Origin of the sequence: Streptomyces sp., from assembly GCF_035645055.1 — a bacterium.
Classification (GTDB): Bacteria; Actinomycetota; Actinomycetes; order Streptomycetales; family Streptomycetaceae; genus Streptomyces.
In genome coordinates, this window is sequence record NZ_DASQNH010000072.1 from 1 (window position 1) to 57,047 (window position 57,047).

Here is a 57,047-nt window from a genome sequence, read left to right on the forward strand (position 1 = left end):
GCCGAGGCGATGGTCGCGCTGGTGCTGGCGGACGCGGTGGCGGAGAAGTTCGGCGGGGACAGCGTCACCGAGACCCGCCGCAACGTGCGGTCGTACCTCGACAACCTGCACATCCGATGAGCACGGGTCCTGTCGTCGTCCTGGTCGGCCCGATGGGCGTGGGCAAGTCCACCGTCGGGCGGCTGGTCGCCGGACGACTGGGCGTCGAGTACCGGGACACCGACGACGACATCGTCGCCGAGCAGGGACGGGCCATCGCCGACATCTTCGTCGACGAGGGCGAGCCTTTCTTCCGCGCCGTCGAGAAGCGAGCCGTGCAGACGGCGCTCGCCGAGCACGACGGCGTCCTGGCGCTCGGCGGCGGCGCGATCCTCGACCCGGACACCCGCGCGCTGCTGGCCGGCCGGCCGGTGGTGTACCTGTCGATGGACGTCGAGGAGGCGACCCGGCGCACCGGCCTGAACGTCGCCCGGCCGCTGCTGGCGGTCAACCCGCGCAAGCAGTGGCGGGAGCTGATGGAGGCCCGCCGTCACCTGTACGAGGAGGTGGCCCGCGCGGTCGTGGCCACCGATGCCCGCACACCGGACGAGGTCGCCCAGGCGGTCCTCGACGTTCTGGAGTTGAAGGAAGCATGAGTGAGTCTGTGACACGGATTCAGGTCGGCGGCTCCGCGGGCAGTGAGCCGTACGAGGTCCTGGTGGGCCGGCAGCTGCTCGGCGAGCTGGCCGGTCTGATCGGCGAGAAGGCGACCCGGGTCGCGGTGATCCACCCCGAGGCGCTGGCCGAGACCGGGGAGGCGCTGCGCGCCGACCTGGCCGAGCAGGGCTACGAGGCGGTCGCGATCCAGGTGCCGAACGCGGAGGAGGCCAAGACCGCCGAGGTCGCCGCCTACTGCTGGAAGGCGCTGGGGCAGTCCGGGTTCACCCGTACCGATGTGATCGTGGGCGTGGGCGGCGGCTCCACGACCGACCTGGCGGGCTTCGTCGCGGCGACCTGGCTGCGCGGCGTGCGCTGGATCGCCGTCCCGACGACCGTGCTGGCCATGGTCGACGCGGCGGTGGGCGGCAAGACCGGCATCAACACCGCCGAGGGCAAGAACCTCGTCGGCTCCTTCCACCCCCCGGCCGGGGTCCTGTGCGACCTGGCCGCGCTGGACTCCCTGCCGGTCAACGACTACGTCTCCGGGCTCGCGGAGGTCATCAAGGCCGGTTTCATCGCCGACCCGGTGATCCTGGACCTGATCGAGGCCGACCCGGAGGGCGCGCGCACCCCGGCCGGTCCGCACACCGCCGAGCTGATCGAGCGGTCGATCCGGGTCAAGGCCGAGGTGGTCTCCTCGGACCTGAAGGAGAACGGGCTCCGGGAGATCCTCAACTACGGCCACACCCTCGGCCACGCGATCGAGAAGAACGAGCGCTACAAGTGGCGGCACGGCGCCGCGGTCTCGGTCGGCATGCACTTCGCCGCCGAACTGGGCCGTCTGGCGGGCCGGCTGGACGACGCCACCGCGGACCGGCACCGCACCATCCTGGAGTCGGTGGGGCTGCCGCTCAGCTACCGCTACGACCAGTGGCCCAAGTTGCTGCAGACCATGAAGGTCGACAAGAAGTCCCGCGGCGACCTGCTGCGCTTCATCGTCCTCGACGGACTCGCCAAGCCGACCGTCATGGAGGGCCCCGACCCGGCCATGCTGCTCGCCGCCTACGGCGAGGTCGCCCAGTGAGGCCCGCCCAGTGAGGCCCGCCCGGTAGGGCCCGCCGGGTAGGGCCCGTCCGGTAAGGCCCCTCGGGCCCCTTCCGTCCCATTCCGCTTGCCACCGCGGGCACTTCGGGCCGCCCTCGGCCGTTCACCAAACGATGGCCGGGGGCGGTACCGTTCGGTAGGGAGCGGGCTCGCGCCCGCTGCCAGCGCCGAAAGCCTTGAAAGACGAGACGGAGTGGCACCGGATGCAGCACGCAGTGGGGTCTCCGCTGCCGCCGCCCCACCAGCCGGGGCACGGTCCGGCCGCCGGCTGGTCGCCGGCCGCACAACACCCGGGTCCGCACCACCCGGGCCACCACCCGGGTCCGCACCCCCCTGGTCCACCTCCGCAGGGACCGCCCCCGCAGCAGGCCCCCGCCCCGCAGCACGGCCCCGGCCCGGTGCCGCGGGGATCCGCCCCGGTGCCGCCGCCCGGTTTCACCGGAGCGCCGCCCGTTCCACATGCCGGGGCGCCGCAGCACGCACCGCCGGACACGACCGGCCATGTGCCGCTGCCGCCCGGCGGCCCGGTGGCGGCCCCCGGCACCCCGCCGCCGGCCGGCGCACCCGATCGGGCGGTCGGCGTGCCCGACCCGGGCGCCACCACGCTCGCGGTACTGCTGATCGGTCCCGCCGGCGCGGGCAAGACCAGCGTCGCCAAGTACTGGGCGGACCACCGCCGCGTGCCCACCGCGCACATCAGCCTGGACGACGTCCGCGAATGGGTCCGCTCCGGCTTCGCCGATCCGCAGTCCGGGTGGAACGACAACTCGGAGGCGCAGTACCGCCTGGCCCGCCGCACCTGCGGCTTCGCCGCGCGGAACTTCCTGGCCAACGGCATCTCCTGCATTCTCGACGACGCCGTCTTCCCCGACCGGCCGGTGGTCGGCCTCGGCGGCTGGAAGCGGCACGTCGGCCCCGGACTGCTCCCCGTCGTCCTCCTCCCGGGCCTCGACATCGTCCTGGAGCGCAACGCCGAGCGCACCGGCAACCGCCGCCTCACCGACGAGGAGGTCGCCCGCATCCACGGCCGCATGGCCGGATGGTACGGCTCGGGCCTGCCGATCATCGACAACTCCCAGCTCGACGTCCCCGGCACGGCCCGCGTCCTGGACGAGGTCCTGGCGAGAGCGATCGCAAGCCCGCCGAAGTGGTGAACTCGGGGAGCGGACCCACCTGAGGGGCGAGGGGAACTGCGCGACGAGCCACAAGCGTCCGCAGTCGGCAGCCAGCCGTTCGCACCACGGCGCTAGCCCGAACGGCACCTCCCCAACCGGCACAATTCGCCCACAACTCCTACGCTCGTGTCATGTCAGAGGTGTACGCGACCCGCCGTACGCGAGTACGGGAACGCTGTAACGCGGGCGGCGCGGCGGCAGCGCTCGTCTCCCGTCCCGCCAACGTGCGCTACCTCGCGGGCGCGGCACCCCACGGTGCCGTACTGCTGCTGGGCAAGCGCGAAGATCTGCTGGTGTGCGCAGGCCCCCCGGACGACCGCCCCGCCGAGGGGCGCCCCGACGAGGCGCTGCGGGTGCACGCCCTGCCCCGCCCCAGCGGTGATACGGCCGTCGCCGCCGCCGACCTCGCCGCGGGCCAGGGCGCCGATTCCCTCGCGGTGGAGGAACACCACCTCACCGTCGCCCGGCACCGGGCCATCGGATCGGTCGTGCCGCGGCTGCGGCTGGCCGACCTCGGCGGTGCGGTCGAGCAGCTGAGGGTGGTGAAGGACGAGGAGGAGATCTCCTGCCTGCGGATCGGCGCGGAGATCGCCGACCAGGCCCTCGGCGAGCTGCTCGAATCCATCCTGGTCGGGCGCACCGAACGCCACCTCGCCCTGGAACTCGAACGGCGCCTGGTCGACCACGGTGCCGACGGCCCCGCCTTCCCCACCTCCGTCGGCACCGGCCCGAACTCCGGCCGCCGCGGCCACCGGCCCACGGACCGGCGGGTGGAGGAGGGCGACTTCCTCTCCGTGTGCCTGGGTGCCACCTACCGCGGCTACCGGTGCGAGATCGGCCGTACCTTCGTCATCGGGACCTCGCCCGCCGACTGGCAGATCGAGCTGTACGACCTGGTCTTCGCCGCCCAGCGGGCCGGCCGGGAGAGTCTGGCACCCGGTGCCGCCTACCGTGACGTGGACCGCGCGGCCCGGCAGGTGCTGGACTCCGCGGGACACGGGGAAGGCCTGCTTCCGCTGACCGGGCACGGCGTGGGACTCGAAATCGACGAGGACCCGCAGTTGGCTCCCGCCGCCATGGGTAAACTGGACGCTTGCGTGCCGGTCACCGTCGAACCCGGGGTCCACCTCCCGGGCCGGGGCGGCGTCCGGATCGATGACACGCTCGTCGTCCGCCCCGAGGCGGACGGCGGACCCGAGCTACTCACCATTACGACCAAGGAGCTGCTCGCACTATAGGCAGGTGCGTGCCCCCGGGGTCGTCCACGTCAGTCCAGGAGATTCCGCAACCGTGGCTTCCACGAACGACCTCAAGAACGGCATGGTGCTCAAGCTCGAAGGCGGCCAGCTCTGGTCCGTCGTCGAGTTCCAGCACGTCAAGCCCGGCAAGGGCCCGGCCTTCGTGCGCACCAAGCTCAAGAACGTGCTCTCCGGCAAGGTCGTCGACAAGACCTTCAACGCCGGCGTCAAGGTCGAGACGGCCACTGTCGACAAGCGCGACATGCAGTTCTCGTACATGGACGGCGAGTACTTCGTCTTCATGGACATGGACACCTACGACCAGCTGCACATCGACCGGAAGACCGTCGGCGACGCCGCGAACTTCCTGGTCGAGGGCTTCACGGCCGTCGTCGCCCAGCACGAGGGCGAGGTGCTCTTCGTCGAGCTCCCGGCCGCCGTCGAGCTGACCATCGCCGAGACCGAGCCGGGCGTCCAGGGCGACCGCTCCACCGGCGGCACCAAGCCCGCGACCCTGGAGACCGGCCACCAGATCCAGGTTCCGCTCTTCATCACCACCGGTGAGAAGATCAAGGTCGACACCCGCACCAGCGACTACCTCGGCCGGGTGAACAGCTAACCGTGGCCGCCCGTAACACGGCCCGCAAGCGCGCCTTCCAGATCCTCTTCGAGGGCGATCAGCGCGACGCCGACGTCCTGACGGTCCTCGCGGACTGGGTCCGGCTCTCCCGGGCCGACACCCGGCAGCCGCCGGTCAGCGAATACACCATGCAGCTGGTCGAGGGCTACACGGAGCACGCGAGGCGGATCGACGAGCTGATCGCGCAGTACTCCGTCGGCTGGACGCTCGACCGGATGCCGGTCGTCGACCGCAACATCCTGCGTCTCGGCGCGTACGAGCTGATCTGGGTCGACGAGACCCCGGACGCCGTCGTTCTCGACGAGATGGTGCAGCTGGCGAAGGAGTTCTCCACGGACGAGTCGCCCTCGTTCGTCAACGGCCTGCTCGGCCGGCTGAAGGAGCTCAAGCCTTCACTGCGCCGCGACGAAGCCTGAGCCGCACCAAGACGCCCGAGGGCCCGCAGCACATCCGCTGCGGGCCCTCGGGCGTTCTCGTACGCCTGTCTGGTCGTCCGGGGCCGGGGAAGTCCCCACGGGGGTCCGGAGGCCCGCAGAGAGCCGCAGAAAGCCGCCGGGGTGGCCGGAACCCCTCGGTTCCGGCCACCCCGGCGGCACGTTTCTGCTGATGTCCGCCCGTGGAGGGGAGCGCTCAGCTCTCCTCGTGCGCGGCGACCGCGCGACGCGCGTCCGCGTCCAGCACGCCCCAGCTGATCAGCTGCTCGGTGAGGACCGAGGGCGACTGGTCGTAGATGACGGCGAGTGTGCGCAGGTCGTCCTGGCGGATGGAGAGCACCTTGCCGTTGTAGTCACCGCGCTGGGACTGGATCGTCGCCGCGTAGCGCTGCAGCGGGCCCGCCTTCTCGGCCGGCACGGTGGCCAGCCGCTCCAGGTCCAGGACCAGCTTCGGCGGCGGCTCGGCGGCGCCGCCCGGGGTGGTGCCCGGAAGCAGCTCCTGCACGGGAACGCCGTAGAAATCCGCCAGCTCGGCGAGGCGCTGCACGGTCACGGCGCGGTCGCCGCGCTCGTAGGAACCGACCACCACGGCCTTCCAGCGTCCCTGGGACTTCTCCTCGACACCGTGGAGGGAAAGGCCCTGCTGGGTGCGGATGGCCCGGAGCTTGGCCCCGAGCTGTTTGGCGTATTCGCTGGACATATAGCTCCCCGGACACTGTGTCGACGCGGACTGGCGTGATTCCCGCCGCGCGGTTGGTAACTCACTGTGAGGTTACGCAGCGTGACTCTCCTGCGTCAAGCCGAATGGTCCACACCGACTCTTCCGTGGTATCGGCACTCGGTTGGGCCGAATGGGTGGTCTCAGGGGTCTCGGAGGGGTGATCGAGGGGGTGCGGCGGAGTGTCGCCGCGGCCTGCTACGGTGGATGGCGCAATCCCGACGTCCTTTAAGGTCCGTCCCGTGAGGCGGAGAAGGAGGTCCGTTTCATATGGACACGCACGCCAACGCGCAAGCGTCCGATGCGAGGCCCGTTCTCGAGGGCCCCGACATCGCGCGGGTTCTGACCCGCATCGCCCACGAGATCGTCGAGCGCGCCAAGGGCGCCGACGACGTGGTGCTCCTCGGCATCCCGACCCGGGGCGTCTTCCTCGCCCAGCGGCTCGCCGCCAAGCTCGAGCAGATCACCGAGCGCAAGATCCCCTGCGGTTCGCTGGACATCACCATGTACCGCGACGACCTGCGCATGCACCCGCCGCGTGCGCTGGCCCGCACCGAGATCCCGGGTGACGGCATCGACGGCAAGCTGGTCGTCCTCGTCGACGACGTCCTCTTCTCCGGCCGCACCATCCGCGCCGCCCTCGACGCGCTGAACGACATCGGGCGGCCCCGCGCGGTGCAACTGGCGGTCCTCGTCGACCGCGGCCACCGCGAACTGCCCATCCGCGCCGACTACGTCGGCAAGAACCTCCCCACGTCGCTGCGGGAGACGGTCAAGGTCCAGCTCGCCGAGGAGGACGGTCGCGACACCGTGCTGCTCGGTGCGAAGGCCGGCCAGTAGCAAACCGGGCGTGCGGACCGCTTCGGCGTGCCCACGCACGCAGGCATGGACCGGTTTGCCCGAAACCTCCCCCTGAACTGCCTTACGGAGCCTGACAGATGCAGCGTCATCTCATCTCGGCCGCCGACCTCACCCGCGACGACGCCGTCCTCATCCTCGACACCGCCGAGGAGATGGCCCGGGTGGCCGACCGGCCGATCAAGAAGCTGCCGACCCTGCGCGGCCGCACGATCGTCAACCTCTTCTTCGAGGACTCCACGCGCACCCGCATCTCCTTCGAGGCCGCCGAGAAGCGGCTCTCCGCGGATGTGATCAACTTCTCCGCCAAGGGCTCCAGTGTGTCCAAGGGCGAGTCCCTGAAGGACACCGCCCAGACCCTGGAGGCCATGGGCGTCGACGCCGTGGTCATCCGGCACAGCGCCTCCGGGGCGCCGTACCGCCTCGCCAACTCAGGCTGGATCGACGCGGCCGTCATCAACGCCGGCGACGGCACCCACCAGCACCCCACCCAGGCCCTGCTCGACGCCTTCACCATGCGCCGCCGGCTGGTCGGCAAGGACGCCGGGCTCGGCCAGGACCTGGCCGGCAAGCACGTCACCCTCGTCGGAGACGTGCTGCACAGCCGGGTCGCCCGCTCCAACGTCGACCTGCTGCACACCCTCGGCGCCGAGGTCACCCTGGTCGCCCCGCCGACCCTGCTGCCGGTCGGCGTCGGGACCTGGCCCTGCGAGGTGTCGTACGACCTCGACAGCACCCTGCCCAAGTCCGACGCCGTGATGATGCTGCGTGTGCAGCGCGAGCGGATGAACGCCGCGTTCTTCCCGACCGAGCGCGAGTACTCGCGGCGCTACGGCCTCGACGGGGACCGCATGGCCAAGATGCCCGAGCACGCCATCGTGATGCACCCCGGCCCCATGGTCCGCGGCATGGAGATCACCGCCGAGGTCGCCGACTCCGACCGCTGCACCGTCGTCGAGCAGGTCGCCAACGGCGTCTCCATCCGGATGGCCGTCCTCTACCTGCTGCTGGGCGGCAACGAGCCCGCCGTCACCCACGCCCGTACCACCGAGGAGAAGTAAGACAGATGAGCAAGATCCTGATCCGTGGTGCGAAGGTCCTCGGCGGCGAGGCGCGGGACGTCCTGATCGACGGCGAGACCATCGCCGAGGTGGGCACCGGACTGTCCGCCGACGGCGCCGAGGTCGTCGAGGCCGGCGGCAAGGTGCTGCTGCCGGGCCTGGTCGACCTGCACACCCATCTGCGCGAGCCGGGCCGCGAGGACTCCGAGACGGTCCTCACCGGCACCCGCGCGGCGGCCTCCGGCGGCTACACCACCGTGTTCGCCATGGCCAACACCTTCCCCGTCGCCGACACCGCCGGTGTCGTCGAGCAGGTGTGGCGGCTCGGCAAGGAGTCCGGCTACTGCGACGTGCAGCCCATCGGCGCCGTCACCGTCGGGCTGGAGGGCAGCAAGCTCGCCGAGCTGGGCGCCATGCACGAGTCGGCGGCCGGTGTGACGGTCTTCTCCGACGACGGCAAGTGCGTGCACGACGCGGTGATCATGCGCCGGGCGCTGGAGTACGTGAAGGCCTTCAACGGGGTGATCGCCCAGCACGCCCAGGAGCCGCGGCTGACCGAGGGCGCCCAGATGAACGAGGGCGTCGTCTCCGCCGAGCTGGGACTCGGCGGCTGGCCCGCGGTGGCCGAGGAGTCGATCATCGCCCGGGACGTGCTGCTCGCCGACCACGTCGGTTCCCGCGTGCACATCTGCCACCTGTCGACCGCCGGGTCCGTCGAGATCGTCCGCTGGGCCAAGTCCCGCGGCATCCAGGTGACCGCCGAGGTCACCCCGCACCACCTGCTCCTCACGGACGAGCTGGTACGCAGCTACGACCCCGTCTACAAGGTCAACCCGCCGCTGCGCACCGAGCGCGACGTGATGGCCCTGCGCGAGGCCCTGGCCGACGGCACGATCGACATCGTCGCCACCGACCACGCCCCCCACCCGCACGAGGACAAGGACTGCGAGTGGGCCGCCGCCGCCATGGGCATGGTCGGCCTGGAGACCGCGTTGTCAGTGGTCCAGGCGACCATGGTGGACACGGGCCTGCTGGACTGGGCCGGCGTCGCCGACCGGATGTCCGTCAGGCCCGCGCAGATCGGACAGGCCACGGGTCACGGCCGTCCCGTCTCGGCTGGTGAGCCCGCCAACCTCACCCTGGTCGACACGGAATACCGTGGGCTCGTGGACCCCGCGGGCTTCGCCTCGCGCAGCCGCAACACCCCGTACGAGGGGCGTGAGCTGCCGGGCCGTGTCACGCACACGTGGCTCCGGGGCAAGGCCACGCTCATCGACGGGAAGCTCACGTGACACCTGTACTCCTGCTGGCCGCCGAGAGGGAATCGGCGGAAGTGACCGACTGGGCCGCCCGCCTCGGCTGGGTGGCCGGTCTCGCCCTCTTCGTCGCGCTCGTCTACTGGCTGATGCGCGAGGGCTGGAAATGGCGGGGCACCCTCCAGGGCGACCTGCCGGAGCTGCCCAGCGCGCCGGACGAGCCCGGCGAGGCGAGACTGACGATGAGCGGCCGCTACCACGGCTCCACCACCGCGGGGCAATGGCTCGACCGCATCGTCGCGCACGGCCTGGGCACCCGCAGCCGAGCCGAGCTGACACTGACCGACGCGGGCCTGGACGTCGTACGCCCCGGGGCGGCCGACTTCTTCGTCCCGGCCGCTGCGCTGCGCGAAGCCCGGCTCGACAAGGGCATCGCCGGAAAGGTGCTCACCGAGGGCGGACTGCTCATCGTGACCTGGGCGCACGGCGGCAAACTGATCGACTCCGGCTTCCGCTCCGACCGCGCGGCCGAGCACAACGAGTGGGTCGACGTCATTAACTCCATGATCGAAACAACCACCAGGGAAGGCGCCGAACGATGACGACCTCCACCAGGGGAACCAGCAAGGTTCCCGCCGTACTCGTCCTGGAGGACGGCCGTATCTTCCGCGGCCGCGCCTATGGGGCCGTGGGGGAGACCTTCGGCGAGGCCGTCTTCTCCACCGGCATGACCGGCTACCAGGAGACCCTGACCGACCCGTCGTACCACCGCCAGGTCGTCGTGATGACCGCCCCGCACGTGGGCAACACCGGCGTCAACGACGAGGATCCCGAGTCGAAGCGCATCTGGGTCGCCGGCTACGTCGTACGCGACCCCGCGCGCGTGCCGTCCAACTGGCGCTCCCGGCGCTCGCTGGACGAGGAACTGGCCGCCCAGGGCGTGGTCGGCATCAGCGGCATCGACACCCGCGCGCTCACCCGCCATCTGCGCGAGCGCGGCGCCATGCGCGTCGGCATCTTCTCCGGCAACGCGCTGCCCGACGAGGGCACCATGATCGCCCAGGTGCGCCAGGCCCCCGAGATGACGGGTGCCGACCTGTCCGCCGAGGTCGCCACCAAGGAGGCGTACGTCGTCCCCGCGATCGGCGAGAAGAAGTTCACCGTCGCCGCGGTCGACCTCGGCATCAAGGGCATGACCCCGCACCGGATGGCCGAGCGCGGCATCGAGGTGCACGTGCTGCCCGCCACGGCGAGCGTCGACGACGTGTACGCCGTGAACCCGGACGGCGTGTTCTTCTCCAACGGCCCGGGCGACCCGGCCACCGCCGACCACCCGGTCTCCGTGATGCAGGCGGTCCTGGAGCGCGGCACCCCGCTGTTCGGCATCTGCTTCGGCAACCAGATCCTCGGCCGCGCCCTCGGCTTCGGCACCTACAAGCTGAAGTACGGCCACCGCGGCATCAACCAGCCGGTGCAGGACCGCACGACCGGCAAGGTCGAGGTCACCGCGCACAACCACGGCTTCGCCGTCGACGCCCCGCTCGACCAGGTCTCCGAGACCCCCTTCGGCCGCGCCGAGGTCTCCCACGTCTGCCTCAACGACAACGTGGTGGAGGGCCTCCAGCTTCTCGACAAGCCGGCCTTCAGCGTCCAGTACCACCCCGAAGCGGCAGCCGGCCCGCACGACGCCGCCTACCTGTTCGACCGCTTCGTTTCCCTGATGGAGGGCCAGCGTGCCTAAGCGCACCGATATCCAGTCCGTCCTGGTCATCGGCTCCGGCCCGATCGTCATCGGCCAGGCCGCCGAGTTCGACTACTCCGGCACCCAGGCGTGCCGGGTCCTGAAGTCAGAGGGCCTGCGGGTCATCCTCGTGAACTCCAACCCCGCGACGATCATGACCGACCCGGAGATCGCCGACGCCACCTACGTCGAGCCGATCACCCCCGAGTTCGTCGAGAAGATCATCGCCAAGGAGCGCCCCGACGCCCTGCTGCCCACCCTGGGCGGCCAGACGGCGCTCAACACCGCCATCTCGCTGCACGAGAACGGCGTCCTGGAGAAGTACGGCGTCGAGCTGATCGGCGCCAACGTGGAGGCGATCCACAAGGGCGAGGACCGCGACCTGTTCAAGGAGGTCGTGGAGGAGGTCCGCAAGAAGATCGGGCACGGCGAGTCCGCCCGGTCCGTGATCTGCCACTCCATGGACGACGTCCTCGCGGGCGTCGAGACGCTCGGCGGCTACCCGGTCGTCGTGCGCCCCTCCTTCACCATGGGCGGCGCCGGCTCCGGCTTCGCCCACGACGAGGAGGAGCTGCGCCGCATCGCCGGCCAGGGCCTCACGCTCTCCCCGACCACCGAGGTGCTCCTGGAGGAGTCCATCCTCGGCTGGAAGGAGTACGAGCTGGAGCTGATGCGCGACAAGAACGACAACGTCGTGGTCGTCTGCTCCATCGAGAACTTCGACCCCATGGGCGTGCACACCGGTGACTCGATCACCGTCGCGCCCGCGATGACGCTCACCGACCGCGAGTACCAGGTGCTGCGCGACGTCGGCATCGCGATCATCCGCGAGGTCGGCGTCGACACCGGCGGCTGCAACATCCAGTTCGCGGTCAACCCCGAGGACGGCCGGGTCATCGTCATCGAGATGAACCCGCGCGTGTCCCGCTCCTCGGCGCTCGCCTCCAAGGCGACCGGCTTCCCGATCGCCAAGATCGCCGCCAAGCTCGCCGTCGGCTACACCCTCGACGAGATCCCGAACGACATCACGCAGGAGACCCCGGCCTCCTTCGAGCCGACCCTCGACTACGTGGTCGTCAAGGCCCCGCGCTTCGCCTTCGAGAAGTTCCCGTCCGCCGACTCGACCCTCACCACCACCATGAAGTCGGTCGGCGAGGCCATGGCCATCGGCCGCAACTTCACCGAGGCCTTCCAGAAGGCGCTGCGCTCCCTGGAGAAGAAGGGCAGCCAGTTCACCTTCGTCGGCGAGACGGGCGACAAGGAGCAGCTGCTGCGCGACGCCGTCCGTCCCACCGACGGCCGGATCAACACGGTCATGCAGGCCATCCGCGCGGGCGCCACGCCCGAGGAGGTCTTCGAGTACACCCGCATCGACCCGTGGTTCGTCGACCAGCTCTTCCTCATCAAGGAGATCGCCGACGAGATCGCCGAGGCCCCGGAGCTGACCCGCGAGCTGCTGGCCGAGGCCAAGCGGCACGGCTTCTCCGACCAGCAGATCGCCGAGATCCGCGGCCTGCGCGAGGACGTCGTCCGCGAGGTCCGGCACGCCCTCGGCATCCGCCCGGTCTACAAGACGGTCGACACCTGCGCCGCCGAGTTCGCCGCCAGGACGCCGTACTTCTACTCCTCCTACGACGAGGAGACCGAGGTCGCGCCGCGCGAGAAGCCCGCGGTGATCATCCTGGGCTCCGGCCCGAACCGCATCGGCCAGGGCATCGAGTTCGACTACTCCTGCGTCCACGCCTCCTTCGCGCTCAGCGACGCGGGCTACGAGACGGTGATGGTCAACTGCAACCCGGAGACCGTCTCCACCGACTACGACACCTCCGACCGCCTGTACTTCGAGCCGCTGACGCTGGAGGACGTGCTGGAGATCGTCCACGCCGAGCAGCAGGCCGGCCCGGTCGCGGGCGTCGTCGTCCAGCTCGGCGGCCAGACCCCGCTGGGCCTGTCGCAGGCACTGAAGGACAACGGCGTGCCGATCGTCGGCACCTCCCCGGAGGCCATCCACGCCGCCGAGGACCGCGGCGCCTTCGGCCGCGTCCTGAAGGAGGCCGGCCTGCCGGCCCCGAAGCACGGCACTGCCACCACCTTCGCCGAGGCCAAGGCCATCGCCGACGAGATCGGCTACCCGGTCCTCGTCCGGCCCTCGTACGTCCTCGGCGGGCGCGGCATGGAGATCGTCTACGACGAGACCCGGCTGGAGTCGTACATCGCGGAGTCGACCGAGATCAGCCCCACCCGGCCGGTCCTCGTCGACCGCTTCCTCGACGACGCGATCGAGATCGACGTCGACGCGCTCTACGACGGCGAGGAGCTGTACCTCGGCGGTGTCATGGAGCACATCGAGGAGGCCGGCATCCACTCCGGCGACTCGGCGTGCGCCCTGCCCCCGATCACCCTCGGCGGCTTCGACATCAAGCGGCTGCGCGCCTCCACCGAGGCCATCGCCAAGGGCGTCGGCGTGCGCGGCCTGATCAACATCCAGTTCGCGATGGCGGGCGACATCCTGTACGTCCTGGAGGCCAATCCGCGCGCCTCGCGCACGGTGCCCTTCACCTCCAAGGCGACCGCGGTGCCGCTGGCCAAGGCCGCCGCCCGCATCTCGCTCGGCGCGACCATCGCCGAGCTGCGCCAGGAGGGCCTGCTGCCCAGGCACGGTGACGGCGGCGAGCTCCCGCTCGACGCGCCGATCTCCGTCAAGGAGGCCGTCATGCCGTGGTCCCGCTTCCGGGACATCCACGGTCGCGGCGTCGACACCGTCCTCGGCCCGGAGATGCGCTCCACCGGCGAGGTCATGGGCATCGACTCGGTCTTCGGCACGGCGTACGCCAAGTCGCAGGCCGGCGCCTACGGCCCGCTGCCCACCAAGGGCCGCGCCTTCATCTCGGTCGCCAACCGCGACAAGCGCTCGATGATCTTCCCGGCCCGCGAGCTGGTCGCCCACGGCTTCGAGCTGCTGGCCACCTCCGGCACCGCCGAGGTCCTCAAGCGCAACGGCATCAACGCCACCGTGGTGCGCAAGCAGTCCGAGGGCACCGGCCCGAACGGCGAGAAGACCATCGTCCAGCTCATCCACGACGGCGAGGTCGACCTCATCGTCAACACCCCGTACGGCACCGGCGGCCGCCTCGACGGCTACGAGATCCGTACGGCGGCCGTGGCCCGGTCGGTGCCGTGCCTGACGACGGTCCAGGCGCTCGCCGCCGCCGTCCAGGGCATCGACGCGCTCAACCACGGCGACGTGGGCGTCCGCTCGCTCCAGGAACACGCGGAGTTCCTGACCGCGGCCCGCGACTAGCAGCCCTTGAGGGGGACACCGGAAACGGTGTCCCCCTCTTCATGAGGCTCGCCCTGAGCTTCGGCATGAGGACATCGATGTACAAGATCTTCTTCAACCTCGTCTTCAAGCGGATGGACCCGGAGCAGGCCCACCACCTGGCCTTCCGGTGGATCCGCTTGGCCGTGCGCGTCCCCGTGCTGCGCACCTTCGTCGCGGCCGTGCTCGCGCCCCGGTACAAGGAGCTGCGCACCGAGGCACTCGGCCTGCGCATGCACGGTCCGTTCGGTCTCGCCGCCGGCTTCGACAAGAACGCCGTCGCGATCGACGGCATGGCGATGCTCGGCTTCGACCACGTCGAGATCGGCACCGTGACCGGGGAGCCGCAGCCCGGCAACCCCAAGAAGCGGCTGTTCCGCCTGGTCCCCGACCGGGCGCTGATCAACCGTATGGGCTTCAACAACGAGGGCTCGCTCGCCGTCGCCGCCCGTCTGGCCTCCCGTACACCGGTCTTCAGGACCGTCGTGGGTGTGAACATCGGCAAGACGAAGGTGGTTCCGGAGGAGGAGGCCGCCCTCGACTACGTGAAGTCCGCCGAGCGGCTGGCGCCGTACGCCGACTACCTGGTCGTGAACGTGTCGTCGCCCAACACGCCCGGGCTGCGCAACCTCCAGGCCACCGAGGCGCTGCGTCCGCTGCTGAGCGCCGTACGCGACGCCGCCGACCGTACGGTCACCACCCGGCGCGTCCCGCTGCTGGTGAAGATCGCCCCCGACCTCGCCGACGAGGACATCGACGCGGTGGCCGACCTCGCCGTGGAACTGGGCCTGGACGGGATCATCGCCACGAACACCACCATCGCGCGCGAGGGCCTGGGCCTGACGTCCGACCCCGCACTGGTCGAGCAGACCGGCGGCCTGTCGGGGGCGCCCCTGAAGGCCCGCTCCCTGGAGGTGCTGCGCCGCCTCTACGCGCGCGTGGGCGACCGGATCACCCTGGTCGGCGTCGGCGGCATCGAGAACGCCGAGGACGCCTGGCAGCGCATCCTGGCCGGCGCCACCCTGGTCCAGGGCTACAGCGCCTTCGTCTACGAGGGGCCCTTCTGGGGCCGCGCCATCCACAAGGGCCTCGCCGCGCGGCTGCGCCAGAGCCCGTACGCCACCCTCGCCGACGCGGTCGGCGCCGATGTGAGGAAGCCCCGATGACCGGCATGAGCCCCCTGGAGCCCTTCGGTGCCCGGCTGCGCCGTGCCATGGACGACCGCGGCCCGCTGTGCGTGGGGATCGACCCGCACGCCTCCCTGCTCGCCGAGTGGGGCCTGAACGACGACGTGGCGGGCCTGGAGCGGTTCAGCCGCACGGTCGTCGAGGCGATGGCCGACCGGGTCGCCGTGCTCAAGCCGCAGAGCGCGTTCTTCGAGCGCTTCGGCTCGCGCGGTGTCGCGGTCCTGGAGAAGGCCGTCGAGGAGGCCCGCGCGGCCGGTGCGCTGGTCGTCATGGACGCCAAGCGCGGCGACATCGGCTCCACCATGGCCGCCTACGCCGAGTCCTTCCTGCACAGGGACGCCCCGTTGTTCTCCGACGCGCTGACCGTCTCGCCGTACCTCGGCTACGGCTCCCTGAAGCCCGCGGTCGACCTGGCCCGGGAGAACGGCGCCGGGCTCTTCGTGCTGGCGCTGACCTCCAACCCGGAGGGCGGCGAGGTCCAGCACGCGGTGCGCACCGAGGATCCGGCCGGGCGGAACGTCGGTGCCACGATGCTCGCCCACCTCGCGGACGAGAACGCGGGGGAGGAACCGCTGGGATCCTTCGGCGCGGTCGTCGGCGCCACGCTGGGCGACCTGTCCTCGTACGACCTGGCGATCAACGGTCCGCTGCTGGCCCCCGGCATCGGCGCCCAGGGGGCCACCGCGGCCGACCTGCCCCGGGTCTTCGGGGCCGCCGTGCGCAATGTGGTCCCGAACGTCAGCCGGGGTGTTCTGCGTCACGGTCCCGACGCAGGGGCGCTGCGGGCGGCCGCGGACCGGTTCGCGGAGGAGATCCGGGCCGCGGTGACCTCCGTCTGAGGTCCCGGCGGAGTGCCCGGGGCCGTCTTGAGGCTGGATACATCCTCAAATCCAGGGCAGTATGTCTGAAATATCCGGTCCTGACAGAGGCTGACCAGGACTTTTCCGCTGTTCTCGCTGACTCTGGCGGACTTGACCGCTAGTCTCCGTCGAGAGAACGGGCAAGCGTGTGTTGCTCGTGCCTCCCCAGGTGTGGGGCGACTAGGTTCCTCACCGGTCCGTATCCGACAGTTCGACATCCGAGGTGACGTAGGCGTGGCTCTTCCGCCCCTTACCCCCGAACAGCGCGCAGCCGCGCTCGAAAAGGCCGCCGCGGCTCGCCGGGAGCGGGCCGAGGTCAAGAATCGACTCAAGCACTCCGGCGCCTCCCTTCACGAGGTCATCAAGCAGGGCCAGGAGAACGACGTCATCGGCAAGATGAAGGTCTCCGCCCTCCTTGAGTCCCTGCCGGGCGTGGGCAAGGTCCGCGCCAAGCAGATCATGGAGCGACTCGGCATCTCCGAGAGCCGCCGCGTGCGTGGTCTCGGTTCCAACCAGATCGCCTCCCTCGAGCGCGAATTCGGCAGCACCGGTTCCTGAACCCCGGCTCGCCCGGGCATGGTCCCGGGCACTCCGGGATTGCTGGAATAATCGCTGCATGAGTGAACGTCCGCGGCTGACCGTGCTCTCCGGACCCTCCGGGGTCGGCAAGAGCACGGTCGTCGCCCATATGCGCAAGGAACACCCCGAGGTCTGGCTCTCGGTGTCGGCGACGACCCGCAAGCCCCGCCCCGGCGAGCAGCACGGAGTCCACTACTTCTTCGTCACCGACGAGGAGATGGACAAGCTGATCGCCAACGGCGAACTGCTGGAGTGGGCCGAGTTCGCCGGCAATCGTTACGGCACTCCGCGCGCGGCCGTGCTGGAGCGTCTGGAGGCGGGGGAACCCGTCCTGCTGGAGATCGACCTCCAGGGGGCTCGGCAGGTCCGTGAGTCGATGCCCGAGGCCCAGCTGGTGTTCCTGGCTCCGCCCTCCTGGGAGGAGCTGGTGCGCAGGCTGACCGGCCGGGGCACCGAGCCGCCCGAGGTGATCGAGCGCCGCCTGGAGGCGGCGAAGATCGAGCTGGCGGCCGAGCCGGAGTTCGACGAGACGCTGGTCAACACCTCCGTCCAGGACGTCGCGCGCGAGCTGCTAACCTTGATGAACGTCGTGTGATCGGCTGCGATCATGCAGACCCGCATTACGCAGACCGGCATCATGCCGACTGATTCTTTCCCATCCATCGGAAGGTAGAGCGTGTCCTCTTCCATCTCCGCGCCCGAGGGCATCATCAACCCGCCGATCGACGAGCTCCTCGAGGCCACGGACTCGAAGTACAGCCTCGTGATCTACGCGGCCAAGCGGGCCCGCCAGATCAACGCGTACTACTCGCAGCTCGGCGAGGGCCTCCTCGAGTACGTCGGTCCCCTCGTCGACACCCACGTCCACGAGAAGCCGCTCTCGATCGCGCTGCGCGAGATCAACGCGGGGCTCCTGACCTCCGAGGCCGTCGAGGGCCCCGGTCAGTAAGTCGTACGATCAGCTCGCAGCTGACTTTTCCACAGGCCCGGCAGCACGTCTGCCGGGCCTGTGGTGTCTCATGGGGGTGGTTGCACGTTTCCGAGGTTCGGGGAGAGACGACGGTGGACAAGCCGAAGGTCGTTCTGGGGGTCAGCGGCGGCATCGCCGCCTACAAGGCGTGTGAGCTGCTGCGCAGGCTCACCGAGTCCGGACACGAGGTCCGGGTCGTGCCCACCGCCTCCGCCCTGCACTTCGTCGGCGCCGCCACCTGGTCCGCGCTCTCCGGCAACCCCGTCTCCACGCAGGTCTGGGACGACGTCCACGAGGTGCCGCACGTTCGCATCGGCCAGCGGGCCGACCTCGTCGTGGTCGCCCCGGCCACGGCCGACATGCTCGCCAAGGCCGCGCACGGCCTCGCCGACGACCTGCTGACCAACACCCTGCTCACCGCGCGCTGCCCGGTCGTCTTCGCCCCCGCGATGCACACCGAGATGTGGGAGCACCCGGCCACCCAGGAGAACGTGGCGACGCTGCGCCGCCGCGGTGCCGTCGTCATCGAGCCCGCCGTCGGCCGGCTCACCGGCGTCGACACCGGCAAGGGCCGGCTGCCCGAGCCCGCCGAGATCTTCGAGGTCTGCCGCCGGGTCCTGGCCCGGGGCGTGCGGGAACCCGACCTCGTGGGCCGGCATGTCGTGATCAGCGCCGGAGGCACCCGCGAACCGCTGGACCCGGTGCGCTTCCTGGGCAACCGCTCCTCCGGCAAGCAGGGCTACGCCCTGGCCCGGACGGCCGCCGCGCGCGGCGCCCGGGTCACCCTGGTCGCCGCCAACACCGCCCTGCCGGACCCGGCCGGAGTGGACGTGGTCCCGGTCGGCACCGCCGTCCAGCTGCGCGAGGCCGTGCTGAAGGCCGCCGCGGACGCCGACGCCGTCGTGATGGCCGCCGCGGTCGCCGACTTCCGCCCGGCGGCGTACGCGGCCGGGAAGATCAAGAAGAAGGACGGGCAGGAGCCCGCCCCGATCGTCCTGGTCCGCAACCCCGACATCCTCGCCGAGATCTCCGCCGACCGCGCCCGTCCCGGCCAGGTGATCGTCGGCTTCGCCGCCGAGACCGACGACGTCCTGGCCAACGGCCGCAGAAAGCTGGAGCGCAAGGGCTGCGATCTGCTCGTGGTGAACGAGGTGGGGGAGCGCAGGACCTTCGGCGAGGAGGAGAACGAGGCCGTGGTGCTGGCCGCCGACGGCGGCGAGATTCCCGTCCCGCACGGCCCCAAGGAGGCACTGGCCGACACCGTGTGGGACCTGGTGACCGCCCGCCTGCGCTGACGGCCCGGCGCACCGCCCGCCACCTTCCGCACCCCCGGTGACACGCCCCGCCACCCTCTGTGGGCCCGGCAACAGGGGCGTGGCGCCCCTGGCCAAGGCCGCGCCCCATTGGGCAGAATGCCCGTGCCGCAGGTCACAGGGCTCCCGAGAGGCGAGACAGGTGGTCCCGCGGCGGAGCGCGACCGATAAACTGTTCCAGGACGACGCCGGGCGCAGCCCCCGACCCGTCCACCAATGATCAGCCAGCAGCCGCTGCAACCACAGGGAGCGTTGTGTCCCGTCGCCTGTTCACTTCGGAGTCCGTGACCGAGGGTCACCCCGACAAGATCGCTGACCAGATCAGCGACACCATTCTCGACGCGCTGCTGCGCGAGGACCCGACCTCCCGGGTCGCCGTCGAGACCCTGATCACGACCGGCCTGGTACACGTGGCCGGTGAGGTCACGACCAAGGCCTACGCGCCGATCCCGCAGCTCGTCCGGGACAAGATCCTGGAGATCGGCTACGACTCCTCGAAGAAGGGCTTCGACGGCGCCTCCTGCGGTGTCTCGGTGTCCATCGGCTCGCAGTCCCCGGACATCGCGCAAGGTGTCGACACCGCGTACGAGACGCGGGTCGAGGGCGACGAGGACGAGCTGGACCGGCAGGGCGCCGGCGACCAGGGCCTGATGTTCGGCTACGCGACGGACGAGACGCCGACGCTGATGCCGCTGCCGGTCTTCCTGGCGCACCGGCTGTCCAAGCGCCTGTCCGACGTGCGCAAGAACGGCACCATCCCCTACCTGCGCCCGGACGGCAAGACCCAGGTCACCATCGAGTACGACGGCGACAAGGCGGTCCGGCTGGACACCGTCGTGGTCTCCTCGCAGCACGCCAGCGACATCGACCTCGACTCGCTGCTCGCCCCCGACATCCGCGAGTTCGTCGTGGAGCCGGAGCTGAAGGCACTGCTCGACGAGGGCATCAAGCTGGACACCGAGGGGTACCGCCTGCTGGTCAACCCCACCGGCCGCTTCGAGATCGGCGGCCCGATGGGCGACGCCGGCCTGACCGGCCGCAAGATCATCATCGACACCTACGGCGGCATGGCCCGCCACGGCGGCGGTGCCTTCTCCGGCAAGGACCCGTCCAAGGTCGACCGCTCCGCCGCGTACGCGATGCGCTGGGTCGCCAAGAACGTGGTCGCCGCGGGCCTGGCCGCCCGCTGCGAGGTCCAGGTCGCCTACGCCATCGGCAAGGCCGAGCCGGTCGGACTCTTCGTGGAGACCTTCGGCACCCACAAGGTCGAGCCCGAGAAGATCGAGAAGGCGATCGAGGAGGTCTTCGACCTCCGTCCGGCCGCCATCATCCGTGACCTCGACCTGCTCCGCCCGATCTACGCCCAGACCGCGGCGTACGGCCACTTCGGCCGTGAGCTGCCCGATTTCACCTGGGAGCGCACGGACCGCGTGGACGCGCTGCGCGCGGCGGCGGGGCTGTAAGGCCTACGGTGCTCGCGAGGCCCGGTGCCCTTCGGGGGGCCGGGCCTCGGTGCGTCCGGGCGCGGGGAAAGGCCGGCCGGGAGGGCCCGCCGGGACCTACGGTGATGATCTCCCGGTGCGCGGGCTCCGGTTGCCTCGGTGGAGCGCCTCCTCGGGCGCGCGGTGAATCCGGAAGCAGTCCGGCGGCGCCGCGTCGATCTCGGCCCGTGCGCCGGTGTCAGTGGGGTTTGGTAAGAATGCAAGCGTGAGCAGCGAGAACGGTCAGGGGGGCGGTGGCGCGGAGGGTGCGCCGCCGGAGCAGCTCGCGCTCATCCGGGAGAGCGTGCGCAAGGCCAAGGAGCCGAGGGCCAAGCCGCGGACCTGGCGGGGCGCCGCGCTCGCCAGCGAACGGCCCGTGGCCCGCGTGCTGGTGGACAAGGGCGTGCTGCACCTCGACCGGTACTTCGACTACGCCGTGCCCGAGGAGCTGGACGCCGACGCGCAGCCCGGCGTGCGGGTGCGGGTGCGCTTCGGGGCCGGGCGGCACCGGGTCCGCGAGGGGCGCCGGGAGGGCGGGGGCCTGATCGACGGCTTCCTGATCGAGCGGCGGGACGAGTCGGACTACGCCGGTCCGCTGGCCGCGCTGGCCCAGGTCGTCTCGCCCGAGCCCGTGCTGAGCGAGGAACTGCTGGGGCTGGCCCGGGCGGTCGCCGACCGGTATGCCGGGAGCCTCGCCGACGTGCTCCAGCTCGCCGTGCCGCCGCGCAACGCACGGGCCGAGCAGCGGCCGTCACCGGCCCCGCTGCCGCCGCCGCCCGCACCGGAGCCGGGGTCGTGGACGCGGTACGAGCGAGGGGCGGCGTTCCTCACGGCGCTGGCCTCGGGGAGCGCGCCGCGAGCCGTGTGGCACGCGCTGCCCGGCCCCCACTGGAGCGAGGAGCTGGCCCGGGCCGTCACCGCGGCACTCGCCTCGGGACGCGGCGCCCTGGTCGTCGTACCGGACGGGCGGGCCGCGGCCCGTGTCGACGCCGCGCTGACGTCCCTGCTCGGGGAGGGGCGGCATGCCCTGCTCACCGCCGACGCCGGGCCCGAGAAGCGGTACCGCGAGTGGCTGGCCGTACGGCGCGGGTCGGTGCGGGCGGTGGTCGGCACCCGCGCGGCCATGTTCGCTCCGGTGCGGGACCTCGGGCTGGTCGCCCTCTGGGACGACGGCGACGACAGCCACAGCGAGCAGCACGCGCCGCAGCCGCATGCCCGGGAGGTGCTGCTGCTGCGCGCCGCCCAGGACAAGTGCGCCTTCCTGCTGGGGGGTTGGAGCTGCACGGTGGAGGCCGCGCAGCTCGTGGAGAGCGGATGGGCCCGGCCCCTGGTCGCCGGACGCGAGCAGGTGCGGGCCGCCGCCCCGCTCGTGCGCACCGTGGGGGACCAGGATCTGGCGCGGGACGAGGCCGCGCGGGCGGCCCGGCTGCCGACCCTGGCCTGGCAGGCCGTCAGGGAGGGCCTGCGGCAGGGACCGGTCCTGGTGCAGGTGCCCCGGCGGGGGTACGTGCCGCGGATGGCCTGCGCCCGCTGCCGGGAGCCCGCCCGGTGCCGGCACTGCGCGGGGCCGCTGGAGGCGCAGGACGCCGGGGCGCTGCGCTGCGGCTGGTGCGGGCGGGCGGAGGAGTCCTGGCACTGCCCGGAGTGCGGGTCGTTCCGGCTGCGCGCGCAGGTCGTCGGCGCGCGGCGGACCGCGGAGGAGCTGGGCCGGGCGTTCCCGGCGGTTCCGGTGCGGACGTCGGGGCGCGAGCATGTGCTGGACACGGTGCCGGGGACGCCCGCGCTGGTGGTGAGCACCCCGGGCGCCGAGCCGGTCGCCGAGGGCGGTTACGCCGCCGCGCTGCTGCTCGACGGCTGGGCCATGCTGGGGCGGCCGGATCTGCGGGCCGGTGAGGACGCGCTGCGGCGCTGGATCGCGGCCGGCGCGCTGGTGCGTCCGCAGGGGGCCGGGGGGACGGTCGTGGTCGTCGCCGAGCCGACGCTGCGGCCCGTGCAGGCGCTGGTGCGGTGGGACCCCGTGGGGCACGCGGTGCGGGAGCTGGCCGAGCGGGCCGAGCTGGGGTTCCCGCCGGTGTCCCGGATGGCGGCGGTGTCGGGGACGGCGGAGGCGGTCGCGGAGTTCCTGGCGATGGTGGAACTGCCGCCCGAGGCCGAGGTGCTGGGGCCGGTGCCGGTGCCCGTCGCCGCTCCCGGGCGGCCCCGGCGGCCGGGAGCGCCCCCGCCGGGGGAGCAGTGGGAGCGGGCCCTGATCCGGGTGCCGCCGGGACGCGGATCGGCCCTGGCCACCGCGCTGAAGGCCACCCAGGCGGCCCGGATGGCGCGGGGAAGCGGGGCGGTGGTCCGGGTGCGGATCGATCCGCCGGACATCGGGTGAGCCGTGGGGCGCCGGGGGCCGTCGTAGGGACTGGGGGTGGGCCGTGGGCGCCGCCGGGGTGCGTCGTGGGGACTGCGGGCGGACCCTGGGCGCCGCGGGTGGGCCGTGACGACTGCCGGAGAGTGAGGCACTGCCCTCCCGGGGCGGTGCGCCGGGAGGGCAGTACGAGAGGCCCGCGTCGGCGCGTTCGCCTCGGCGGTTCGGCGGCGTCAGCCGTTGCGCGGACTCGGGAACGCCGCCGGCCTGGCCTCGTCACGGAGTGCCGGGCTGCCCGCCGTCGGCTGCGTCGGCATGGAGCGGGCGGCCGGGACCGTGGGCACCGCCGGAAGACCGGAGCCCACGTTGACCGTGCGGGTGCCCGACGGCTCCGTGCCGCGCTCGGCCTCGGCGGCGGCCTGGGCGGCGGCGCGGCGGGAGCCGTACCGGCGGTGGACCGCCTGCTTGGTGACTCCGAGGGCGGAGCCCACCGCGTCCCACGAGAAGCCGAGCGAGCGGTCGAAGTCGACCGCGGCCGTGACCAGGGTCTCGACACTGTCCCGCAGCTCCTGGGCGAGACGGACGGTCGGGGCGGGGGCGCGTCCGTAGACGACGAAGCCCGTGGAGGGGCCGGAGCGCCGCGGGCGGTAGACGTTGCCCAGCTGGGCGGTGAGCGTGCGCAGCGCGTCCACCTGCCGGCGGACCCGCTCGATGTCCCGCACCAGCAAGTGCAGGCTGGCCCGAGCCTGGGCGTCGTGGGTTGCGTGGTCGGCCATGAACAAGCCTCTCGAACCGGCGTTGAGGAGAAAGGATCGGGCCGCGATCGCGGCCCGTAGTGGTCAACTCTTTCTTGACCAACGCGGATTCACGCCGCTGGTCACGCCCAGGGGGCGTATGGGCATATGCGTACGCCCCCACGGGTGGATGCGCGCGGTGCGCCCGGCCTGGGGTTTCTCCCCGCCGACGGCTCCGCCCGCCGTGGTCATAGACTGGTGGGCCGCCCGATCAACTCCCGTCCGAGAGGCCCGTGCCCGCTCATGAAGCTCGTCTTCGCCGGTACCCCCGAGGTCGCCGTTCCCGCCCTGGACGCACTGCTCGCCTCCGGACGGCACGAGGTGGCCGCCGTCGTCACCCGGCCGGACGCACCGGCCGGGCGGGGCCGCAGGCTGGTCGCCTCGCCCGTGGCCGAGCGGGCGGAGGAGGCCGGGATCGAGGTGCTCAAGCCGGCCAAGCCGCGCGACCCGGAGTTCCTGGACCGGCTGCGCGCCATCGCCCCGGACTGCTGCCCCGTCGTCGCGTACGGCGCGCTGCTGCCGCGGGCGGCCCTCGACATCCCCGCCCACGGCTGGGTCAATCTGCACTTCTCGCTGCTGCCCGCCTGGCGCGGCGCGGCCCCGGTGCAGCACTCCATCATGGCCGGGGACGAGATCACCGGCGCCTCGACCTTCCTGATCGAGGAAGGGCTCGACTCGGGACCGGTCTACGGCACCGTCACCGAGGCGATCCGCCCCACCGACACCAGCGGCGATCTGCTGACCCGGCTCGCCTTCGCCGGGGCCGGGCTGCTGGCCGCGACCATGGACGGCATCGCGGACGGCACCCTCAAGGCCGTACCGCAGCCGGCCGACGGCATCACGCTCGCGCCGAAGATCACCGTCGAGGACGCGCGGGTCGACTGGGCCGCCCCCGCCCTGCGGGTCGACCGGGTGGTGCGCGGCTGCACCCCGGCGCCGGGAGCGTGGACGACCTTCCGCGGCGAGCGGCTGAAGCTCGTCCAGGTCGCCCTCCTGCCGGAGCGGACCGACCTGGCGCCGGGGCAGCTGTCCGCCGGCAAGAACAACGTCCACGTCGGCACCGGCTCGCACGCCGTCGAGCTGCTGTGGGTGCAGGCCCAGGGCAAGAAGCCGATGCGGGCGGCGGACTGGGCGCGCGGGGCGCGGATCGCCGACGGGGAGACCGTCGGGGCCTGAGGCCCGGCACGGGCGGCTCGGCACCCGAGCACGCGACGTACGCTGGTCGCACACCGTACACAGAAAACCGGAGCACCTTTTCGTGAGCGACACCTCCCGGCGGCCCCGCAAGCCCGGCAAGCCCTACCGCCGGCCCAAGAAGGACCCCGTCCGCGTCCTCGCCTTCGAGGCGCTGCGCGCCGTGGACGAGCGGGACGCCTACGCCAACCTCGTGCTGCCGCCGCTGCTGCGCAAGGCGCGCGAGAAGGAGGGGCCGGAGAGGTTCGACGGGCGGGACGCCGCGCTGGCCACCGAGCTGGTGTACGGGACCCTGCGCCGGCAGGGCACCTACGACGCGGTCGTCTCCGCCTGCGTCGACCGGCCGCTGCGGGAGGTCGACCCGCCGGTGCTGGACGTGCTCAGCCTCGGCGCGCACCAGCTCCTCGGCACCCGGATCCCCACGCACGCCGCCGTGTCCGCCACCGTCGAGCTGGCCCGCGTCGTGCTCGGGGACGGGCGCGCCAAGTTCGTCAACGCCGTGCTGCGCAAGGTCGCCCAGCACGATCTGGACGGCTGGCTGGAGCGCGTCGCACCGCCCTACGACGACGACCCCGAGGACCACCTCGCCGTCGTCCACTCCCATCCCCGCTGGGTCGTCTCCGCGCTGTGGGACTCCCTCGGCGGCGGCCGGGCCGGCATCGAGGAACTGCTGGCGGCCGACAACGAGCGGCCCGAGGTGACCCTGGTCGCCCGTCCCGGCCGGGCCACGGCCGACGAGCTGCTGGCCGAGGAGGCCGCGGTGCCGGGGCGCTGGTCGCCGTACGCCGTCCGGCTCACCGAGGGCGGCGAGCCCGGCGCCATCCAGGCCGTCCGCGAGGGCCGGGCCGGGGTGCAGGACGAGGGCAGCCAGCTCGTCGCCCTCGCGCTCGCCGACGCGCCGCTGGACGGGCCGGACGAGAAGTGGCTCGACGCGTGCGCCGGTCCCGGCGGCAAGGCCGCGCTGCTCGCCGCGCTCGCCGCCGAGCGGGGCGCCACCCTGCTCGCCTCCGAACGCCAGACCCACCGGGCCGGGCTGGTCGCCAAGGCCCTGCACGGCAACCCCGGCCCCTACCAGGTCATCGCCGCCGACGGCACCCGCCCGCCGTGGCGCCCCGGCACCTTCGACCGGGTGCTGGTGGACGTGCCCTGCACCGGGCTGGGCGCGCTGCGCCGCCGCCCCGAGGCCCGCTGGCGGCGCCGCCCGGAGGACCTGGACGGCTTCGCGCCGCTCCAGCGCGCCCTGCTGCGCACCGCCCTGGAGTCCGTCCGCGTCGGCGGCGTCGTCGGTTACGCCACCTGCTCTCCGCTGCTCGCCGAGACCCGCGCCGTCGTCGCCGACCTGCTCAAGCAGTTCCCGCACGCCGAACTCATCGACGCCCGTCCGCTCCTGCCGGGCGTCCCCGATCTCGGCGACGGTCCGGACATCCAGCTCTGGCCGCACCTCCACGGCACGGACGCGATGTACCTGGCGTTGTTCCGCCGCACCGCTTGAGCGTGCCCCTCAGGGCGCGGGGCGTGACATCATGCGGCTCCGTCCCGTGGGCGCGGCCGGCCCAGGACGGTCCGCAGCGGAAATCGAGACGGGACCGATGCCGCCAACCCCCGGGGGGCATGGCAGGCTTGGGTCATGGCCGTGCAGATCAACCCCAGCATCCTGTCCGCCGACTTCGCCCGTCTCGCCGACGAGGCGAAGGCGGTCGAAGGGGCCGACTGGCTCCATGTCGACGTCATGGACAACCATTTCGTCCCGAACCTCACGCTCGGCGTGCCGGTCGTGGAGTCCCTGGCCCGTGCGACGGACACCCCGCTGGACTGCCATCTGATGATCGAGGCCCCCGATCGCTGGGCGCCCCAGTACGTCGAGGCGGGTGCCTCCTCCGTCACCTTCCACGTCGAGGCGGCCGCCGCCCCGGTGCGGCTCGCCCGGGAGATCCGGGCGAAGGGCGCCCGTGCCTCGATGGCGCTCAAGCCCGCCACCCCGATCGAGCCGTACGAGGACCTGCTCCCCGAACTCGACATGCTGCTCATCATGACGGTCGAGCCGGGCTTCGGCGGGCAGGCGTTTCTCGACATCATGCTGCCGAAGATCCGCCGCACCCGGGAGCTGATCGGCAAGCACGGTCTGGAGCTGTGGCTCCAGGTGGACGGCGGAGTCTCGGCTTCCACCATCGAGCGGTGCGCCGACGCCGGCGCCGATGTCTTCGTGGCCGGCTCGGCGGTCTACGGGGCGTCCGACCCGGCCGAGGCGGTACGTGCACTGCGCACCCAGGCGGAGGCGGCCACCGCCAAGGCGTCGTGGGCGTGCGACCACTGAGCGTCAGGAACGTGAACGGCGCCCATCAGGGCTGATCGAGCGCGCCGGATCTGCAAGGATGAACGGCGAATCCAGAGTGTGAACAGCAGTGAGGAGATCGCCGTGTCGGGTATGTCGGCGGGCCGGTCAGCCATGCGGATGGGACCCGCTGAGCTGGTGCAGGCGGCGGCCATGGCCCGCCGCTTCTACCTCGAGGGCAAGTCCAAGATCCAGATCGCGGAGGAGTTCGGCGTCAGCCGCTTCAAGGTGGCCCGGGTCCTGGAGACCGCCCTCGAACGGGACCTCGTACGCATCGAGATCCGCGTCCCGGCCGAGCTGGACGCCGAGCGCTCCGACGCGCTGCGCGCCCGCTACGGCCTCAGGCACGCCGTCGTGGTCGAGTCCCCGGCCGAGGCGGCGGAGTCGCCCGACCCCGAGAACCTGGGGGAGGTGGCCGCCGACCTGCTCGGCGAGCTGGTCAACGAGGGCGATGTGCTGGGCCTGGCCTGGGGCCGGTCCACCATCCACATGGCGGCGGCCCTCGACCGGCTGCCGCCGTGCACGGTGGTGCAGCTGACGGGCGTGTACGACGCCGGGACCGCGGAGCGCGGCTCGGTGGAGGCGGTACGCCGTGCCGCCCAGGTCTCGGGCGGTGACGCCCACCCCATCTACGCGCCGATGCTGCTGCCGGACGAGGCGACCGCGGCGGCGCTGCGCAACCAGACCGGGATCGCCCGGGCCTTCGAGTACTTCGACAAGGTCACGGTCGCCTGTGTCTCCATCGGCTCCTGGGAGCCGGGCATCTCGACGGTGCACGACATGCTCAGCGACGAGGAGCGGGCGCACTATGCCTCGCTCGGTGTCGCCGCCGAGATGTCCGCGCACCTCTTCGACGCGGAGGGCCGCCGGATCGGCCGGGACCTCGGCGAGCGGTGCATCACGGTCAAGGCCGACCAGCTGCGCCGTATCCCCGAGGTCGTCGCGATCGCGGGCGGGCAGCGCAAGGGGCCCGCGATCGACGCCGTGCTGCGCTCCGGGCTGGTCACCAGCCTGGTGACGGACACCTCGGCCGCGGACTACCTGCTGACGGCCGGTCCGTCGCCGAAGTCCGCGCTGAACCGGGCGGACCCCGACGGACACTGACCGACCCGGCCGACCCGACGGACCCGGCCGACCCGACGGATACTGACGGACACCGACGGGCCCCGACGGCGGGTGCCCCGGGGGCGGCCGTGGCAGCATCGGCGGCATGCTGCCGCGGTTCGTCCCCAGGGTGCTGCTCTGCCTGCTCGCGCTGCTGGTCGGGTGTTCCGGCACCGACACCTCCGCACCGGCCTCCGCTCCGCCGTGGGCCGACGGCATGGTCACCGTGCGGGCGGCGGACCTGCCCGCCGAGGCCCGGGACACGCTGGCCCTCATCGACCGGGGCGGCCCGTTCCCGTACGACCGGGACGGCGCGGTCTTCGGGAACGTCGAGCGGCTGCTGCCCGCGCACGAGCGGGGCTACTACCGCGAGTACACCGTCAGGACCCCCGGTTCGCCCGACCGCGGGGCGCGACGCCTCGTCACCGGGAGGGGCGGGGAGATCTACTACACCGACGATCACTACGACTCGTTCAGGGCGGTACTGAGATGACGGAACGCGTGGTCACGGTCGATCTCGCCGGGGTCACCGACAAGCCGGGCCTGATGGACCGGTGCGCGCGCGCCCTGGACCTGCCCGAGTGGTTCGGGCGCAACTGGGACGCGCTCGCCGACAGCCTCGGCGACCACACCCTGTGGCCGGAGGGCGCCGTGGAGGACGGCCTGCTGATCGTCGTACGCCACTGGCAGGGGTACGCGCGGGCACGGCCCGAGGAGTGGCGCACCGCGCGGGAGGTGTTCGCCGAGGCGGCGGACCGCACGCCGGCGCTCTCCGTCACCCTCGCCCTTGGAGGATCCTCCCAATGCCTCCCTGACCAGGCTGGATGAACTGCCCGTACCTGGGGATACGGACGGCATGGGAGAATGAAGTACGTGCTCTTTCCCCCTGGCTGACCTGTCCGGGGGCCACCTCTGATCGACTGGGATGTGCAGCACGTGCGTTTCCTCAACGACATCCAGCCCTCGTACGACCTGACGTACGACGACGTGTTCATGGTGCCGAGCCGCAGCGCGGTCGGATCCCGCCAGGGCGTGGACCTCAGCTCCCCGGACGGCACGGGCACCACGATTCCGCTCGTCGTCGCCAACATGACCGCCATCGCCGGCCGCCGCATGGCCGAGACGGTGGCCCGGCGCGGTGGTCTCGTGGTCATCCCGCAGGACATCCCGATCGAGGTCGTCACCGACGTCATCTCCTGGGTCAAGAGCCGCCACCTGGTGCTCGACACCCCGATCGTGCTCGCCCCCCACCAGACCGTCGCCGACGCGCTGTCCCTGCTGCCCAAGCGCGCGCACAACGCCGGGGTCGTCGTCGACGAGGACCACCGCCCGGTGGGTGTCGTCACCGACCGGGATCTGTCCGGGGTCGACCGCTTCACGCAGCTCGAAGTGGTCATGTCCAAGGACCTGCTCCTGCTGGACGCCGACATCGACCCGCGCGAGGCCTTCAACACCCTCGACCACCACAACCGGCGCTACGCCCCGGCGGTCGACCGGGACGGCAAGCTCGCGGGCATCCTCACCCGCACCGGCGCCCTGCGCGCCACGCTGTACACCCCGGCCGTCGACGCCGACGGCAAGCTGCGCATAGCCGCCGCCGTGGGCATCAACGGCGATGTGGCCGGCAAGGCCAAGCAGCTGCTCGACGCGGGCGTCGACACCCTCGTCATCGACACCGCGCACGGCCACCAGGAGTCGATGATCAGCGCCATCAGGACGGTGCGCGCGCTCGACCCGCAGGTGCCGATCGTGGCGGGCAACATCGTCTCCGCCGAGGGCGTCAAGGACCTGATCGACGCGGGCGCCGACATCGTCAAGGTCGGCGTGGGCCCCGGCGCCATGTGCACCACCCGCATGATGACCGGCGTCGGCCGGCCGCAGTTCTCCGCGGTGCTGGAGTGCGCCGCCGAGGCCAAGAAGTACGGCAAGCACGTGTGGGCCGACGGCGGTGTCCGCCACCCGCGCGACGTGGCGATGGCCCTGGCCGCCGGCGCGTCCAACGTGATGATCGGCTCCTGGTTCTCGGGCACCTACGAGTCCCCGGGCGACCTCCAGCACGACGCCGACGGCCGTGCCTACAAGGAGTCGTTCGGCATGGCCTCCGCCCGTGCCGTGCGCAACCGCACCTCGGAGGAGTCGGCGTACGACCGCGCCCGCAAGGCGCTGTTCGAGGAGGGCATCTCCACCTCCCGCATGTTCCTCGACCCGGCCCGCCCGGGCGTCGAGGACCTGATCGACTCGATCATCGCGGGCGTCCGCTCCTCCTGCACCTACGCCGGTGCCGCCTCCCTGGAGGAGTTCGCCGAGAAGGCCATCGTCGGCATCCAGAGCGCCGCGGGCTACGCCGAGGGCAAGCCGCTGCACGCCAGCTGGGTCTGATCCCACCCCGCCGCGTCCGAAGGCCCCCGTTCATGACGAACGGGGGCCTTCGCCGTGTGTCCGGCGGCCTTCGCCGTCGCCGCGCCGTTTCCCCCGAAACCCGCCCGGAACCACCGCGGCGCAACACTCGGCAGCCCCCGCGCAACGAACCCCCGCCTCACCCCCAGGAACGCAATGATCTTGCGGGCATGCGCAAGGTTGCTGCATTACACCCGCAATGCCCCACCCGTAGAGTCCTGCGCTGTACGTGGCGTGGCGGGGACCCCGCTCGGTGGTTCCCGGCTGTCGTCGGGGTGCCGCCGGACCCCGTCCGGCCTGAACGGCAGCGATAAGGAGCCAGCGCGTGCTCGACCAAGGCGCACCCCCGCAGAACCGCACCAAGCCAGCCCCGGGCGTCGCCGCGCGCCTGATGCGCCGCAAGCCCGTGGAACGCCTGATCGCCGAGGGCGGCCAGGGTGAGGGCGGCTCGCTCAGGCGCTCCCTGGGGCTGTGGCAGCTCACCATGATCAGCATCGGTGCCACCCTCGGCACCGGTATCTTCGTCGTCCTCGGCGACGCCGTCCCGGAGGCCGGTCCCGCGGTCACCCTGGCCTTCGTCATAGCCGGTCTGACGGCCCTCTTCTCGGCCCTGTCGTACGCCGAGCTGGCGGGCAGCATCCCGGTCGCCGGCTCCTCGTACTCGTATGCGTACGCAACGATGGGTGAGCTGGTCGCCTGGGTCTGCGGCTGGTGTCTGGTGCTGGAGTACGGCGTCTCGGTGGCCGCCGTCGCCGTCGGCTGGGGCGAGTACCTCAACGAACTGCTCGACGGCACCATCGGCGTCACCATCCCGGGCGTCCTGTCCTCGGCGCCCGGCGAGGGCGGCATCATCAACCTGCCGGCGCTGATCGTCGTCCTGCTGGCGATGATCTTCCTGCTCGGCGGTGTGCGTGAGTCCGCCCGCGCCAACACCATCATGGTCGCGGTGAAGATCGCGGCGCTGGTGCTGTTCTGCGCGGTCGGGTTCATGGGCTTCAAGTCCGGCAACTACGCCGACTTCATGCCGCTCGGCATGGCCGGGGTCAGCGCCGCCGGCGCCACCCTGTTCTTCTCGTACATCGGGTTCGACGCCGCCTCCACCGCCGGTGAGGAGGCGAAGGACCCGAAGAAGGACCTGCCGCGCGCGATCATGCTCTCGCTGATCATCGTCACCGCGCTGTACGTGCTGGTCGCCGCTGTCGCCGTCGGCGCCTGGAACTGGACCAAGTTCGAGGGCTCCGAGGCCTCCCTCGCCGCGATCATGAACGACGTCAGCGGCCAGACCTTCTGGGGCACCCTGCTCGCCCTCGGCGCGGTCATCTCCATCGCCAGCGTCGTGCTCACCGTGCTCTACGGCCAGACCCGCATCCTCTTCGCGATGTCCCGCGACGGCCTGGTGCCCAGGGCGCTCGGCAAGGTCGACGCCAAGACCGGCGCCCCGCGCCTGAACACCGTGATCGTCTCCCTGTTCTGCGGTTTCCTCGCCGCCCTGATCCCGCTGGGCGAGCTCGTCGACGCCACCAGCATCGGCACGCTGTTCGCCTTCGCCCTGGTCAACATCGCGGTGATCGTGCTGCGCTACAAGCGGCCGGAGCTGGAGCGCACCTTCAGGGTGCCGTTCGGTCCGGTGCTGCCGGTGCTGGGCTTCGTCTTCTGCGCGTACAACATGTTCAGCCTCGACACCGTCACCTGGGTGGTCTTCGGGTGCTGGATGGCCGCAGGTCTCGTGTTCTACTTCCTCTACGGCTATCGCCGGTCGCGGCTCGCCGCCCCGGAGGCCACACCGGAAGCATCACCAGAAGCGAAGTGAACCACCCCCAGTGCTGAACGATCTCGACGAACGCATCGTGCACGCCCTCGCCGAGGACGCCCGCCGCTCCTACGCGGACATCGGCCAGCTGGTCGGCCTGTCCGCGCCCGCCGTGAAACGCCGGGTGGACCGGCTGCGCGCCACCGGGGCCATCACCGGATTCACCGTCCGGGTGGACCCCTCGGCGCTCGGCTGGGAGACCGAGGGGTTCGTCGAGATCTACTGCCGCCGCAACACCTCGCCGGAGACCATCCAGCGGGGCCTGGAGCGGTACCAGGAGGTCGTGGCCGCGTCCACCGTCACCGGGGACGCGGACGCGGTCGCCCAGGTCTTCGCCTCCGACATGCGGCACTTCGAGCGGGTCCTGGAGCGCATCGCCGGAGAGCCGTTCGTCGAGCGCACCAAGTCGGTCCTGGTCCTCTCCCCCCTCCTGCGCCGCTTCTCGTCGGGCTCCCCGACCTGACGCTCGTACCGCCGGCCTGAAGGTGGTACCGCCCACCGGAGCGCTCTCACTCCGACCGGTCGCGGATCGACGCCAGCAGGTGCCGTACGCCGATCGCGTGGCCGCCCGTGCCGATGACGAGCAGCCGGTAGAGGGCGCCCGCCGGGCCGGGGAACCTGGCCCGGCTCTCGGCCCGCAGCACGGTGCGGCGCGGGCCCGCCTTCTCGAGGAGGAAGGTCAGGGCGTACGTCGAGAACCGATGGCGCCCGACGAGGACCAGCTCCCGGCCCGGATCCGCGGCGACCACCCGGAAACCGGTGATCGTGGAGCCCTCGGCCAGTGGCCGGGGCCCGGACGCCGCGGGATCGGCGCAGCCGACGAGGCGTGCGTAGCGGACCGCCGCGGTGCCCGCGTAGGAGCGGTCCAGGACGTCGCCCAGTCCCCTCCAGACGGCATCGGTGTCCGCCGCGACGACCGTGCTGTGTTCGTCGATGAGCGGCAGGGCGAGGCTCTTGATGACGTCCATGAAGTCCCTTCGGCAGGTGGGTGCGGCTTCCAGCCGGAAGTCTCGCGGGTCGGTGCCCCCGACGGCGTCGTCCTCCGGGCGGACGCGCCGCCGCCGCTGGGCGGAGCGGCAGGGACACCGGTCTCCTCCTCGCGGAGGGGACCGGCGACGTCTCCGCCCGTGTGCGATCCCGTCGGCGGCCCCGCGCGCCGCTGTCAGGGCCTGTCCGGCCCTAGAGGCGGGGCTGCCAAGGCACGACCGTGAAGTCGCCCGTGCCCTTCCTCACCTTCTCGAAGGGAGCCGAGCTGACGCACTTCGGCAGGTCCTTCGGCGTCTGTGCCGGGCTGCCGGTCATCGCCCAGCTGTAACCCAGCCGGTCGTGCCGGCCCAGGTCGTGCACCGTGACCCCGACCCGCTTGCCCTCGGCGCCCGGCAGGTCGGAATCGGTGATGACACCGGAGACGATCGCCACCTTGCCGCCCGTGACCAGGCAGTCGACCTCGGCCTTCGCCCAGGCGCCCCAGTCGCCGCGGTAGTGGCTGAAGGAGAAGGTGCCGGTCGCCGCCGTCGGGTCGGCGGTGTCACCGGCGGCGAGATGGGCGTCGAAGGTGAACGTGATGTCGTCCCCGGCCGATCTGTACAGCTTGGCGGTGCCGGTCAGCGCGGCGGCCTCGCGCGGTTCGCCGGCGGCGCTCGCGGCCGTGGTGCCGGCCGCCGCGCCGCCGGCCAGAAGCAGGGCGACACCGAGCGCGGCGATCTTCGTACGATGCTTCATGAGGAGCCTTTCCGCAGGTGGGAACGGGTGGAGCGAACGGTCACCACTCTTCCCGCGGAGCACCCCCGCCACATCGCCCCCAGGGCGGCTCCCGGCCTCCGCCGCCCGGCGGAGAAGCGGGCGCGGCCCTATGCCCCCTGGAGGAGGAGACGTACGTCGCGAAGCGCGCAACGAATCGCCGCCGGACCCCGAACGGACGCAACGAAGCGCGCATGCGCGCGCAACGGCTCCTTCTTGTCCGCCCGAGCCCGCCGCTCGTACCGTCTATGAGGCCCCCCACACCCATCCGTCCCGGTGAGGAACACGCATGCGCATCGCCCTGCTCCAGAGCTCCGGCCGCCCCGGCTCGACCGTCGAGAACCTGAAGGTCCTCGACGAGGCCGCGGGCCGGGCCGCCGCCGCGGGCGCCGGGCTGATCGTCGCGCCGGAGATGTTCCTGACCGGTTACGCCATCGGCGACGACATCGCGCGCCTCGCCGAGCCCGCCGACGGCGACGCGGCCGACGCGATCGCCGAGCTGGCCGCGCGGCACGGGCTGGCGATCGCGTACGGTTACCCGGAGCGCGACGGCGAGACGGTGTACAACTCCGCCCAGCTGATCTCCGCCGACGGCACCCGCCTGGCCAACTACCGCAAGACCCACCTCTTCGGCTGCTTCGAGCGCGACCACTTCACGCCGGGCGAGCAGCCGGTGGTCCAGGCCGAGCTGAACGGCCTGCGGATCGGCCTGATGATCTGCTACGACGTGGAGTTCCCGGAGAACGTCCGGGCCCACGCCCTGGCGGGCACCGATCTGCTGCTGGTGCCGACGGCCCAGATGCACCCGTTCCAGTTCGTCGCCGAGCACCTGGTCCCGGTGCGCGCCTTCGAGAACCAGATGTACGTCGCGTACGTCAACCGGGTCGGCGCCGAGGACGAGTTCGAGTTCGTCGGGCTCTCCACCCTCGCCGGACCCGACGGCATCGCCCGCACCCGGGCCGGCCGCGCCGAGGAACTCGTCCTCGCCGACGTGGACCCCGCCTTCCTCGCCGCCTCCCGCGAGGGCAACCCGTATCTGAAGGACCGGCGCCCCGGCCTCTACGGCTCCCTCGTCTGACCTCCCCACCCCGCTCGTCCCCCCCGTTTCTGTGCAAGGAGTCCGTACCCCATGACGTCCACGGTGCCCAACGCCGTCGAACACACCGACGAGCAGCAGCCGCCGATCACCATGTTCGGCCCGGACTTCCCCTACGCGTACGACGACTTCCTCGCCCACCCGGCGGGGCTCGGTCAGGTCCCCGCGACCGAGCTCGGCACGGAGGTCGCGGTCATCGGCGGCGGTCTGTCCGGCATCGTGGCCGCGTACGAGCTGATGAAGATGGGCCTCAAGCCCGTCGTCTACGAGGCCGACCAGATCGGCGGCCGGCTGCGCACCGTCGGCTTCGAGGGCTGCGACGAGTCCCTGACCGCCGAGATGGGCGCGATGCGCTTCCCGCCGTCCTCCACCGCCCTCCAGCACTACATCGACCTGGTCGGCCTGGAGACCAAGCCGTTCCCCAACCCGCTCGCGGAGGCCACCCCGTCGACCGTCGTCGACCTCAAGGGCGAGTCGCACTACGCGGAGACCATCGACGACCTGCCGCAGGTCTACCGGGACGTCGCCCAGGCGTGGAACAAGTGCCTGGAGGAGGGCGCCGACTTCTCCGACATGAACCGGGCCATGCGCGAGCGGGACGTGCCGCGCATCCGGGAGATCTGGGCCAAGCTCGTCGAGAAGCTCGACAACCAGACCTTCTACGGCTTCCTCTGCGACTCGGAGGCCTTCAAGTCCTTCCGGCACCGCGAGATCTTCGGCCAGGTCGGCTTCGGCACCGGCGGCTGGGACACCGACTTCCCCAACTCCATCCTGGAGATCCTGCGGGTCGTCTACACCGAGGCCGACGACCACCACCGCGGCATCGTCGGCGGCTCCCAGCAGCTGCCGCTGCGCCTGTGGGAGCGCGAGCCGGAGAAGATCGTCCACTGGGCGTACGGCACCTCGCTCGCCAAGCTGCACGACGGCGGACAGCCGCGCCCGGCCGTGACCCGCCTGAACCGCACCGCGGGCAACCACATCACCGTGACGGACGCGAACGGCGACATCCGCACCTACCGGGCGGCGATCTTCACCGCCCAGTCCTGGATGCTGCTGTCGAAGATCCAGTGTGACGACTCGCTCTTCCCGATCGACCACTGGACCGCCATCGAGCGCACCCACTACATGGAGTCCAGCAAGCTCTTCGTGCCCGTCGACCGGCCGTTCTGGCTGGACAAGGACGAGGAGACCGGCCGGGATGTCATGTCGATGACGCTCACCGACCGCATGACCCGCGGCACCTACCTGCTCGACGACGGCCCCGACAAGCCCGCCGTCATCTGCCTCTCCTACACCTGGTGCGACGACAGCCTGAAGTGGCTGCCGCTGTCCGCGAACGAGCGGATGGAGGTCATGCTGAAGTCGCTCGGCGAGATCTACCCGAAGGTCGACATCCGCAAGCACATCATCGGCAACCCGGTGACGGTGTCCTGGGAGAACGAGCCCTACTTCATGGGCGCGTTCAAGGCCAACCTGCCCGGCCACTACCGCTACCAGCGGCGCCTGTTCACCCACTTCATGCAGGACCGGCTGCCCGAGGACAAGCGGGGCATCTTCCTCGCGGGCGACGACATCTCCTGGACGGCGGGCTGGGCCGAGGGCGCCGTGCAGACCGCGCTGAACGCGGTCTGGGGCGTCATGCACCACTTCGGCGGCACCACCGACCCGACCAACCCCGGTCCGGGCGACGTCTACGACGAGATCGCTCCGGTCGAGCTGCCCGAGGACTGACCCGGGACCGAGACCCCGCACCCCTGCCGCCGCCCGCCACGCCCAGCGTGGCGGGCGGCGGCATCTCTTTCCCGGGACTCTCAGGCCGGCAGCGGAGTGAGCATCATGCGTCCCGCGAACCCCACCGCCGCGTCCAGCCGCTCTACGAACTCCTCGGTGAGGTCGGGCAGCCGGCGCATCGCCCACAGCGCCCGCGCCGCCGCCCAGGTCGCGTCCCGCGCCCGGTCCAGGCTCCACGCGCCGAGCAGATGGGTGAGCGGGTCGGCGATCTGGAGCAGATCGGGGCCCGGCATCAGATCCTCGCGGATGCGCTCCTCCAGCGTCACGAGGAGGTCGCCCACGCGGTCGAACTCATCCTCCAGCTCGGCCGGTTCGCAGTCGAGCGTACGACAGGCGTCCACCACGGCGAGCGCCAGATCGTGCCCGATGTGCGCGTTGATGCCCGCCAGCGCGAACTGCAGCGGACGTACACCGGGATGGCGCCGGAACTGGAAGAGGGGCCGCCAGCAGGCGGGCGGGCGGCGCTCCTCGGCGACCGCCTCGACCGCCGCGAGGTACCGCTCCGCGAACCGCACGTCCAGCGTGATCGCGGCCCGCGGGTCCGGGAACCGCCCGGCGTCGATCCGCCGGTCGACCGCCTCCGTGACGGCGAGGTAGACGCGGTTGAAGACCGCGACTCCGTCCCGCGGGGGCAGGGACGCGTCGAGGGCGCGCATGCGGGAGACGACCGCGTCGACGGGAGTGGTGAAGTGTTCCAACTGCGCCATGGGGGCAGCGTCCCAGCCTTAGGCTTGCCGGTGTGCGGGCGAGCCCGGCGCTTCCCCGGAACGGGGGAACGGGTCCGTCGCACGGGAGAGTGAGCCGTGGGGGAGACGGCGACACGAGGGGGGAGCGGTAGGTGGCAGGCACACGTGCCCGGCGCCTGGCCGAGCGCAGGGCCGCGCGCAGGCGTGCCGTCCGGCGCACCGCGATGGTGGCGGCGGCCTCGGTGGTGGTCGCGGTCGGCGCCGTGACCGGGATGATCTCCGTGTACGACGACCGTCCGGCCGTGGACGAGGCGAGAACCGCCGAGACGACCCGGCCGCCCCGGCCGGACCGGCTCCCTCCGGCTCCGTCGCCGGTGCCGGCGACTCCGTCCGTCTCCGCCTCGCCCTCGTTCTCGGCCCCGCCGAGTCCCTCGCCGACGCGGCGGGAGCCGGTCGCCCCGACGCCCAGCCGCACCGAGCCCGCCGGGCGGAGCGCCCCCGTCTCCGCCCGCCTCTACCGGCACCCCGGCTCCCGGGTGCTGGACTGGGTGCGCGGCAACCCCGACGACCCGCGCCGCGACGTCATCCGCGAACGCATAGCGGACCAGCCCGCCGCGGTGTGGTTCGCCGACCACTCGCCCGCGACGATCACCTCCCGGGTCGCGGCCGTCACCTCCGCCGCCGCCGCCGAGGGCCGGGTGCCCGTCGTCGTGCCGTACGCCGTCCCGGACCGTGACTGCGGCGGCCACTCCCAGGGCGGCGCGCCCGACCTCGCCGCCTACGACGCGTGGATCGACCGGTTCGCCGCCGGACTGGGCTCGGGCGAGGTGATCGTCATCCTGGAGCCCGACTCGGTCGCCCAGGCCGACTGCCTCCCGGCCGGCGACCGCGCCGACCGGTTCGCCTCGCTGGCCCGCGCGGGCCGGGTGCTCAAGGCCGCCAACCCCAAGGCGCGCGTCTACTACGACGCGGGCCACTCCGGCTGGCACCCGGCCGCGAAGCAGGCGGAACTGCTGCGGCAGGCGGGCGCCGCCTCGGCCGCCTCCTCCGACGGCGTCTTCAGCAATGTCTCCAACTTCCACCGCACGGCCGACGAGATCGCCTACGACCGGCGGGTCCTCGACGCGCTCGGCGGCCCGGCGGGTCTCGGCGCGGTCATCGACACCAGCCGCAACGGCAACGGCGCCCCCGCCGGCGGCCAGTGGTGCGACCCGGCGGGCCGCAAGCTCGGCCGGGCCCCGACCCTGAGCACCGGCGAGGAGCGCGTCGACGCCTATCTCTGGGTGAAGCTGCCGGGCGAGTCGGACGGCTGCAAGGGAGCGCCGGGCACCTTCACCCCGTCGTACGCCTACGACCTGGCGCGCTGAGAGCGTGCACCGGGGGACGTCCGCCTAGGAATCGGCGCGCTGAGCGTCCTCGTCGTAGCTGGACGTGCCCTCGTCGAGCAGTGGCTCCTGCGTCTTGAGGTGGGCGGGGGCGAAGGCGCGCAGCGCGTGGTAGCCGGTGATGACGACGATCGTGCCCAGCGCGATGCCGCTGAGGGAGAAGGTGTCGGTGATCTGCATGGAGACGTTGCCGACGCCGATGATGATGCCGGCCGCGGCCGGCACCAGGTTCAGCGGATTGCGCAGGTCCACCTTGGCGTTGATCCAGATCTGCGCGCCGAGCAGGCCGATCATGCCGTACAGGATGACCGTGATGCCGCCGAGGACCCCGCCCGGGATGGCGGCCACGACCGCGCCGAACTTGGGGCACAGGCCGAAGAGCAGAGCGAAGGCCGCGGCGGCCCAGTAGGCGGCCGTGGAGTAGACGCGGGTCGCGGCCATCACGCCGATGTTCTCGGAGTAGGTGGTGGTGGGCGGGCCGCCGACCGCGGTGGAGAGCATGGAGCCGACGCCGTCGGCGGAGATCGCCGTGCCCAGCTTGTCGTCCAGTGGGTCGCCGGTCATCTCGCCGACCGCCTTGACGTGCCCGGCGTTCTCCGCGACCAGGGCGATCACGACGGGCAGCGCGACGAGGATCGCCGACCACTCGAAGGACGGGCCGTGGAAGGAGGGCAGGCCGAACCAGTCGGCCTGGCCGACCGCGGAGAGGTCGAGACGCCAGTGGTCGGTGACCTTGCCGCTGCCGTCCACCGAGTGGATCTTCCCGAGGGCCAGGTCGAGGACCCAGGAGACGCCGTATCCGAAGACCAGGCCGAGGAAGATCGCGATCCGGGACCAGAAGCCGCGCAGGCAGACCACGGCCAGACCGGTGAACAGCATCACCAGCAGGGCCGTCCACTGGTCCTGCGGCCAGTAGGTGGAGGCGGTGACCGGGGCCAGGTTGAAGCCGATCAGCATCACGACCGCGCCGGTGACGATCGGCGGCATGGCCGCGTGGATGATCCGGGCCCCGAACCGCTGCACCGCGAGCCCCACCAGGAAGAGCGCGACGCCGACGACCAGCACCGCGCCGGTCACCGTGGCGCTGGTGCCGCCCTGGGCGCGGATGACGGCGGCGACGCCCACGAAGGACAGCGAGCAGCCGAGGTAGCTGGGCACCCGGCCGCGGGTGGCGAGCAGGAACACGATCGTCGCGACGCCGGACATCATGATCGCGAGGTTGGGGTCGAGACCCATGAGCACCGGGGCCACGAAGGACGCGCCGAACATGGCCACCACGTGCTGGGCGCCGAGTCCCGCCGTACGGGGCCAGGAGAGCCGTTCGTCGGGGCGGACGACGGCTCCTGGGGCCGGGGTGCGTCCGTCGCCGTGCAGTTTCCAGCGGACGCCGAGATCCATGGGGTTTCGCTTTCGTCGTACGTGCGGGTGCCGCCGACCATTGTCCCTGCCCGGAGAGGGTGCTGAGCGTCCGCTTAGGATGGGTGGTCGAACGTTCCACCTCGTGTCCGTGTCAGGAGCACCGTCCGTGACCGCCGAAGCCCCGATCGCCCCCGCCCTCTCGTACGGCCGGCTCATGCCCGTCACCGTCCACTTCGACGACCTGGACGCGCTCGGCCTGCTGCACAACGCCCGCTATCCGCTGCTGGTGGAGCGGGCCTGGGCCGAGCTGTGGCAGGAGCACGGCTTCCGCTTCGAGGGCGACTGGGCGGCGGCCGGCGACGTCTGCAACGCGGTCAGGGAACTGCGGATCGGCTACGAGGCACCCGTGACCCGGCCCGGCGCCTACGCCGTCCATCTGTGGCTGGAGCGGCTCGGCACCACGAGCCTGACCTACGGCTTCCGGTTCTGCTCGGCCGACGGAGCGACGACGTACGCGCACGGCAGCCGGGTGCTGGTGCGGCTGGACGCCGCCACCCTGCGCCCGGCGCCGTGGGGCGAGCGGTTCAGGGCCGCGGGCCGGGAACTGCTGCGTCCGGCCGGCTGACCTTCGGGCGGTCCCGCTCACCGGCCCGCAGCACGCCCGCGAAGACGGCCAGCCCGCTGGACAACACGGCGACCAGGACGAACGACACCACCAGGCTGGTCGCCTGGGCGAGGCCGCCGATCGCGCTCGGGGCGACCAGCCCCGAGGTGTACGTGATGGTCGCGACACCCGCGATGGCCTGGCTGGGGTTGGGGCCGCTGCGGCCCGCCGCCGCGAAGCACAGCGGGACCACCACGGCGATGCCGAGCCCCATCAGCGCGAACCCCGTCATCGCCACCGCCGGATGCCCGGCGAGCACGATCAGCAGACCGCCGAGCGCGGCCAGCACCCCGCCCCAGCGGACCGTGCGCACGGCGCCGAAACGGTCCACCACCTTGTCGCCCGCGATCCGGGCGACCGCCATGGTGAACGTGAACCCGGTGGTGCAGGCCGCCGCCAGACCGGCCGAGCTGCCCAGCTCGTCCTCCAGGTAGACCGCCGACCAGTCCAGGCTCGCGCCCTCCGCGAACACCGCGCAGAACCCGACCGCGCCGATCAGCAGCGCCGAGCGCGGTGGCAGCGCGAACCGGGGCGGCGGCTCCTCGTCCTCGGCGGGCTGGAGGTCCAGCACCCAGGAGCAGGCCACCGCGCCCACCACGGTCAGCGCACCGGCCGCCAGCGCGTGGTGCAGCCGGGCGTCGGCGCCGAGGTGCGCGGCGAGGGTGCCGCCCGCCGAGCCGATCAGCGCGCCCGCGCTCCACATGCCGTGCAGACCGGACATGATCGACCGGCCGAGGCGGTTCTCCACCTCCACGCCGAGGGCGTTCATCGCCACGTCCGACATGCCCGCCGTCGCGCCGTAGACGAACAGGGCCAGACAGAGCGTGGCCAGGTTCGGCGCCAGGGCGGGCAGGATCAGCGACAGCGTCCACAGCGCCAGCAGTCCGCGCAGTGCCGTACGGGCGCCGAAGCGGTGGCTGAACCAGCCCGCGAGCGGCATCGCGACGGACGCGCCGAGCGCCGGGAAGGCGAGGGCGAGGCCCAGCTGGCCCGCGCTGACCCCGGCGTGGTCCTGGATCCAGGGGACACGGGTCGCGAAGGAGCCGGTGACCGCGCCGTGCACGGTGAACACGGCGGCCACGGCGTACCGGGCCCGTCGTACGACGCGTTGCTCGTAGACCACTTCGCTCATTCTCCGGCCCCTCCCCGGGTGGCTGTCACCCCGTGCTCGCCCTGTCACATTGCGGCCCGTAAACTATCAGGGACCCTTCCTGATGGATAGGGAGTATTCCCCGCCGCCCGCAGTGCGGCCCCGCCTGTCTGGGAGGATCCCGGCATGCCCGCATCCCCGAGCACCGCCCGAGCCATCAACGACCGGCTCGCCCTGCGGCTCCTCCAGGAGGAAGGACCGCTGACGGCGGGGCAGCTGAAGCAGCTGACCGGGCTCTCCCGGCCGACCGTCGCCGACCTCGTCGAACGCCTCACCGCCGCCGGGCTCATCGCCGTGGTCGGCGAGGCGGGGGAGCAGCGCCGCGGGCCCAACGCCAAGCTCTACGGCATCGTCGCCGACCGGGCCCACCTCGCCGCGCTCGACGTGCGCACCGAGGGCGTCTCCGTGGTCGTCTCCGACCTGCTCGGGCGGGTGCTCGCCGAGGCGTCCGCGCCGATCGGCGACGACACCGGCACCGGGCCCGCGGTGGAGCAGGCGGTCGCCCTCGTCGAACGGACCGCCAAGGAGGCCGGCGCGACGGGGGCGCCCCCGCGCGAGGGCGTTCGCGCGTGGGGGCGGCTGCACACCGTCGGGATCGGCGCGCCCGGACTCATCGACCCCGTGACCGGCGACCTGCGCGACTCCACGGGCCTGCCCGCCTGGCACCGGCGCCTGGTCGCGGCGCTGGCGGAGCGGCTGCCCGGGGCTCGCGTCATCGTCGAGAACGAGACCAACCTCGCGGCCCTCGCCGAACAGCGCGACGGCGCCGCCCGCGACCGTGACACCTTCGTCCTGCTCTGGCTCGGCCACGGCACCGGCGCGGCGGTGATCCTCGACGGCCGGCTGCGCCGCGGGGCCTCCGGCGGCACCGGCGAGATCGGCTTCCTCCCCGTCCCGGGCACGACCGGGCTGCCCTCGGCCACCGACTGCGAGGGAGGCTTCCACTCCCTGGCGGGCGCGACGGCGATCGAACGGCTGGCCGAGGAGTACGGGGTGAGCGCACCCCGGGCCGGGGCGGGACCTCGGGCGGCGGAGTTGGTGGGGGCGGCGGTACGGGCGGCCTCCGGCGGCACGGAGGCGCCGTCCGGCGCAGGGGCGGCGCGGCGCGGTGCGGGGACGGTGAACGGGGAGTTGCCGTGTGGCGCGGACCCGGGGGACGGGCTGTCGCGGGGGAGTGCGGGCGACGGCTCCGAGGGGGTCGGCGTCGGCTCGTCCGCGGAGAGCCGTTTTCTGGACGCCCTCGCCGACCGGCTCGCCGTCGGGGTGGCCTCCGTCGTGGCCGTTCTGGATCCCGGGTGTGTGGTGCTGGGCGGTGAGGTGGGGCAGGCCGGGGGAGCGGCGCTCGCCGCGCGGGTGGAGGCGCGGATCCGGCGGATGTCGCCGCTGGCCGTCGAGGTGCGGCCCAGCGCCCTGGGCGGCGGCGCGGTGCTGCGCGGCGCGCTGCTGACCGCGCGGGACCGCGCCCAGGACGAGCTGTTCGCGCCGCCGGAGAGATGACCGGAAGTCCTATCGCCCAGGGTGGGCATCCCCGAGAACCCCGGACCGCGCCGCCAGATACTCCTCGAACGTGCCCTTGCCCACGGCCAGGCCCGGGGTGAGATGGTGACCCGCGCGGAAGGCGCGGTACGCCGCGCCCCCCAGCGGCACCCGCAACACCGGCCGACGGCGTCCCGTCGCCGTCAGATACGCCCGGGCCAGCGACTCCAGCGAGCGCACCTGCGGCCCGCCCATGTCCTCGACCCGCCCCACGGGTCCGCCGAGCGCCAGCTCCGCCAGCCGGGCGGCGACCTCGGCCACCTCGATCGGCTGGTCCGCCACCCCGGCCGGCAGGACCATCACCGGCGGCTTGGCGAGCGCCTGGAAGAGCTGCACCAGCAGGTCGTGGAACTGGGTCGTCCGCAGCACGGTCCAGCCGAGCCCCGACTCCTCGATCCGCCGCTCCACGGCGAGCTTGGTCCGGTAGTAGCCGAGCGGCACCCGGTCGATGCCGACGATGGAGATGTACGCCAGGTGTCCCACCCCGGCCCGTCGCGCCGCCTCGATCAGCAGCCCGGCCGCCTGCTCGTCCCCGCCGCGCGGACTGGTCGCGCAGTGCACGATCGTGTCCACGCCCGTGACGGCCGCGTCCAGACCGCTGCCGCCGGTCCGCAGATCGACGGCGTACGGCTGCGCGTGCCGGCTGAGCACCCGCACCTCGTGCCCGTCCGCCCGCAGCCGCCGCGTGACGAGCCGGCCGAGGGTTCCGGTGCCGCCGGTCACCAGGATCGTGGTCATGCTGTTCAGCCCCTTCGGACACGGGGCGCTCCCGATCGGAGCGCCCTCCGCAACGGAGACCGGTCACCCGCCCCCGAATGTGACAGCGCCCCGCTACGACCGGGTGAGCTGACGGCGTACGAAGCCCAGCTTGTCCGGGTTCAGCACGATCCGCACATGCGCGATCAGCCCGTCCCGCAGCTCGAAGGCGACCACACCGGCGAGCGTGTCGCCCGCCCAGGCGGCCAGCCCGCGCTCACCGTTGACCTCGACCGCCGTGTACTCCAGGCCGGCCGCGAACCGCTCCAGGCCGCCCGCGACCAGCCGGCCCACCTTGTCGCGCCCTTCGACCGGACGCCGGGCCGCACGGACCTTGCCGCCGCCGTCGCTGGACCAGGTGACATCGGCCGCGAGCAGCTTCTCCAGGCGGGCCAGATCACCGTCCCGGGCCGCCGCGACGAAGGAGGCGACCAGTTCCTCCCGCCGCTCGCTCGACGGCTCGAACCGGGAGCCGGGTTCGCCCACCCGTCGCACCGCCCGCCGGTAGAGCTGACGGCAGTTGGCCTCGTTGAGGTCCAGCACTTCGGCGATCTCCCGGTGTCCGTACCCGAACGCCTCGCGCAGCACGTACACCGCGCGTTCGGCCGGGGTGAGCCGTTCCAGCAGCACCAGCATCGCCAGGGACACGGCGTCCCGCTGTTCGGCCGATTCGAGGGGGCCGAGCGTGCCGTCGGAGGTGATCACGGGCTCCGGCAGCCAGGGTCCGACGTACTGTTCGCGCCGGGCCCGGGCCGAGGTCAGCCGGTTGAGGCAGAGATGGGTGACGACCTTGGCGAGCCAGGCCCCCGGATACGCGATCGCGGCGCGGTCGGCGCCGCTGAACCGCAGGTAGGCGTCCTGGACGGCGTCCTCGGCCTCGTGGGCGGAGCCCAGCAGGCGGTAGGCGAGGCCGAACAGCCGGGGACGGTGGCGCTGGAACTCGTCGGCGGGGCCGTCCGCGGTGGCGTCGGGGACGCCGTCCGGGGTGCCGTCTGCGGTCGGGCCGGTCATACGCATCACCCTGCCAGAGTTCGTGCTCCGGCAGGGTGAGGGGTGGGGTGGTGAGACCCGGCGGCGGGCAAGGGCCGTCGTCACCGCCGCCGGGCCGGTCCGTCCGGGGTCAGCAGGCGCCCAGGTCCTGCCAGACCCCCCATTCGCCGGTGGTGCCGGGTTCCTCGCCCTTCGTCCACCACTTGGCCTTCCACGAGTGCCCCTTGTGGGACACGCTCGAACCACCGCCGTACTCCGACGTCGCCTTCCACGCGGGCGCGGTGCACGCGCCGGGCGTCGGGCTCGGCGTGGGGGTGGGGGCGGGGTCGGTCGGGTCCGGTGCGGGCGAGGTGCCCGCGCCCGGCTCCACCGGCGTCGTGCCGCGCGCCAGGTTCCCGGCGAGCGCGTACGTCGTGCCGGCGATGTTCACCGTCCAGTTCCACGGGGTGGACACCGGCAGGTAGTAGTTGAAGGACAGCTCCACGGACGCGCCGGGCGCCAGCGACTGCCAGGCCGGCAGCTTCAGCGAGACCCGGTGGAAGTCGCCCTTCAGTCCGCCCACGTTGTTCCCGGTGTGGTCGCTGCTGATCACCTTGGTGCCGAAGCCCGACTGGTCGGAGGCGTTGCCGGGGGCCGCGGTGGAGTAGTCGAACTGGAACTCCGTGCCGCCCGGCAGGGTGGTCCTCGTGTTGTTGGTGATCTTCACCTTGGGGGTGATCGGGTAGTTGGAGTCACCGAGCTTGAACTCACCGAACTCCACACCGATGTCGACGGCCTTGGTCGGCAGCGCCTTGTTGGAGACCTTCGCGCCGTAGGGGGAGGCCGACTTGAACTTCTCGTACATCAGCGAGGTCAGCGTGGAGCCCGGCACGTACTGGCCCTTGGCCGCGTTCCACGCGTAGTCGCCCGCCAGCTCCCAGACCATCGTGCCGCCGATGCCGCGGTCCACGACGTAGTCCGCCTTGGCGGCCACCGACTGCTCGTCCTCGGTGGAGAGGAAGACCTTCTTCTCGGGGTTCCACAGCCACGGCGCGACCAGGGTGGAGTCGTACTTGCGGGTGTACGTGCCGGTCAGCTTGGTGCCGGCGGGGAAGCCGTACTGCGTCACGTAGTCCCCGACGATGCCCTTCTCCAGGTTCTTGGCGTGCCACATCGGGTTCGAACCGGCCGGGGACTCCTTGCCGTTGTCGTCCTTGTCGTGCCACAGGTTGTCGATGCCGACCGCGCCGTCACCGCACTTGGTCAGCCCGGATCCGGCCGGGCAGGCGGTCGCCGCGGCCCTGCCCCACAGGCCGTCCGTGCCGCCCTGGACGTTCTTGTGGCCGCGCGTGTAGTACGGCAGGCCGATGTTGATGCGGCCGGCCGGCATGGACCCGCGGAAGTAGTGGTACGCCCAGTCGGTGTTGAGGTAGCCGATGCCGCCGTACTGCTGGCTGCCGTAGACGTTGGCGGCCGCCAGCTCGGCGTCCTTGCCGTCGTCGAAGAGGGAGGCGTTCGGGCCGACGTACTCGTTCCAGGCGCCGTGCAGGTCGTACGACATGATGTTGACGTAGTCCAGGTACTTCTGGACCTGGAAGGTCTCCATGCCGCGCAGCAGGTAGCCGGAGGAGGGGGCCGCGACCGACAGCAGATAGTGCTTGCCGTCCGTCGCGCCCGCGCGGTCCAGCTTCTCCCGCAGGGTCTTCATCAGCGCCGCGTAGCCCTTGACCAGGCCGGCCCGCCGGGCGTTGGCGAAGGACCAGTCGAGCGGGTTCCCCGCGTCCTTCATGGTGGTCGGGTACTCGTAGTCGATGTCGACGCCGTTGAAGCCGTACTTCCGGATGAAGGCGACCGCGGAGTCCGCGAAGGTGTCGATGCCGGCCTGGTTGACCGAGCCGTCGGCGTTGGTGGCCATCGAGTAGAAGCCGCCGGTGTTCACCCGCTTGCCGCTGTCGTCGAAATAGCCGCCGGTCTCGGCCCAGCCGCCCACCGAGATCAGCGTCTTGACGTCCGGGTGCCGCTTCTTGAACTTGTTCAGCAGGTTGAAGTGGCCCTTGTAGGGCAGCGCCGGGTCCATCTCCGCGCCGCCGGCCCCGGGCCAGGTCATGCCGGTGGCGGGGTTCGCCGGGCCGTCCGTGCCGACGGAGATCTTGTTGCTGCCGTCGATGTGGGCGAAGGCGTAGTTGAGGTGGGTGACCTTGTCCCAGGGGATGTCGGAGGCGAGATAAGCGGGCGTGCCGTCCTTGCCGGTGCGCCAGCCGGTGAAGTAGCCGATCACCCGGCGCTGGTGGTCGGCACCCATCTTCTCCCGGCCCTCGGTGTCGTAGACCGAGCAGTACGGGACGTCGGCACCGGGGGTCTTGTAGAGGCCGTCGGGGCGGCAGGACTCCTGGTCGGCGGCGTGCGAGACGGTCGCCGGGAGGCCGGCGAGCAGCAGACCCGCGACGGCCCCGGCGGCCGCGAGCAGGGCGGGTCTGGCCCGGTGAGGCGAGGGGGACAGCACAGTCGGTTCCTCTCCACGGAAGTTGCGCAGACAGTAGAGAGGACTAGACCAGAGCGTCAATAGGTATGGACCAATCCCGAGGGTCTCAAGGGTGGGCGGCCGCAGGGGCGTTGACGCCCCGGCGGCCCTTTGCGGACAGCCCGTGAGCCCTCGCGGACGCGCTGTGAGTCACCCCACACCGCCCGCCCGCATGGACGCCGATCAGGCGTGGCACACTGGCCCTGTACCAGAAGCAGCGCACTCCGGGGTCGGTGAAAGTCCGAACCGGCGGTTACAGTCCGCGACCCGGTCGCCTCCAGCGACCGGTTGACCAGGTGAAATTCCTGGACCGACGGTTAAAGTCCGGATGGGAGGCAGTGCGCGGCGGGCAGGCATGTGTGCGTGTCGCCGTATCGGCTCGTCCCCTCGGGGACGGGTTTCGGAGTCGTCCCCGCGCGGGGCGGTTCCCGTCGGTGTCGCTCCCGGTGTCCTCGCCCGTACTTTCTGTCGTCATCGACAGCCCCGGAGTCCGTGCCCGAAGAGGCAGGAGGACCCGGGAAGTGTTCACCGGAATCGTCGAAGAGCTGGGCGAGGTCACCGCCGTCGAGAACCTCGACGACGCCTGTCGCTTCCGCCTGCGCGGCCCCGTCGTCACACAGGACGCGAAGCACGGCGACTCCATCGCCGTCAACGGTGTCTGCCTGACGGTCGTCGACCACGAGGGCGACGAGTTCACCGCCGACGTCATGGCCGAGACCCTCAAGCGCTCCAGCCTGGGCGCCCTCGCCGTCGGCTCCCGTGTCAACCTCGAACGGCCCACCGCCGTCGGCGCACGTCTCGGCGGCCACATCGTGCAGGGCCACGTCGACGGCACCGGCTCCGTCCTGGAGCGCACCCCCTCCGAGCACTGGGAGATCGTGAAGATCTCCCTCCCCGCCGACCTCGCCCGCTATGTCGTCGAGAAGGGCTCCATCACCGTCGACGGCATCAGCCTCACCGTCGTCGAGGCCGGGCCCGACTGCTTCACCGTCAGCCTCATCCCGACCACCCTCGCCCTGACCACGCTCGGCATCAAGCAGCCCGGCGACCCGGTCAACCTGGAAGTGGACGTCATCGCCAAGTACGTCGAGCGGCTGCTCGGCACCCGGGGGGCCGCGCAGTGAACTGGCTCAACTCCGAGGCGTTCACCCTCTTCGGCCAGCGCATCCTCTGGTCGGACATGGTCGGCAACATATTCGGCCTGGCCGCCCTCGCCCTCGGCTGGCGGCGCTCCCTGTGGACCTGGCCGGTGCAGTTCCTCTCCGGCGTCATCCTCTTCGCGGCCTTCTACGGCCACCTCACCGGCAGTGCCGGCAAGCAGGTCGTCGTGGTGGTCGTCGCCCTCTGGGGCTGGTGGCAGTGGAGCCGCGGCAAGGGCCGTTCGGGCGACGGCCAGATCACCGTGCGGTTCGCCACCTGGGGCGAGCGCGCCGCGATGCTCGGCGCCGCCACCCTCGGCACGGTCGCCGTCGCGCTGCTCTTCAAGGCCAACCCCAGCCTGTCCTGGGACCCCTGGCCGGACGCCTACATCTTCGTCGGCACCATCGTCGCCATGTACGCCCAGGCGCGCGGCATGGTCGAGTTCTGGTTCGCCTGGCTGCTCGTCGACCTGGTCGGCGTGCCCCTCAACTTCGCCAACGGCTACGCCTTCTCCGGCTTCGTCTACGTCATCTACGGCGCGCTCGTCCTGTGGGGCCTGCGTGACTGGTGGCTGCGCTCCCGCCGGTCGGGGCAGCCCGTCCTGGAAGGAGCCCCGGCATGACCACGGCCCCCCTGCTCCACGGCACCGACGGCATCGAGGACCTCGCCCTCGATCCGATCGAACAGGCCATCGCCGACATCGCGGCCGGCCGCCCGGTCGTGGTCGTCGACGACGAGGACCGGGAGAACGAGGGCGACCTCGTCATCGCGGCCGAGAAGGCCACCCCTGAGATCGTCGCGTTCATGATGAGCGAGTGCCGCGGCCTGATCTGCGCCCCCATGGAGGGCGACGAACTGGACCGGCTCCAGCTCCCGCAGATGGTCGCGGACAACACCGAGTCGATGAAGACCGCGTTCACCATCTCCGTCGACGCCTCCGGCGCGCACGGCGTCACCACGGGCATCTCGGCCGCCGACCGCGCCACCACCCTCCAGCTGCTGGCCGGCGGCACGGCCGAGCCGTCCGACTTCGTCCGCCCCGGCCACATCTTCCCGCTGCGCGCCCAGCCCGGCGGTGTCCTCACCCGCAACGGCCACACCGAGGCCGCCGTCGACCTCGCCCGGCTCGCGGGACTGCGCCCGGCCGGTGCCATCGTGGAGATCGCCGGCGAGGACGGCCAGATGCTGCGGCTGCCCGAGCTGATCCCGTTCGCCCGCAAGCACGGCCTGACCATCATCTCCATCGAGGACCTGATCGCCTACCGCCGCAGCGCGGAGCCGACCGTCCGCCGTGAGGCCGAGGTCCACCTGCCGACCCGGCACGGCACGTTCACCGCGTACGGCTATCGCTCCACCGTCGACGGTGTCGAGCACGTCGCCCTCGTCCACGGCGAGATCGGCGACGGCACGGACCTCCTGGTCCGGATGCACTCCGAATGCCTCACCGGCGATGTCTTCCACTCCCTGCGCTGTGACTGCGGCCCCCAGCTGGAGGCCTCCCTGGAGCGCATCCGGGCCGCGGGCCGGGGCGTGGTGGTCTACCTGCGCGGCCACGAGGGCCGCGGCATCGGACTGCTGTCCAAGCTGCGGGCCTACGAGCTCCAGGAGCGCGGGCGCGACACCCTCGACGCCAACCTGGAGCTGGGCCTGCCCGCCGACGCCCGCGACTACGGCGCCGGCGCGCAGATCCTGACGGACCTCGGCGTGCGCAGCGTCCGTCTGATGACCAACAATCCGGAGAAGTCCGACGCCCTCGCCCGCCACGGCATCGAGGTCGTCGAACGCGAGCCGATGCCCGTCACCGCGGGCGAGCACAACCTGCGCTACCTGCGCACCAAGCGGGACCGGATGGGCCACGACCTGCCCTGGCTGGACGGCCCCGCGGTGCCGGCCTCCGCGGCCACCTGCGGCGACCAGTAGACGACCCCGGCAAAGACCGAAGACCGAAGACCGAAGACCGGAACCGAGGAGAGGCGAGAACGTGAGCGGCAAGGGCGCACCGGAGCTGTCCGTACGCAATGTGGGTGACCTGCGGGTCGCCGTCGTCGCGGCGCAGTGGCACGAGAAGGTGATGGACGGCCTGGTGGACGGCGCCCTGCGCGCCCTGCACGACCTGGGCATCGACGAGCCGACCCTGCTGCGGGTCCCCGGCAGCTGGGAGCTTCCGGTCGTCGCCAAGGTGCTCGCCGGGCGCGGTTACGACGCGATCGTGGCCCTCGGCGTCGTCATCCGCGGCGGCACCCCCCACTTCGACTACGTCTGCCAGGGTGTCACCCAGGGCCTCACCCAGGTCTCCGTCGACACCGGCGTCCCCGTCGGCTTCGGGCTGCTCACCTGCGACAACGAGGAGCAGGCCCTGGACCGGGCAGGCCTGGAGGGCTCCAGCGAGGACAAGGGACACGAGGCGGTCACCGCGGCGGTCGCCACGGCGGCCACCCTGCGTTCAGTATCCGAACCCTGGCGGTAGGCCGACCGGCACAACGGCTAGGGTGGGACCACCATGTCCAAGAAGACGTTCGAGGAGCTCTTCACCGAGCTCCAGCAGAAGGCCGCCCACGGCGACCCCGCCACTTCCCGCACCGCAGAGCTGGTCGAGAAGGGCGTCCATGCCATCGGCAAGAAGGTCGTCGAGGAGGCCGCCGAGGTCTGGATGGCCGCCGAGTACGAGGGCAAGGAGGCGGCCGCCGAGGAGATCTCGCAGCTGCTGTACCACGTCCAGGTGATGATGGTCGCCCGCGGGATCTCCCTGGACGACGTCTACGCCCACCTGTAAACCGCCCGCCGTCACCGCCGTAGAAACCCCCTTCACACAAAGGAAGCCGACCTCATGCTGCGCATCGCCGTTCCCAACAAGGGTTCACTCTCCGGCCCTGCGGCGGAGATGCTGCATGAGGCCGGCTACCAGCAGCGCCGCGAGTCCAAGGAGCTGCGGATCGTCGACCCGGAGAACGAGGTCGAGTTCTTCTACCTCCGCCCCCGTGACATCGCGATCTACGTCTCGTCCGGCCGCCTCGACATCGGCATCACCGGCCGCGACCTGCTGATCGACTCCGGCGCCAACGCCGAGGAGATCCTGCCGCTCGGCTTCGCCCGCTCCACCTTCCGCTACGCCGCCAAGCCGGGCACCGCCGACGGCGTCGCGGACCTCAAGGGCCGGACGGTCGCCACCTCCTACGAGGGGATCGTCGCCAAGCACCTCGCCGACCACGGCATCGACGCCTCCGTCGTCCACCTGGACGGCGCCGTCGAGACCGCGATCGAGCTGGGCGTCGCCGAGGTCATCGCCGACGTGGTGGAGACCGGCACCAGCCTGCGCAACGCGGGCCTGGAGGTCTTCGGCGAGCCGATCATGAAGTCCGAGGCGATCGTCGTCCGCCGCACCGGGGCCGACGCCGAGGAGCCCAAGGTGCAGCAGTTCCTGCGCCGCCTCCAGGGCGTCCTGGTCGCCCGGACATACGTGATGATGGACTACGACTGCCGGGTCGAGCAGCTGGAGAAGGCCGTCGCCCTCACCCCGGGCCTGGAGTCGCCGACCATCTCGCCGCTGCACAACGAGGGCTGGGTCGCCGTCCGCGCCATGGTGCCCGCCAAGGACGCCCAGCGGATCATGGACGACCTGTACTCCATCGGGGCGCGGGCCATCCTGACGACGGCCATCCACGCCTGCCGGCTCTGAGAAGGCGGCGCACCATGTCGGAACCCGCACCTCTCCCCGAGCTTCCGGTCACCTTCCGGCCCACCCGGACCCGGGCCGTCCTGCTCACCGCCGCCGCCGCGATCTTCGTCACGGTGTCGCTGGTCGCGCTGCTGCTGGAGCGCCTCAGCCCGGCCGAGAAGCTGAGCTTCGTCTTCACCGCCGCCCTGCTGGCCTGGGTGCTGTTGCGGCTGGCGCGCCCCAAGGTCGTCGCCGAGGAGTCCGGCGTGACGGTGGTCAACTTCGGCAGCGTCCGCCGGCTGGAGTGGGCGGAGATCGTCCAGGTGAACCTGCGGGTCGGCGACCCCTGGGCGTTCCTCGACCTCAGCGACGGCACCAGCCTGCCCGCCATCGGCATCCAGCCGGGCATCGCCAAGGAGCAGGCCATCGCCCAGGCCCGCACCCTGAGGGCCCTGGTGGAGGCCCGGACCGGGGAACATCAGGGCTGACTCGGGGCACGTCCGGGGCACTCACCCTGCCACGCGACCCCCTGTCTTGATTAATCTGTGGGGCGGAGGCGCAATGTCCCGCGCCTCCGCCCCTGTCGTGCCGCCCGGCGCACAGGGGTTCCTGCTACCCGAGGAGTGACACCCTCCGGCGATGGACGGATCGTCCTGCAGTACCTGCGCCGCCCCCTGCCGACATAGCGCGGACCGCGTTCCCGAGGGCCGCGCCCGTGCGGAGGCGGCGGCATCATGAGCACCCCCCTGCTGCTCCTGGCAGCCGCGTTCCTGCTGATTCTGGCCAACGGATTCTTCGTGGCGGCCGAGTTCGGCCTGGTGACGGTCGAGCGCCCGGAGGCCGAGAAGGCCGCCGCCGAGGGCGACCGACGGGCCGTCCGGGTCGTCGCCTCCCTCAAGGAGCTGTCCTTCCAGCTCTCCGGCACCCAGCTCGGTATCACCATCACCTCCCTGGTCGTCGGCATGCTCGCCCAGCCGGCCCTCGCCCAGTTGCTCGACGGGCCGCTCACGGCCGTCGGCGTCCCCGAGGGCGCGGTGTCCGGGGTGGCCGTCGTCGTCGGCATGCTGCTGGCCTCCGCCGTGCAGATGGTCGTCGGCGAACTGGTCCCCAAGAACTGGGCGGTGTCCCGCCCGATGCAGGTCGCGCGGTTCGTCGCCGGCCCGCAGCATGCCTTCGCCCGCCTGTTCCGCCCGGTCATCGCCGGGCTGAACGGCGTCGCCAACCGGCTCGTGCGCGCCCTGGGCTTCGAGCCCGCCGAGGAGCTGGCCTCCGCCCGCACCCCCGGCGAACTCGTCTCCCTCGCCCGGCACTCCGCGCGGGCCGGCGCCCTGGAACAGGACACCGCGGACCTCTTCGTGCGCACCCTGTCCCTCGGCGAGCTGACCGCGCAGCATGTGATGACCCCGCGCGTGAAGGTCAGTGCCCTCCAGTCGTCGGCGACCGCCGAGGACGTGGTCAACCTGACCCGCGCCACCGGCCTGTCCCGCTTCCCCGTCTACCGGGAGCGGATCGACGAGGTCATCGGCATGGTCCATCTCAAGGACGCCCTCGCGATACCCGCCCACGAGCGGCTGCGCACCCCCGTCTCGCGGATCGCCCGCCGGGCCCTGCTCGTCCCCGAGACGCTGCCCGTGCGGCCCCTGCTGGCCCGGCTGCGCAGCGAGCAGCCGATCGCGGTGGTCGTCGACGAGTACGGCGGCACGGCCGGGGTCGTCACCCTGGAGGACATCGTCGAGGAGATCGTCGGCGAGGTCCGCGACGAGCACGACGGGCACGACACACCGGAACTCGCGCCCGCCCCGCCGGAGGACGGCAGACCGGCCTGGGACGTCGACGGCAGCTGCCGGGTCGACACCCTGCTCCGGATCGGCCTGGACGTGCCCGAGGGGCCCTACGAGACGGTCGCCGGGCTCGTCGCCGACCTGCTCGGCCGGATCCCGGCCGTCGGCGACCGGGCGGAACTGCCCGGCTGGCGGCTCGCCGTACGCCAGGTCGGCCACTACCGCGCGGAACGCGTCCGCCTGGTGCGCACCGCCCCCGTCCTGGAGGCCGCCCGATGAGCCTGCTCCAACTGCTCTTCGCCGCGCTGCTCGTGCTCGCCAACGGCTTCTTCGTCGGCGCCGAGTTCGCGCTGGTCTCGGTCCGCCGCAGCCAGATCGAACCGCTCGGCACCGCCCGCGCCCGCCAGGTGCTGTACGGCCTGGAGCGGCTGCCGCAGATGATGGCCGCCGCGCAGTTCGGCATCACCGTCTGCTCGCTGACGCTGGGCGCGGTCGCCGAGCCGACGGTCGCGCACCTGCTGGAGCCGTTCTTCGCCTGGATCCATCTGCCGCACGCGATGATCCACCCGCTGGGGTACGTCATCGCGCTGGCCACCGTCGTCTTCTTCCACCTCGTCATCGGTGAGATGGTCCCGAAGAACCTGGCGATGGCCGCCCCGGAGAGGGCCGCGCTGTGGCTCAGCCCCGGCCTGGTCGCGTTCGCCCGGCTGTGCCGGCCGATCACCGTGGCCCTCGGCGCCTGCGCCCAGGGCGTGCTGCGGCTCTTCCGGGTCGAGCCCAAGGACGAGGTCGAGGCCGTCTTCACCAGCGAACAGCTCAACCGGCTGGTGGAGGACTCCGGGCAGGCCGGACTGCTCGACCCGGAGGAGGCCGAGCGCCTGGAGGACGCGCTGGAGCTGGGTTCACGCCCGGTGACGGACGTCCTGCTGAAGCGGGAGTCGCTGGTGACGGTGGACCCGTCGGTCACACCGGGACAGATCGTCGAGCTGACCGGGCGCACCGGGTACTCCCGCTTCCCCGTGGCCGCGGACGGTGGCGCCTTCATGGGGTATCTGCACGTCAAGGACGTCCTCGACCTGGAGGACTCCGACCGCGCGGTGCCGCAGCACGTGTGGCGGCCGATGACGACCCTGCGTTCCGAGCTGCCCCTCGACGACGCCCTGACGGTCATGCGCCGTGCCGCCACCCACCTCGCCCAGGTGGCCGACGCCTCCGGCCGGGTGCTGGGTCTGGTGGCCCTGGAGGACGTACTGGAACTGCTGGTCGGCGAGGTGCGTGATCCGGCGCACCGGGAGCCCGTGCCGGCCGTGTCCGAGTCCCGCTCGGCCGAGGAGGTCCTGACGGGCTGACGCCCGGGACGCCCGGGGACACCCACGACGCCCAGGGCCGCCCAGCGCCGCGGGATCCGTCACAACGCGGACGGATCCTGCGGTCCCCGCCCCGACAGCACCTCGCCGTACGCCTGCATCAGATCCGGCAGCCGCAGGGTCGCCAGGTCGTCCCGGGTCAGCGTGCCCGGATACGCCGACAGCCGCAGATCGCGGTACGCGCAGCTCTTCTCGTACAGCGTCCTCAGGAACCGCCCGTTGCCCAGCTCGTCGATCCAGCCCTGCTCCACCACGTGCCCGGCGATCGACCGCAGCTCCTCCAGCGACTCCTCGTCCCACACGTCGCCGTTCTCCGCGGCCAGCACCTCGCCGATCGCGGTCAGCTCCAGCGGGCGGTACGAGGGGAAGTCGACCCGGGTGGTGAAGCGCGAGGACAGGCCGGGATTGGCGGCCAGCAGCCGGTCCATGCCCTCCGGGTAGCCGGCCAGGATCACCACCAGGTGGTCGCGGTTGTCCTCCGCCCGCTTCAGCAGCACCTGCAACGCCTCGTCGCCGTAGGCGTCGCCCTTGCCGTAGCCGGAGTTGGACAGCGAGTACGCCTCGTCGACGAAGAGCACCCCGCCGAGCGCGGAGTCGATCAGTTCGTTGGCCTTCACGGCCGTCTGGCCCAGATACTCGCCGACCAGGTCGGCCCGCTGCGCCTCCACCAGATGGTCGCCGCCGAGCAGGCCGAGCGCGTAGAAGACCCGGCCGAGGATCCGGGCCACGGTGGTCTTGCCGGTGCCGGAGGGGCCGGAGAAGACGAAGTGCCGCTTGGGCGGCTGGACGGGCAGCCCCTGCCCGGCGCGCAGCCGGGCCATGTTCAGCTGTGCCGACAGGGCTTTGACCTGGCGTTTCACCGGCTCCAGGCCCACCATGCGCTCCAGTTCGGCGAGC

General features: G+C 72.0%; 54 protein-coding genes, 1 pseudogene and 1 riboswitch (1 of these 56 running past the window's edge). Of the genes and pseudogenes, 44 read left to right on the plus strand and 11 right to left on the minus strand.

Annotated features, from left to right (window positions below; translation table 11 throughout):
* The 7 genes and pseudogenes from VE614_RS23365 to nusB all read left to right on the plus strand — a co-directional run.
* Positions 1–120: pseudogene (locus VE614_RS23365) on the plus strand (chorismate synthase); the annotation flags it as partial.
* Positions 117–635, plus strand: a complete 519-nt coding sequence (locus VE614_RS23370) for a shikimate kinase (RefSeq protein ID WP_324940520.1) — start codon at positions 117–119, stop codon at positions 633–635. The pseudogene VE614_RS23365 and the gene VE614_RS23370, both read left to right, overlap by 4 nt.
* Positions 632–1,723 carry a 3-dehydroquinate synthase gene (gene aroB, locus VE614_RS23375; RefSeq protein ID WP_324940523.1) on the plus strand — a complete coding sequence of 364 codons (1,092 nt, stop codon included), beginning with the start codon at positions 632–634 and terminating at the stop codon, positions 1,721–1,723. The genes VE614_RS23370 and aroB overlap by 4 nt, the downstream gene beginning before the upstream one ends.
* A 223-nt stretch (positions 1,724–1,946) precedes the next feature.
* Positions 1,947–2,897 carry a Pro-rich N-terminal domain-containing protein gene (locus VE614_RS23380; protein ID WP_324940525.1) on the plus strand — a complete coding sequence of 317 codons (951 nt, stop codon included), beginning with the start codon at positions 1,947–1,949 and terminating at the stop codon, positions 2,895–2,897.
* Positions 2,898–3,049: 152 nt separating this feature from the next.
* Entirely contained in the window at positions 3,050–4,156 is a 1,107-nt protein-coding gene (locus VE614_RS23385) for an aminopeptidase P family protein (protein ID WP_324940528.1), read from the plus strand.
* Between the two features lie 52 nt (positions 4,157–4,208).
* Positions 4,209–4,775 (plus strand): elongation factor P, encoded by a 567-nt coding sequence (gene efp, locus VE614_RS23390; RefSeq protein WP_324940530.1) that lies wholly within the window; start codon positions 4,209–4,211, stop codon positions 4,773–4,775.
* Positions 4,776–4,777: 2 nt separating this feature from the next.
* Positions 4,778–5,212 carry a transcription antitermination factor NusB gene (gene nusB / locus VE614_RS23395; RefSeq protein ID WP_324940533.1) on the plus strand — a complete coding sequence of 145 codons (435 nt, stop codon included), beginning with the start codon at positions 4,778–4,780 and terminating at the stop codon, positions 5,210–5,212.
* Positions 5,213–5,426: 214 nt separating this feature from the next.
* Here nusB and bldD read toward each other — a convergent pair whose 3' ends face one another.
* Entirely contained in the window at positions 5,427–5,930 is a 504-nt protein-coding gene (bldD, locus tag VE614_RS23400; protein WP_043498969.1) for a transcriptional regulator BldD, read from the minus strand.
* Positions 5,931–6,218: 288 nt separating this feature from the next.
* Between bldD and pyrR the strand changes: the two genes are divergently transcribed.
* From pyrR to VE614_RS23470, 14 genes are all read left to right on the plus strand, one after another.
* Positions 6,219–6,788, plus strand: coding sequence for a bifunctional pyr operon transcriptional regulator/uracil phosphoribosyltransferase PyrR (pyrR, locus tag VE614_RS23405; RefSeq protein ID WP_324940538.1), 570 nt, complete (start codon positions 6,219–6,221; stop codon positions 6,786–6,788).
* Between the two features lie 98 nt (positions 6,789–6,886).
* A complete protein-coding gene (locus VE614_RS23410; protein WP_324940541.1) occupies positions 6,887–7,867 on the plus strand; it encodes an aspartate carbamoyltransferase catalytic subunit in 981 nt (326 codons plus the stop codon).
* A gap of 5 nt (positions 7,868–7,872) precedes the next feature.
* Positions 7,873–9,159, plus strand: a complete 1,287-nt coding sequence (locus VE614_RS23415; protein ID WP_324940544.1) for a dihydroorotase — start codon at positions 7,873–7,875, stop codon at positions 9,157–9,159.
* The gene (locus tag VE614_RS23420) at positions 9,156–9,725 is read left to right on the plus strand and encodes a hypothetical protein (protein ID WP_324940547.1); all 570 of its coding nucleotides are present in this window, start codon (positions 9,156–9,158) and stop codon (positions 9,723–9,725) included. Before VE614_RS23415 ends, VE614_RS23420 begins: the two co-directional genes overlap by 4 nt.
* Positions 9,722–10,864, plus strand: coding sequence for a glutamine-hydrolyzing carbamoyl-phosphate synthase small subunit (gene carA / locus VE614_RS23425; RefSeq protein WP_324940550.1), 1,143 nt, complete (start codon positions 9,722–9,724; stop codon positions 10,862–10,864). Before VE614_RS23420 ends, carA begins: the two co-directional genes overlap by 4 nt.
* Complete coding sequence (gene carB / locus VE614_RS23430) at positions 10,857–14,165, plus strand: carbamoyl-phosphate synthase large subunit (RefSeq protein WP_324940553.1); 3,309 nt, start codon at positions 10,857–10,859, stop codon at positions 14,163–14,165. Before carA ends, carB begins: the two co-directional genes overlap by 8 nt.
* A 77-nt stretch (positions 14,166–14,242) precedes the next feature.
* Positions 14,243–15,349, plus strand: a complete 1,107-nt coding sequence (locus VE614_RS23435) for a quinone-dependent dihydroorotate dehydrogenase (RefSeq protein WP_324940811.1) — start codon at positions 14,243–14,245, stop codon at positions 15,347–15,349.
* A 5-nt stretch (positions 15,350–15,354) separates the two neighbouring features.
* Positions 15,355–16,209 carry an orotidine-5'-phosphate decarboxylase gene (gene pyrF / locus VE614_RS23440; RefSeq protein WP_324940814.1) on the plus strand — a complete coding sequence of 285 codons (855 nt, stop codon included), beginning with the start codon at positions 15,355–15,357 and terminating at the stop codon, positions 16,207–16,209.
* A 255-nt stretch (positions 16,210–16,464) separates the two neighbouring features.
* The gene (locus VE614_RS23445) at positions 16,465–16,788 is read left to right on the plus strand and encodes an integration host factor (protein ID WP_003977346.1); all 324 of its coding nucleotides are present in this window, start codon (positions 16,465–16,467) and stop codon (positions 16,786–16,788) included.
* A gap of 58 nt (positions 16,789–16,846) precedes the next feature.
* Entirely contained in the window at positions 16,847–17,404 is a 558-nt protein-coding gene (gene gmk, locus VE614_RS23450; protein WP_324940557.1) for a guanylate kinase, read from the plus strand.
* 81 nt (positions 17,405–17,485) lie between these two features.
* Entirely contained in the window at positions 17,486–17,758 is a 273-nt protein-coding gene (gene rpoZ, locus VE614_RS23455; protein ID WP_004933985.1) for a DNA-directed RNA polymerase subunit omega, read from the plus strand.
* A gap of 113 nt (positions 17,759–17,871) precedes the next feature.
* Positions 17,872–19,074: a bifunctional phosphopantothenoylcysteine decarboxylase/phosphopantothenate--cysteine ligase CoaBC gene (coaBC, locus tag VE614_RS23460; protein ID WP_324940561.1), complete on the plus strand. Its 1,203-nt coding sequence runs from the start codon at positions 17,872–17,874 to the stop codon at positions 19,072–19,074.
* A gap of 272 nt (positions 19,075–19,346) precedes the next feature.
* Positions 19,347–20,555, plus strand: a complete 1,209-nt coding sequence (metK, locus tag VE614_RS23465; protein ID WP_324940565.1) for a methionine adenosyltransferase — start codon at positions 19,347–19,349, stop codon at positions 20,553–20,555.
* A gap of 244 nt (positions 20,556–20,799) precedes the next feature.
* Entirely contained in the window at positions 20,800–22,947 is a 2,148-nt protein-coding gene (locus VE614_RS23470; RefSeq protein WP_324940568.1) for a primosomal protein N', read from the plus strand.
* Positions 22,948–23,156: 209 nt separating this feature from the next.
* Here VE614_RS23470 and VE614_RS23475 read toward each other — a convergent pair whose 3' ends face one another.
* Complete coding sequence (locus VE614_RS23475) at positions 23,157–23,699, minus strand: hypothetical protein (RefSeq protein ID WP_324940571.1); 543 nt, start codon at positions 23,697–23,699, stop codon at positions 23,157–23,159.
* 261 nt (positions 23,700–23,960) lie between these two features.
* Here VE614_RS23475 and fmt point away from each other — a divergent pair, with 261 nt between their 5' ends.
* From fmt to VE614_RS23520, 9 genes are all read left to right on the plus strand, one after another.
* The gene (gene fmt / locus VE614_RS23480) at positions 23,961–24,893 is read left to right on the plus strand and encodes a methionyl-tRNA formyltransferase (protein ID WP_324940573.1); all 933 of its coding nucleotides are present in this window, start codon (positions 23,961–23,963) and stop codon (positions 24,891–24,893) included.
* A gap of 82 nt (positions 24,894–24,975) precedes the next feature.
* Positions 24,976–26,403, plus strand: a complete 1,428-nt coding sequence (locus VE614_RS23485; protein WP_324940577.1) for an RsmB/NOP family class I SAM-dependent RNA methyltransferase — start codon at positions 24,976–24,978, stop codon at positions 26,401–26,403.
* Between the two features lie 135 nt (positions 26,404–26,538).
* A complete protein-coding gene (gene rpe, locus VE614_RS23490; RefSeq protein WP_043498944.1) occupies positions 26,539–27,225 on the plus strand; it encodes a ribulose-phosphate 3-epimerase in 687 nt (228 codons plus the stop codon).
* Positions 27,226–27,303: 78 nt separating this feature from the next.
* Positions 27,304–28,347 (plus strand): sugar-binding domain-containing protein, encoded by a 1,044-nt coding sequence (locus tag VE614_RS23495; protein WP_324940581.1) that lies wholly within the window; start codon positions 27,304–27,306, stop codon positions 28,345–28,347.
* Between the two features lie 106 nt (positions 28,348–28,453).
* Positions 28,454–28,840 carry a ribonuclease domain-containing protein gene (locus VE614_RS23500; protein WP_324940584.1) on the plus strand — a complete coding sequence of 129 codons (387 nt, stop codon included), beginning with the start codon at positions 28,454–28,456 and terminating at the stop codon, positions 28,838–28,840.
* Positions 28,837–29,175 (plus strand): barstar family protein, encoded by a 339-nt coding sequence (locus VE614_RS23505; protein ID WP_324940587.1) that lies wholly within the window; start codon positions 28,837–28,839, stop codon positions 29,173–29,175. The genes VE614_RS23500 and VE614_RS23505 overlap by 4 nt, the downstream gene beginning before the upstream one ends.
* Before the next feature lie 108 nt (positions 29,176–29,283).
* The gene (locus tag VE614_RS23510) at positions 29,284–30,726 is read left to right on the plus strand and encodes a GuaB1 family IMP dehydrogenase-related protein (protein ID WP_324940816.1); all 1,443 of its coding nucleotides are present in this window, start codon (positions 29,284–29,286) and stop codon (positions 30,724–30,726) included.
* A gap of 343 nt (positions 30,727–31,069) precedes the next feature.
* Positions 31,070–32,554: an amino acid permease gene (locus tag VE614_RS23515; protein WP_324940590.1), complete on the plus strand. Its 1,485-nt coding sequence runs from the start codon at positions 31,070–31,072 to the stop codon at positions 32,552–32,554.
* Positions 32,555–32,564: 10 nt separating this feature from the next.
* Positions 32,565–33,017, plus strand: coding sequence for an Lrp/AsnC family transcriptional regulator (locus VE614_RS23520; RefSeq protein ID WP_043498934.1), 453 nt, complete (start codon positions 32,565–32,567; stop codon positions 33,015–33,017).
* Between the two features lie 46 nt (positions 33,018–33,063).
* Here the strand turns inward: VE614_RS23520 and VE614_RS23525 are convergent, their stop codons facing one another.
* Positions 33,064–33,522, minus strand: a complete 459-nt coding sequence (locus VE614_RS23525; protein WP_324940595.1) for a hypothetical protein — start codon at positions 33,520–33,522, stop codon at positions 33,064–33,066.
* Between the two features lie 211 nt (positions 33,523–33,733).
* Entirely contained in the window at positions 33,734–34,276 is a 543-nt protein-coding gene (locus tag VE614_RS23530; protein ID WP_324940598.1) for a Repetin, read from the minus strand.
* 307 nt (positions 34,277–34,583) lie between these two features.
* Between VE614_RS23530 and VE614_RS23535 the strand changes: the two genes are divergently transcribed.
* Together VE614_RS23535 and VE614_RS23540 are read left to right on the plus strand one after the other, a co-directional pair.
* Complete coding sequence (locus VE614_RS23535) at positions 34,584–35,372, plus strand: carbon-nitrogen hydrolase family protein (RefSeq protein ID WP_324940601.1); 789 nt, start codon at positions 34,584–34,586, stop codon at positions 35,370–35,372.
* Between the two features lie 51 nt (positions 35,373–35,423).
* Positions 35,424–37,121, plus strand: a complete 1,698-nt coding sequence (locus VE614_RS23540) for an NAD(P)/FAD-dependent oxidoreductase (RefSeq protein ID WP_324940603.1) — start codon at positions 35,424–35,426, stop codon at positions 37,119–37,121.
* Positions 37,122–37,201: 80 nt separating this feature from the next.
* On the opposite strand, the gene VE614_RS23545 is transcribed toward VE614_RS23540, so the two are convergent.
* On the minus strand, positions 37,202–37,888 hold the full coding sequence (locus VE614_RS23545; RefSeq protein ID WP_324940606.1) for a DUF5995 family protein: 687 nt from the start codon (positions 37,886–37,888) through the stop codon (positions 37,202–37,204).
* Positions 37,889–38,091: 203 nt separating this feature from the next.
* Here VE614_RS23545 and VE614_RS23550 point away from each other — a divergent pair, with 203 nt between their 5' ends.
* Positions 38,092–39,234, plus strand: coding sequence for a glycoside hydrolase family 6 protein (locus VE614_RS23550; RefSeq protein ID WP_324940819.1), 1,143 nt, complete (start codon positions 38,092–38,094; stop codon positions 39,232–39,234).
* Positions 39,235–39,258: 24 nt separating this feature from the next.
* Here VE614_RS23550 and VE614_RS23555 read toward each other — a convergent pair whose 3' ends face one another.
* A complete protein-coding gene (locus VE614_RS23555) occupies positions 39,259–40,650 on the minus strand; it encodes a uracil-xanthine permease family protein (RefSeq protein ID WP_324940608.1) in 1,392 nt (463 codons plus the stop codon).
* Between the two features lie 127 nt (positions 40,651–40,777).
* Between VE614_RS23555 and VE614_RS23560 the strand changes: the two genes are divergently transcribed.
* Complete coding sequence (locus tag VE614_RS23560; RefSeq protein ID WP_324940610.1) at positions 40,778–41,236, plus strand: acyl-CoA thioesterase; 459 nt, start codon at positions 40,778–40,780, stop codon at positions 41,234–41,236.
* Here the strand turns inward: VE614_RS23560 and VE614_RS23565 are convergent.
* Positions 41,196–42,407: an MFS transporter gene (locus VE614_RS23565; RefSeq protein WP_324940613.1), complete on the minus strand. Its 1,212-nt coding sequence runs from the start codon at positions 42,405–42,407 to the stop codon at positions 41,196–41,198. The genes VE614_RS23560 and VE614_RS23565 overlap by 41 nt on opposite strands.
* A 144-nt stretch (positions 42,408–42,551) precedes the next feature.
* Between VE614_RS23565 and VE614_RS23570 the strand changes: the two genes are divergently transcribed.
* Positions 42,552–43,922, plus strand: coding sequence for an ROK family transcriptional regulator (locus VE614_RS23570; RefSeq protein ID WP_324940615.1), 1,371 nt, complete (start codon positions 42,552–42,554; stop codon positions 43,920–43,922).
* A 9-nt stretch (positions 43,923–43,931) separates the two neighbouring features.
* On the opposite strand, the gene VE614_RS23575 is transcribed toward VE614_RS23570, so the two are convergent.
* From VE614_RS23575 to VE614_RS23585, 3 genes are all read right to left on the minus strand, one after another.
* On the minus strand, positions 43,932–44,699 hold the full coding sequence (locus VE614_RS23575) for an SDR family oxidoreductase (protein ID WP_324940618.1): 768 nt from the start codon (positions 44,697–44,699) through the stop codon (positions 43,932–43,934).
* Positions 44,700–44,792: 93 nt separating this feature from the next.
* Entirely contained in the window at positions 44,793–45,728 is a 936-nt protein-coding gene (locus VE614_RS23580; RefSeq protein WP_324940621.1) for an RNA polymerase sigma-70 factor, read from the minus strand.
* A 109-nt stretch (positions 45,729–45,837) separates the two neighbouring features.
* Positions 45,838–48,189 (minus strand): chitinase C-terminal domain-containing protein, encoded by a 2,352-nt coding sequence (locus VE614_RS23585; protein WP_324940626.1) that lies wholly within the window; start codon positions 48,187–48,189, stop codon positions 45,838–45,840.
* A 233-nt stretch (positions 48,190–48,422) separates the two neighbouring features.
* Positions 48,423–48,553: riboswitch (FMN riboswitch) on the plus strand.
* Positions 48,554–48,728: 175 nt separating this feature from the next.
* On the opposite strand from VE614_RS23585, the gene VE614_RS23590 reads away from it, so the two are divergent.
* The 9 genes from VE614_RS23590 (at position 48,729) to VE614_RS23630 (ending at position 56,132) form a co-directional block, all read left to right on the plus strand.
* Entirely contained in the window at positions 48,729–49,331 is a 603-nt protein-coding gene (locus VE614_RS23590; protein ID WP_324940628.1) for a riboflavin synthase, read from the plus strand.
* Positions 49,328–49,969 carry a nicotinamide mononucleotide transporter family protein gene (locus VE614_RS23595; protein ID WP_324940631.1) on the plus strand — a complete coding sequence of 214 codons (642 nt, stop codon included), beginning with the start codon at positions 49,328–49,330 and terminating at the stop codon, positions 49,967–49,969. Before VE614_RS23590 ends, VE614_RS23595 begins: the two co-directional genes overlap by 4 nt.
* Positions 49,966–51,267, plus strand: a complete 1,302-nt coding sequence (locus VE614_RS23600) for a bifunctional 3,4-dihydroxy-2-butanone-4-phosphate synthase/GTP cyclohydrolase II (protein ID WP_324940634.1) — start codon at positions 49,966–49,968, stop codon at positions 51,265–51,267. The genes VE614_RS23595 and VE614_RS23600 overlap by 4 nt, the downstream gene beginning before the upstream one ends.
* 61 nt (positions 51,268–51,328) lie before the next feature.
* A complete protein-coding gene (ribH, locus tag VE614_RS23605; RefSeq protein WP_086171095.1) occupies positions 51,329–51,814 on the plus strand; it encodes a 6,7-dimethyl-8-ribityllumazine synthase in 486 nt (161 codons plus the stop codon).
* Between the two features lie 33 nt (positions 51,815–51,847).
* On the plus strand, positions 51,848–52,120 hold the full coding sequence (locus VE614_RS23610; protein WP_189785148.1) for a phosphoribosyl-ATP diphosphatase: 273 nt from the start codon (positions 51,848–51,850) through the stop codon (positions 52,118–52,120).
* Positions 52,121–52,174: 54 nt separating this feature from the next.
* Positions 52,175–53,023 (plus strand): ATP phosphoribosyltransferase, encoded by an 849-nt coding sequence (gene hisG, locus VE614_RS23615; RefSeq protein ID WP_324940643.1) that lies wholly within the window; start codon positions 52,175–52,177, stop codon positions 53,021–53,023.
* 14 nt (positions 53,024–53,037) lie between these two features.
* The gene (locus tag VE614_RS23620; protein ID WP_324940646.1) at positions 53,038–53,490 is read left to right on the plus strand and encodes a PH domain-containing protein; all 453 of its coding nucleotides are present in this window, start codon (positions 53,038–53,040) and stop codon (positions 53,488–53,490) included.
* A 246-nt stretch (positions 53,491–53,736) separates the two neighbouring features.
* Positions 53,737–55,062, plus strand: a complete 1,326-nt coding sequence (locus tag VE614_RS23625) for a hemolysin family protein (protein ID WP_324940649.1) — start codon at positions 53,737–53,739, stop codon at positions 55,060–55,062.
* On the plus strand, positions 55,059–56,132 hold the full coding sequence (locus tag VE614_RS23630; RefSeq protein WP_324940652.1) for a hemolysin family protein: 1,074 nt from the start codon (positions 55,059–55,061) through the stop codon (positions 56,130–56,132). Before VE614_RS23625 ends, VE614_RS23630 begins: the two co-directional genes overlap by 4 nt.
* Positions 56,133–56,191: 59 nt before the next feature.
* Here the strand turns inward: VE614_RS23630 and VE614_RS23635 are convergent, their stop codons facing one another.
* Positions 56,192–57,047, minus strand: partial view of an AAA family ATPase gene (locus VE614_RS23635; RefSeq protein WP_324940654.1) — the final stretch only. 1,010 nt of this gene lie beyond the right edge of the window; the window shows 856 of its 1,866 coding nt (coding positions 1,011–1,866); its start codon lies beyond the right edge, outside the window; its stop codon occupies positions 56,192–56,194.

Bases quoted from the DNA above. Each gene is read 5' to 3' on its own strand.
- VE614_RS23370 (WP_324940520.1), top strand. From the start codon at position 117: ATGAGCACGGGTCCTGTCGTCGTCCTGGTCGGCCCGATGGGCGTGGGC.
- aroB (WP_324940523.1), top strand. From the start codon at position 632: ATGAGTGAGTCTGTGACACGGATTCAGGTCGGCGGCTCCGCGGGCAGT.
- VE614_RS23380 (WP_324940525.1), top strand. From the start codon at position 1,947: ATGCAGCACGCAGTGGGGTCTCCGCTGCCGCCGCCCCACCAGCCGGGG.
- VE614_RS23385 (WP_324940528.1), top strand. From the start codon at position 3,050: ATGTCAGAGGTGTACGCGACCCGCCGTACGCGAGTACGGGAACGCTGT.
- bldD (WP_043498969.1), bottom strand. From the start codon at position 5,930: ATGTCCAGCGAATACGCCAAACAGCTCGGGGCCAAGCTCCGGGCCATC.
- pyrR (WP_324940538.1), top strand. From the start codon at position 6,219: ATGGACACGCACGCCAACGCGCAAGCGTCCGATGCGAGGCCCGTTCTC.
- VE614_RS23410 (WP_324940541.1), top strand. From the start codon at position 6,887: ATGCAGCGTCATCTCATCTCGGCCGCCGACCTCACCCGCGACGACGCC.
- VE614_RS23415 (WP_324940544.1), top strand. From the start codon at position 7,873: ATGAGCAAGATCCTGATCCGTGGTGCGAAGGTCCTCGGCGGCGAGGCG.
- carA (WP_324940550.1), top strand. From the start codon at position 9,722: ATGACGACCTCCACCAGGGGAACCAGCAAGGTTCCCGCCGTACTCGTC.
- VE614_RS23435 (WP_324940811.1), top strand. From the start codon at position 14,243: ATGTACAAGATCTTCTTCAACCTCGTCTTCAAGCGGATGGACCCGGAG.
- pyrF (WP_324940814.1), top strand. From the start codon at position 15,355: ATGAGCCCCCTGGAGCCCTTCGGTGCCCGGCTGCGCCGTGCCATGGAC.
- gmk (WP_324940557.1), top strand. From the start codon at position 16,847: ATGAGTGAACGTCCGCGGCTGACCGTGCTCTCCGGACCCTCCGGGGTC.
- VE614_RS23475 (WP_324940571.1), bottom strand. From the start codon at position 23,699: ATGGCCGACCACGCAACCCACGACGCCCAGGCTCGGGCCAGCCTGCAC.
- fmt (WP_324940573.1), top strand. From the start codon at position 23,961: ATGAAGCTCGTCTTCGCCGGTACCCCCGAGGTCGCCGTTCCCGCCCTG.
- rpe (WP_043498944.1), top strand. From the start codon at position 26,539: ATGGCCGTGCAGATCAACCCCAGCATCCTGTCCGCCGACTTCGCCCGT.
- VE614_RS23500 (WP_324940584.1), top strand. From the start codon at position 28,454: ATGCTGCCGCGGTTCGTCCCCAGGGTGCTGCTCTGCCTGCTCGCGCTG.
- VE614_RS23505 (WP_324940587.1), top strand. From the start codon at position 28,837: ATGACGGAACGCGTGGTCACGGTCGATCTCGCCGGGGTCACCGACAAG.
- VE614_RS23525 (WP_324940595.1), bottom strand. From the start codon at position 33,522: ATGGACGTCATCAAGAGCCTCGCCCTGCCGCTCATCGACGAACACAGC.
- VE614_RS23530 (WP_324940598.1), bottom strand. From the start codon at position 34,276: ATGAAGCATCGTACGAAGATCGCCGCGCTCGGTGTCGCCCTGCTTCTG.
- VE614_RS23535 (WP_324940601.1), top strand. From the start codon at position 34,584: ATGCGCATCGCCCTGCTCCAGAGCTCCGGCCGCCCCGGCTCGACCGTC.
- VE614_RS23540 (WP_324940603.1), top strand. From the start codon at position 35,424: ATGACGTCCACGGTGCCCAACGCCGTCGAACACACCGACGAGCAGCAG.
- VE614_RS23545 (WP_324940606.1), bottom strand. From the start codon at position 37,888: ATGGCGCAGTTGGAACACTTCACCACTCCCGTCGACGCGGTCGTCTCC.
- VE614_RS23550 (WP_324940819.1), top strand. From the start codon at position 38,092: ATGGTGGCGGCGGCCTCGGTGGTGGTCGCGGTCGGCGCCGTGACCGGG.
- VE614_RS23555 (WP_324940608.1), bottom strand. From the start codon at position 40,650: ATGGATCTCGGCGTCCGCTGGAAACTGCACGGCGACGGACGCACCCCG.
- VE614_RS23565 (WP_324940613.1), bottom strand. From the start codon at position 42,407: ATGAGCGAAGTGGTCTACGAGCAACGCGTCGTACGACGGGCCCGGTAC.
- VE614_RS23570 (WP_324940615.1), top strand. From the start codon at position 42,552: ATGCCCGCATCCCCGAGCACCGCCCGAGCCATCAACGACCGGCTCGCC.
- VE614_RS23575 (WP_324940618.1), bottom strand. From the start codon at position 44,699: ATGACCACGATCCTGGTGACCGGCGGCACCGGAACCCTCGGCCGGCTC.
- VE614_RS23580 (WP_324940621.1), bottom strand. From the start codon at position 45,728: ATGACCGGCCCGACCGCAGACGGCACCCCGGACGGCGTCCCCGACGCC.
- VE614_RS23600 (WP_324940634.1), top strand. From the start codon at position 49,966: ATGACCACGGCCCCCCTGCTCCACGGCACCGACGGCATCGAGGACCTC.
- VE614_RS23610 (WP_189785148.1), top strand. From the start codon at position 51,848: ATGTCCAAGAAGACGTTCGAGGAGCTCTTCACCGAGCTCCAGCAGAAG.
- hisG (WP_324940643.1), top strand. From the start codon at position 52,175: ATGCTGCGCATCGCCGTTCCCAACAAGGGTTCACTCTCCGGCCCTGCG.
- VE614_RS23620 (WP_324940646.1), top strand. From the start codon at position 53,038: ATGTCGGAACCCGCACCTCTCCCCGAGCTTCCGGTCACCTTCCGGCCC.
- VE614_RS23625 (WP_324940649.1), top strand. From the start codon at position 53,737: ATGAGCACCCCCCTGCTGCTCCTGGCAGCCGCGTTCCTGCTGATTCTG.
- VE614_RS23630 (WP_324940652.1), top strand. From the start codon at position 55,059: ATGAGCCTGCTCCAACTGCTCTTCGCCGCGCTGCTCGTGCTCGCCAAC.